The sequence below is a fragment of the Streptomyces cupreus genome, from assembly GCF_014257025.1.
In the GTDB taxonomy this organism is placed as follows: Bacteria; Actinomycetota; Actinomycetes; order Streptomycetales; family Streptomycetaceae; genus Streptomyces; species Streptomyces cupreus.
In genome coordinates this window covers 171257-228927 of record NZ_JACMSF010000003.1, presented here as the reverse complement: position 1 = coordinate 228927, position 57671 = coordinate 171257, and the positions used below count along the sequence as shown (strand labels likewise).

Annotated in this window: 47 protein-coding genes and 1 pseudogene (2 of these 48 running past the window's edge); 18 read left to right on the top strand and 30 right to left on the bottom strand. The window is 70.4% G+C overall.

Going from position 1 to position 57671, the window contains the following annotated elements:
* The 3 genes from H4N64_RS04390 to H4N64_RS04380 all read right to left on the bottom strand — a co-directional run.
* Nucleotides 1–3120, bottom strand: partial view of a S8 family peptidase gene (locus H4N64_RS04390; protein WP_222108548.1) — the 5' portion only. Its footprint begins 114 nt before the window's first position; the window shows 3120 of its 3234 coding nt (coding positions 1–3120); its start codon is at nt 3118–3120; its stop codon lies off the left edge, out of view.
* Nucleotides 3121–3339: 219 nt separating this feature from the next.
* Complete coding sequence (locus H4N64_RS04385) at nt 3340–4023, bottom strand: ABC transporter ATP-binding protein (protein ID WP_186280755.1); 684 nt, start codon at nt 4021–4023, stop codon at nt 3340–3342.
* 47 nt (nt 4024–4070) lie between these two features.
* Nucleotides 4071–5525 carry an ABC transporter permease gene (locus H4N64_RS04380; protein WP_186280754.1) on the bottom strand — a complete coding sequence of 485 codons (1455 nt, stop codon included), beginning with the start codon at nt 5523–5525 and terminating at the stop codon, nt 4071–4073.
* Nucleotides 5526–5716: 191 nt separating this feature from the next.
* On the opposite strand from H4N64_RS04380, the gene H4N64_RS04375 reads away from it, so the two are divergent.
* Nucleotides 5717–6496 (top strand): group II truncated hemoglobin, encoded by a 780-nt coding sequence (locus tag H4N64_RS04375; protein WP_186280753.1) that lies wholly within the window; start codon nt 5717–5719, stop codon nt 6494–6496.
* Here the strand turns inward: H4N64_RS04375 and H4N64_RS04370 are convergent.
* Complete coding sequence (locus H4N64_RS04370; protein WP_186280752.1) at nt 6487–7401, bottom strand: helix-turn-helix domain-containing protein; 915 nt, start codon at nt 7399–7401, stop codon at nt 6487–6489. The two genes, H4N64_RS04375 and H4N64_RS04370, sit on opposite strands and share 10 nt — an antisense overlap.
* A gap of 168 nt (nt 7402–7569) precedes the next feature.
* On the opposite strand from H4N64_RS04370, the gene H4N64_RS04365 reads away from it, so the two are divergent.
* Nucleotides 7570–8613 (top strand): NAD(P)-dependent alcohol dehydrogenase, encoded by a 1044-nt coding sequence (locus H4N64_RS04365; RefSeq protein WP_186280751.1) that lies wholly within the window; start codon nt 7570–7572, stop codon nt 8611–8613.
* Nucleotides 8614–8914: 301 nt separating this feature from the next.
* Here H4N64_RS04365 and H4N64_RS04360 read toward each other — a convergent pair whose 3' ends face one another.
* Together H4N64_RS04360 and H4N64_RS04355 are read right to left on the bottom strand one after the other, a co-directional pair.
* The gene (locus H4N64_RS04360; protein WP_186280750.1) at nt 8915–10009 is read right to left on the bottom strand and encodes a serine hydrolase domain-containing protein; all 1095 of its coding nucleotides are present in this window, start codon (nt 10007–10009) and stop codon (nt 8915–8917) included.
* Nucleotides 10010–10058: 49 nt separating this feature from the next.
* The gene (locus H4N64_RS04355) at nt 10059–11297 is read right to left on the bottom strand and encodes a WD40 repeat domain-containing protein (RefSeq protein WP_336246629.1); all 1239 of its coding nucleotides are present in this window, start codon (nt 11295–11297) and stop codon (nt 10059–10061) included.
* Nucleotides 11298–11434: 137 nt separating this feature from the next.
* Between H4N64_RS04355 and H4N64_RS04350 the strand changes: the two genes are divergently transcribed.
* From H4N64_RS04350 to msrA, 3 genes are all read left to right on the top strand, one after another.
* On the top strand, nt 11435–11800 hold the full coding sequence (locus H4N64_RS04350) for an effector-associated constant component EACC1 (protein ID WP_186280749.1): 366 nt from the start codon (nt 11435–11437) through the stop codon (nt 11798–11800).
* Nucleotides 11800–14742, top strand: coding sequence for a caspase, EACC1-associated type (locus H4N64_RS04345; protein ID WP_186280748.1), 2943 nt, complete (start codon nt 11800–11802; stop codon nt 14740–14742). The genes H4N64_RS04350 and H4N64_RS04345 overlap by 1 nt, the downstream gene beginning before the upstream one ends.
* 84 nt (nt 14743–14826) lie before the next feature.
* Nucleotides 14827–15339, top strand: coding sequence for a peptide-methionine (S)-S-oxide reductase MsrA (msrA, locus tag H4N64_RS04340; protein ID WP_186280747.1), 513 nt, complete (start codon nt 14827–14829; stop codon nt 15337–15339).
* Between the two features lie 40 nt (nt 15340–15379).
* Here msrA and H4N64_RS04335 read toward each other — a convergent pair whose 3' ends face one another.
* Nucleotides 15380–16498, bottom strand: a complete 1119-nt coding sequence (locus tag H4N64_RS04335) for a hypothetical protein (RefSeq protein ID WP_186280746.1) — start codon at nt 16496–16498, stop codon at nt 15380–15382.
* A gap of 107 nt (nt 16499–16605) precedes the next feature.
* On the opposite strand from H4N64_RS04335, the gene H4N64_RS04330 reads away from it, so the two are divergent.
* On the top strand, nt 16606–17763 hold the full coding sequence (locus H4N64_RS04330; protein WP_186280745.1) for a cystathionine gamma-synthase: 1158 nt from the start codon (nt 16606–16608) through the stop codon (nt 17761–17763).
* Nucleotides 17764–17772: 9 nt separating this feature from the next.
* Here the strand turns inward: H4N64_RS04330 and H4N64_RS44800 are convergent, their stop codons facing one another.
* From H4N64_RS44800 to H4N64_RS04315, 3 genes are all read right to left on the bottom strand, one after another.
* Nucleotides 17773–18021, bottom strand: a complete 249-nt coding sequence (locus tag H4N64_RS44800; RefSeq protein WP_186280744.1) for a hypothetical protein — start codon at nt 18019–18021, stop codon at nt 17773–17775.
* Complete coding sequence (locus H4N64_RS44795) at nt 18018–18521, bottom strand: sigma factor-like helix-turn-helix DNA-binding protein (RefSeq protein WP_186280743.1); 504 nt, start codon at nt 18519–18521, stop codon at nt 18018–18020. The genes H4N64_RS44800 and H4N64_RS44795 overlap by 4 nt, the downstream gene beginning before the upstream one ends.
* A gap of 143 nt (nt 18522–18664) precedes the next feature.
* Nucleotides 18665–19180, bottom strand: a complete 516-nt coding sequence (locus H4N64_RS04315; RefSeq protein ID WP_186280828.1) for a MarR family winged helix-turn-helix transcriptional regulator — start codon at nt 19178–19180, stop codon at nt 18665–18667.
* A 161-nt stretch (nt 19181–19341) separates the two neighbouring features.
* Between H4N64_RS04315 and ilvA the strand changes: the two genes are divergently transcribed.
* On the top strand, nt 19342–20571 hold the full coding sequence (gene ilvA, locus H4N64_RS04310) for a threonine ammonia-lyase (RefSeq protein ID WP_186280742.1): 1230 nt from the start codon (nt 19342–19344) through the stop codon (nt 20569–20571).
* Between the two features lie 79 nt (nt 20572–20650).
* Here ilvA and greA read toward each other — a convergent pair whose 3' ends face one another.
* Together greA and H4N64_RS04300 are read right to left on the bottom strand one after the other, a co-directional pair.
* On the bottom strand, nt 20651–21157 hold the full coding sequence (greA, locus tag H4N64_RS04305) for a transcription elongation factor GreA (RefSeq protein WP_186280741.1): 507 nt from the start codon (nt 21155–21157) through the stop codon (nt 20651–20653).
* Nucleotides 21158–21345: 188 nt separating this feature from the next.
* Nucleotides 21346–21744, bottom strand: a complete 399-nt coding sequence (locus H4N64_RS04300) for a DUF4307 domain-containing protein (RefSeq protein ID WP_186280740.1) — start codon at nt 21742–21744, stop codon at nt 21346–21348.
* Between the two features lie 117 nt (nt 21745–21861).
* Between H4N64_RS04300 and mca the strand changes: the two genes are divergently transcribed.
* Both mca and H4N64_RS04290 read left to right on the top strand, forming a co-directional pair.
* Nucleotides 21862–22743 (top strand): mycothiol conjugate amidase Mca, encoded by an 882-nt coding sequence (gene mca / locus H4N64_RS04295; protein WP_186280739.1) that lies wholly within the window; start codon nt 21862–21864, stop codon nt 22741–22743.
* Nucleotides 22736–22981, top strand: coding sequence for a hypothetical protein (locus H4N64_RS04290; RefSeq protein ID WP_186280738.1), 246 nt, complete (start codon nt 22736–22738; stop codon nt 22979–22981). The genes mca and H4N64_RS04290 overlap by 8 nt, the downstream gene beginning before the upstream one ends.
* A 206-nt stretch (nt 22982–23187) precedes the next feature.
* On the opposite strand, the gene H4N64_RS04285 is transcribed toward H4N64_RS04290, so the two are convergent.
* Entirely contained in the window at nt 23188–26382 is a 3195-nt protein-coding gene (locus H4N64_RS04285) for a tetratricopeptide repeat protein (protein WP_186280737.1), read from the bottom strand.
* 139 nt (nt 26383–26521) lie between these two features.
* On the opposite strand from H4N64_RS04285, the gene H4N64_RS04280 reads away from it, so the two are divergent.
* The 5 genes from H4N64_RS04280 (at nt 26522) to H4N64_RS04260 (ending at nt 35237) form a co-directional block, all read left to right on the top strand.
* Nucleotides 26522–28552, top strand: a complete 2031-nt coding sequence (locus tag H4N64_RS04280; RefSeq protein WP_186280736.1) for a thioredoxin domain-containing protein — start codon at nt 26522–26524, stop codon at nt 28550–28552.
* A 202-nt stretch (nt 28553–28754) separates the two neighbouring features.
* Nucleotides 28755–30023 carry a glycosyltransferase gene (locus H4N64_RS04275; RefSeq protein ID WP_186280735.1) on the top strand — a complete coding sequence of 423 codons (1269 nt, stop codon included), beginning with the start codon at nt 28755–28757 and terminating at the stop codon, nt 30021–30023.
* Nucleotides 30020–31648 carry a phospholipid carrier-dependent glycosyltransferase gene (locus H4N64_RS04270; RefSeq protein WP_186280734.1) on the top strand — a complete coding sequence of 543 codons (1629 nt, stop codon included), beginning with the start codon at nt 30020–30022 and terminating at the stop codon, nt 31646–31648. Before H4N64_RS04275 ends, H4N64_RS04270 begins: the two co-directional genes overlap by 4 nt.
* Nucleotides 31645–32838, top strand: a complete 1194-nt coding sequence (locus H4N64_RS04265; RefSeq protein WP_186280733.1) for a glycosyltransferase — start codon at nt 31645–31647, stop codon at nt 32836–32838. Before H4N64_RS04270 ends, H4N64_RS04265 begins: the two co-directional genes overlap by 4 nt.
* Nucleotides 32835–35237 (top strand): galactose oxidase-like domain-containing protein, encoded by a 2403-nt coding sequence (locus H4N64_RS04260; RefSeq protein ID WP_186280732.1) that lies wholly within the window; start codon nt 32835–32837, stop codon nt 35235–35237. Before H4N64_RS04265 ends, H4N64_RS04260 begins: the two co-directional genes overlap by 4 nt.
* On the opposite strand, the gene H4N64_RS04255 is transcribed toward H4N64_RS04260, so the two are convergent.
* The 5 genes and pseudogenes from H4N64_RS04255 to trhA all read right to left on the bottom strand — a co-directional run bounded on the left by H4N64_RS04255 (nt 35234) and on the right by trhA (nt 38850).
* Nucleotides 35234–35956: a Mut7-C RNAse domain-containing protein gene (locus H4N64_RS04255; RefSeq protein ID WP_186280731.1), complete on the bottom strand. Its 723-nt coding sequence runs from the start codon at nt 35954–35956 to the stop codon at nt 35234–35236. The genes H4N64_RS04260 and H4N64_RS04255 overlap by 4 nt on opposite strands.
* 33 nt (nt 35957–35989) lie before the next feature.
* Entirely contained in the window at nt 35990–36616 is a 627-nt protein-coding gene (locus H4N64_RS04250; protein ID WP_472910300.1) for a TetR/AcrR family transcriptional regulator, read from the bottom strand.
* Nucleotides 36617–36621: 5 nt separating this feature from the next.
* Nucleotides 36622–37964: pseudogene (locus H4N64_RS04245) on the bottom strand (MFS transporter); the annotation flags it as partial.
* Nucleotides 37898–38038 carry a hypothetical protein gene (locus H4N64_RS46690; RefSeq protein WP_418896242.1) on the bottom strand — a complete coding sequence of 47 codons (141 nt, stop codon included), beginning with the start codon at nt 38036–38038 and terminating at the stop codon, nt 37898–37900. The pseudogene H4N64_RS04245 and the gene H4N64_RS46690, both read right to left, overlap by 67 nt.
* Before the next feature lie 98 nt (nt 38039–38136).
* On the bottom strand, nt 38137–38850 hold the full coding sequence (gene trhA, locus H4N64_RS04240) for a PAQR family membrane homeostasis protein TrhA (RefSeq protein WP_186280729.1): 714 nt from the start codon (nt 38848–38850) through the stop codon (nt 38137–38139).
* Nucleotides 38851–39133: 283 nt separating this feature from the next.
* Here trhA and H4N64_RS04235 point away from each other — a divergent pair, with 283 nt between their 5' ends.
* Both H4N64_RS04235 and H4N64_RS04230 read left to right on the top strand, forming a co-directional pair.
* On the top strand, nt 39134–40957 hold the full coding sequence (locus H4N64_RS04235; protein ID WP_186280728.1) for a phosphoenolpyruvate carboxykinase (GTP): 1824 nt from the start codon (nt 39134–39136) through the stop codon (nt 40955–40957).
* A gap of 212 nt (nt 40958–41169) precedes the next feature.
* A complete protein-coding gene (locus H4N64_RS04230) occupies nt 41170–42888 on the top strand; it encodes a YncE family protein (protein ID WP_186280727.1) in 1719 nt (572 codons plus the stop codon).
* On the opposite strand, the gene H4N64_RS04225 is transcribed toward H4N64_RS04230, so the two are convergent.
* From H4N64_RS04225 to H4N64_RS04175, 11 genes are all read right to left on the bottom strand, one after another.
* Entirely contained in the window at nt 42878–43489 is a 612-nt protein-coding gene (locus tag H4N64_RS04225) for a hypothetical protein (RefSeq protein ID WP_186280726.1), read from the bottom strand. The genes H4N64_RS04230 and H4N64_RS04225 overlap by 11 nt on opposite strands.
* The gene (locus H4N64_RS04220) at nt 43476–45002 is read right to left on the bottom strand and encodes a substrate-binding and vWA domain-containing protein (RefSeq protein ID WP_186280725.1); all 1527 of its coding nucleotides are present in this window, start codon (nt 45000–45002) and stop codon (nt 43476–43478) included. Before H4N64_RS04220 ends, H4N64_RS04225 begins: the two co-directional genes overlap by 14 nt.
* Nucleotides 44999–46162, bottom strand: coding sequence for a toxic anion resistance protein (locus H4N64_RS04215; RefSeq protein WP_186280724.1), 1164 nt, complete (start codon nt 46160–46162; stop codon nt 44999–45001). The genes H4N64_RS04220 and H4N64_RS04215 overlap by 4 nt, the downstream gene beginning before the upstream one ends.
* Before the next feature lie 12 nt (nt 46163–46174).
* Nucleotides 46175–47257, bottom strand: coding sequence for a substrate-binding domain-containing protein (locus H4N64_RS04210; protein ID WP_186280723.1), 1083 nt, complete (start codon nt 47255–47257; stop codon nt 46175–46177).
* 111 nt (nt 47258–47368) lie between these two features.
* Nucleotides 47369–48661: a glycosyltransferase gene (locus H4N64_RS46310; protein ID WP_186280722.1), complete on the bottom strand. Its 1293-nt coding sequence runs from the start codon at nt 48659–48661 to the stop codon at nt 47369–47371.
* Entirely contained in the window at nt 48609–49826 is a 1218-nt protein-coding gene (locus H4N64_RS04200) for an MFS transporter (protein ID WP_186280721.1), read from the bottom strand. Before H4N64_RS04200 ends, H4N64_RS46310 begins: the two co-directional genes overlap by 53 nt.
* Entirely contained in the window at nt 49823–50482 is a 660-nt protein-coding gene (locus H4N64_RS04195; protein WP_186280720.1) for an HAD-IA family hydrolase, read from the bottom strand. The genes H4N64_RS04200 and H4N64_RS04195 overlap by 4 nt, the downstream gene beginning before the upstream one ends.
* The gene (locus tag H4N64_RS04190; protein ID WP_186280719.1) at nt 50479–51129 is read right to left on the bottom strand and encodes a transaldolase family protein; all 651 of its coding nucleotides are present in this window, start codon (nt 51127–51129) and stop codon (nt 50479–50481) included. The genes H4N64_RS04195 and H4N64_RS04190 overlap by 4 nt, the downstream gene beginning before the upstream one ends.
* Complete coding sequence (locus H4N64_RS04185; RefSeq protein ID WP_186280718.1) at nt 51126–53150, bottom strand: thiamine pyrophosphate-binding protein; 2025 nt, start codon at nt 53148–53150, stop codon at nt 51126–51128. The genes H4N64_RS04190 and H4N64_RS04185 overlap by 4 nt, the downstream gene beginning before the upstream one ends.
* A 344-nt stretch (nt 53151–53494) precedes the next feature.
* Nucleotides 53495–53908 carry an SCO4983 family protein gene (locus tag H4N64_RS04180; RefSeq protein WP_186280717.1) on the bottom strand — a complete coding sequence of 138 codons (414 nt, stop codon included), beginning with the start codon at nt 53906–53908 and terminating at the stop codon, nt 53495–53497.
* A gap of 81 nt (nt 53909–53989) precedes the next feature.
* Complete coding sequence (locus tag H4N64_RS04175) at nt 53990–55201, bottom strand: pyridoxal phosphate-dependent aminotransferase (protein ID WP_186280716.1); 1212 nt, start codon at nt 55199–55201, stop codon at nt 53990–53992.
* A gap of 182 nt (nt 55202–55383) precedes the next feature.
* Here H4N64_RS04175 and H4N64_RS04170 point away from each other — a divergent pair, with 182 nt between their 5' ends.
* Nucleotides 55384–56007 (top strand): hypothetical protein, encoded by a 624-nt coding sequence (locus H4N64_RS04170; protein WP_186280715.1) that lies wholly within the window; start codon nt 55384–55386, stop codon nt 56005–56007.
* 331 nt (nt 56008–56338) lie between these two features.
* Nucleotides 56339–57181: a S1 family peptidase gene (locus H4N64_RS04165; protein WP_186280714.1), complete on the top strand. Its 843-nt coding sequence runs from the start codon at nt 56339–56341 to the stop codon at nt 57179–57181.
* 3 nt (nt 57182–57184) lie between these two features.
* On the opposite strand, the gene H4N64_RS04160 is transcribed toward H4N64_RS04165, so the two are convergent.
* Nucleotides 57185–57671 carry the end of an amidohydrolase family protein gene (locus tag H4N64_RS04160; protein WP_186280713.1) on the bottom strand. It continues 1109 nt past the right edge of the window, so the window shows 487 of its 1596 coding nt (coding positions 1110–1596); the start codon falls outside the window, past its right edge; it ends in the stop codon at nt 57185–57187.

The following is a 57671-nucleotide window of genomic DNA, read 5'->3' as shown; positions in this document are numbered from 1 at the left end:
CTTGCCGTTGGTGACGGAGACCTTCTTCCAGGTCTGGCCGTAGTCGTACGACACCCACACCGACAGCGACTTGAGGTTGCTGCCCGCCGCGGCGCCCACGACGCTGACCGGGAAGGTCTGCTTCTTACCGGCCTCGACCCGGCTGTCCAGACCCGTCTTCGCGTTGAAGCGGACCGTGGAGGCAGGGAGCTTGACCTGGTCGGCCGAGGACTTCTTGGACTTGAACGTCCAGCTCGCGTCGATCCGCGTGGAGGCGGCGGCGACCTTGACGCTCCGCTTCACCGAGGTCGTCAGCTTGTACTCGGCCTCGGCGGACGGGACCTTGAACAAGCCCTCACCGAACAGCGGGTCGTCGTTGGAACCGATCTTCGTGCCGTTGCGGTACAGCTCCGTCTTCACCGAGGTGAAGTCCGAGGAGCCGGCGTGCTTGGCGGCGTCGGCGAACAGCGGCAGGAACCCGTAGATGTTGTTGCCCTCGCGGAACAGGCCGTAGTCCGCGTTGATGTGCGGACCGAAGACCGCGTTGTTGAAGGTCTTCGTGTAGCTCTGGCCGGCCTTGAAGGTCTGCGGGTTGCCCAGCGTGTAGAAGGCGTCCGGGACCGGGAAGCCCTCGGGCGTGTGGCTGCCGTACTGCTCGACGTCGAACGTCCACTGGACCTTGTCGGACGTGGAGACGTACATCGTGCGGGTGCCCGGCAGCTTCTGCTCGACCGGCGTGCCGATCACGACGTCCGTCGGGAACATGCCCCAGGAGACCACGCCACCGGTCTTGCCGGAGGAGGAGGCGCCGAGGCGGTTCTTCACCGTGGCGAGCTCGCTCGCCTTGAAGTGGCGGACCTTGTCGCCCTGGATCTTCTTCACCTTGGCGGTGGTGGCCACGTCGTACTCGGCGCTCGCACCCTTGGTCCACTGGCCGCTCCAGGTCTGCTGCAGACCGGAGACCTCGCCGCCCAGGTGCTTCATGCGCACATTGGCGAAGGAGTCGAGTCCGACCCCGATACCGATGCCCGCCGGGTCGTACATGTAGCCGATCATCGCCGAGAGCTGCTTGGCCTCGGCGTCCGGCACCGTGATGTCGGCCGCCTGGGTCTTACGGGCGTCGATCGTCACCGAGGTGTCCTTGGTGACGTTCAGCCTCGGCTGGACCAGCCAGTCCAGGCCGCCCTCCAGGTTGCTGAAGTCCTTGGCGATCCAGGCGTCCAGCAGGTACTGGCCCTTGGGCAGCCGCAGCGTCGTGGTGCCGGAGGCGACCGGCGGAACCCCGTAGGAGCGGTTGGTGGCCAGGCCCGTGTAGCCGAGCAGGACGGTGTTGTAGACGTCGGTCGGCTGACCGTCCTTGCCGATGTGCTTGACGGTGACGTCGTACGACTCCACCTCACGCTGCACCGCGGCGGCCGTACGGACGCTCTGCCCGCCGCCCGTCGCCGTCACATACGCCGAGTAGGCGCCGTCCAGGGTGCCGCCCAGCTTGGTGTTGACGGTGACGTCGACGGTCGCCTTGCCGCCCGCCGGGACGGTCACCGTGGTGGCGCCCAGCTTGAAGAAGCCCGCCGGGGCCGGCTGACCCTTGGGGTTCGTGGCGGTCGCCGACAGCTTCAGGGTGACGTCCTGCGTACCGAGGTTGCGGTACGTCAGCTCCTTGGTGACCGGGGTGTCGTCGGTGTGCGGCCACTGCTGCACCCCGAAGCTCAGCGACACCGGGTCGGCGACCAGGGTCTGCTTGATGGCCTTGTCGACCTGGATCCGGCCCGAACCCTGCTCGAACGGCGTGTACTTGCCGCCCTTGGTGGACGCGGTCAGCGCGCCCTTGAGCTCGGCGTACGTCCACTCCGGGTGCTGCTGCTTCAGGATCGCGGCGGCGCCCGCGACATGCGGCGTCGCCATCGACGTACCCGAGATGGTCAGGTACCCGGCCGGCTTCTCGCCGACCTCCTGCTCGATCAGGCTGCCCTTGGCGGACGCGGCCGTGATGTCCACACCGGGCGCGGTGACGTCCGGCTTGATGGCGCCGTCGCCGAGTCGCGGGCCGGTGCTGGAGAAGTCGGCCAGCTTGTCCTTGTCGTCGACCGCGCCGACGGTGAGCGCGGCGTCCGCGCTGCCCGGTGAACCGACCGACTCCGGGCCGGAGTTGCCAGCCGCGATGGCGAACAGGATGCCCTTCTCGGCGGACAGCTTGTTGACCGCCGCCTCCAGCGGGTCCACCTCGGGGGTGTCCATGCCGCCGAGGCTGAGGTTGACGACCTGGGCGCCCTGCTCGGCGGCCCACTCCATGCCGGCGAGGATGCCGGAGTCGTCGCCGGAGCCGGTGTCGTCGAGGACCTTGCCGCTCAGGACCTGGGCGCCCGGCGCCACGCCCTTGTACTTGCCGCCGGACTTCGCTCCGGTGCCCGCCGCGATGGACGCGACATGCGTGCCGTGGCCGACCTTGTCCTCGTCGGTCGCGGCCGGGGTGAAGTTCTTCGAGGCGATCACCTGGTCCTTGAGGTCCGGGTGGTTCGCGTCGACGCCGGTGTCCAGGACGGCGATCTTGACGCCCTTGCCGTCGTACCCCGCCGACCAGGCCTTGGGGGCGCCGATCTGGGCCACGGACTTGTCGAGCGTGGCCTTGCGGGTGCCGTCGAGCCAGATGTGGGCGATACCGGAGGCGGTCTTGTCGCCGTTGGTGACGGCGTCCCAGAGGTCCGGCGTCTCGGTGTACGGCGTCTGCACCGCGTCCGCGTTCAGGGACTTCAGGGTGCGGCGCAGGTCGCCCGCCTCGCGGACGTCGGCCTTGGTGCCGGCCGCGGCGCCCTTGTAGCCGACGATCACCTTCAGGCCCTTGGCCTGCGACTTGCGGGTCGCGGACTTGTTGAGCTCGGTGATGTCGAAGAGGCGCTGGTCGAGCTTGCCGACGGTGATCAGCCGGGCAGCGTCGGCGGGTATGACGAGCGTGTGCCCGTCGGTCTTGCGGATCTGGACGGGTATGTGCTGACGTCCCTCCGCCCGCTGCAGGCCGATCACCCGGCCCTTGACGTCGACGGTGACCCGGTCACCCGTGATCAGGGTGATGGCGTGATGGGCCGTCAGCTGAGCGGCGTCGCTTCCGCGCTGCTCGGGCTTCGCCGACGCCGGGCTGGTCATGCCGGCGGCGAGGGCGACGGCGGCTGCCGTGGCGACGGTGGCCGCGCATGCTCTTTTCACTTGTCTGCGCAAGTTTCCCCCTTGCTGAAGTACCAGGCGAATTCCCCGTTCACCCGGCCGGGGGTGGTCCTGCACAGACGTGTGCACCCCCCGGAACACGAAGTATGCCGGGGGGTGATCAGCGACCTCAATAGACAGGAGACGGACAGAACCGGACTGTTATGAGCCCGCGTTTTCCTTGACGGAGATCTTTCCCTTGCGGATGGTCGCGAGGCGCGGGGCCTTCTTCGCAATGGACGAATCGTGCGTGACCATGATGAAAGTGAGCCCGAACTCCTTCCACATGCGTTCGAGTACGTCCATGATCTCGTCGCGCATCGATTCGTCGAGGTTGCCGGTGGGCTCGTCGGCGAGCAGCACCTTGGGCTGCTTGACCAGGGCGCGGGCGATGGCGACGCGCTGCTGCTGACCTCCGGACATCTCGGAGGGCAGATGCGTGAGGCGCTCGCCGAGGCCCACGGACCTCAGTGCCTCCGCCGCCCGCTCTCTGCGGTCCTTCACCTTGACTCCGAGCGGTACCAGGGCGGTTTCCACGTTCTCCTGAGCGGTGAGCGTGGGGATCAGATTGAAACTCTGGAAGACGAAGCCGATGTTTTCGCTGCGGACGCCGGTCAGTTTGGCCTCGGACAGTTTGGCGAGATCCGTGCCATCCAGAACGACCTCACCCGACGTCGGCCGGTCGAGCCCGCCGAGCATCTGAAGAAGAGTGGACTTGCCGCCGCCGGTCGGGCCCTGGATGACGAGCCGGTCGCCGTCGGCGATGGTGAGATCGACTCCGTCGAGCGCGTGAACGGTCTCTTTGCCTCGGGTGTAGAGCTTGGTGACGTTTCTGAGTTCGTACATGGGGTGTGGCTCCTGGGTGGGGTTCGGGGGTGGGGGAGCGGCAGTCGCTACTCGACTCGCCTCAGTGCGTCCGCCGGGCGCAGCCTCGACGCGCGCCAGCCGCCGAACGCGCCCGCGATCAGGCCGCCGGCCACCGCCAGGCCCACCGCCAGGGTGATCGTCGTCGCGCTGACCGGGGCCGTCAGGGCCACTTCCAGGGCGCTGGAGGCCTGTTGGGCCGCGGGGCCGCCCATGCCGCCGCCACCGGGGCCGCCACCGAAGCCGCCGCCCGTGGAGCCGAGCTGTGCCTCCAGCGTCGGGCTGATCGCCGTCACCGCGTAGGCGCCCGCCAGGCCGACCGCGATGCCCAGGACACCGCCCACCAGGCCGTTCACGACCGCCTCACCGACGACCTGCCGGGTCACCCGGCCTGACTTCCAGCCCAGCGCCTTCAGCGTGCCGAACTCCCGCACCCGGCGCGACACCGCCGACGACGTCAGCAGCCCGGCCACCAGGAACGCCGCCACCAGCACCGCGATCGACAGCCACTTGCCGACGCTCGACGCCAGGTCGGACGCCGTCGACAGCGACCCCGACACCGTGTCCGCCAGATCCGCCGAAGTCGTCACCGTCGTACCGGAGATGTTCTTCTGGATCGCCGACTTGACCGCGTCGATCCGCTGCGAGTCGGTCGCCTTGACGTAGATCGTGGTGACCTTGTTCTTCGAGTCGCTCAGTGTCTGCGCCTGCTTCAGCGGGACATAGAGGTTGGCCGCCGCGTCCCCGCTCTCGGGCGTGGCGATGCCGATCACCTCGAACTTGGTGCCCTTGACGGTGACCGTGGAGCCGACCTTCAGCTCCTTCTCCTTGGCGTACGACGCGTCGGCGACGACCACCTTCGCGTTCGTCTCCGACGACTTGAACGTACGGCCACTGGTGATCTTCGAGGAGGTCAGCGGACCCAGCGCGGGCTCGGTGACATCCGTGCCGTAGACCGAGTAGTTGTTGACGTCGAACTCGGCGCCACCGCCCTCGACCCGCCCCTCGGGCGACTGCATCCCGCCGCCGGGCAAGCCCTGCTGGCCGCCGTCGCCCTCCTGCTGGAACTCGCCGCGCCGGAACTGCCCGCTGACCTTGATGACCTGAAGGCTCAGCCCGCCGACCGCGTCCGAGACACCGTCCTGCGCACCGACCTTGTCCACGGTCGAGCTCGCCAGCGTCTGGAAGCCCTGGACCATGACCCGGTCGCTGCTCTGCTCCTCCTCGGAGTCGTTGTCCTGCGCGTCGAACTCGAACCGCGGGCGCTCCTGCTGACTGCCCTCGGCGGCGGCCGCCTTGGTGACGGTCATGTCGGTGCCGAGCCCGTACAGCGACTCCAGGACCTTGTCCTGGGCCTTGCCCATGCCCGAGGACACGGAGTTGACCACGATGACCAGGGCGATGCCCAGCGCGAGGCCGGAGGCGACGACGAGGGCCGCCTTTCTGCGGCGGCGCAGCTCGCGCCTCAGGTAGGTGAAGAACATGCGCCGCAAGCTAGGCACGGCGTGTGATGAAGGGTTAAGGCCGAAATAAGAGATGCATGAGAAGGCTGTCCGCGAGCCAGGAGCCGGCCCGCACAGGACTGTCAGATGGCTGGTTTTTCGCCCTGCGCTGAACGGGATCGGGCGGCGCCGGAAGAGCAGCTTCCGTCCGGCTTCCGTGCTTGTGTGTGCGCATGACGGCTCACACGGTGGAATACGTCCGGTACCGCGTCCCCGAGCAGCAGTCGGCGGAGTTCCTGGCCGCCTGCACCCGCGCCGCGGCCGTTCTCGCGGCGGCCCCGCAGTGCGTGGACTACGAACTCACGCGCTGCGAAGAGTCCGCCGAGGGAAGCGCGCACTTCGTCCTGCGTATCACCTGGACCTCGACCGAGGACCACATCAAGGGCTTTCGCACCTCGGAGGTGTTCCCCGACTTCCTGGCCGAGATCCGCCCCTACATCGGCAACATCGAGGAGATGCGGCACTACCAGCCGACCAGCGTGCACGGCTCGGGTGCGGCGGTGCCGACGCTGTACGCATGGGCGGGCGGGGCGGCAGCGCTGAGCCGTCTGACCTCGGCGTTCTACGACAGGGTCGTCAAGGACGACCTCCTGTCCCCGCTGTTCGAGGGCCTGGACCCGGCGCACGTCGAGCATGTGGCCCTCTGGCTGGGCGAGGTCTTCGGCGGCCCGACCGCCTACTCCGACACCCAGGGCGGCCACGGCCACATGGTCGCCAAGCACATGGGCCTGGCCATCACCGAGCCCCAGCGGCGCCGCTGGGTCAACCTCATCCAGGACGCGGCGGACGAGGCGGGCCTGCCCACGGACGCGGAGTTCCGCTCGGCGTTCCTGGCCTACGTGGAATGGGGCACGCGCCTGGCGGTCTACTTCTCCGGCCCCGACGCGCAGCCTCCGGCGGAGCAGCCGGTGCCGCGGTGGAACTGGGGGGCGGCGCCGCCGTATCAGGGCTGAGTGGCGGCCCCGGTCCCCGCCCGTGTCGCGTCCGTGCCCCAGCTGGCCAGCAGGCGCAGCGCCTCCGCGGACGGGGACCCGGGCTCCGCGTGGTAGGTGATCAGGCCCTGCTCGGTGTCGTCGGCCAGCCGGAACGACTCGAAGGAGAGGGCCAGTTCGCCGACCAGCGGATGGCGCAGCCGCTTGACGCCGTAGGTCTTCTCCTTGACGTCGTGCGTGGCCCACAGACGCCGGAACTCCTCGCTCTTCACGGAGAGTTCGCCGACCAGGGCGGACAGCCTCGGGTCGTCCGGATGGCAGCCCGCGTCCATGCGCAGATAGCTGACCATGTCGTACGCCTTCTGGTCCCACTCCAGGAACAGCTCGCGGTAGTCGGGATTGAGGAACACCAGCCGCGCCCAGTTCCGCTCCTGCGCCGGGAGTTGCCCCCAGTCGCCGAAGAGGGCCGCGGCCATCCGGTTCCAGGCGAGGATGTCGGAGCGGCGGCCCGTGATGTACGCCGGGACATCCGCCATCGAGTCCAGCAGGTGCCGTAGCGCCGGGCGCACCTGCTGGGTCCGCTCGGCCGGCTTCTTCTTGTGCTGCTTCGGCTTCGCCAGATGCGTCAGATGGGCATGCTCGGCGTCGCTCAGGCGCAGCGCCCGCGCGATGGAGTCCAGCACCTCCGCCGACACATTGCGTCCGTTGCCCTGCTCGAGCCGGGTGTAGTACGCCACGGACACCCCGGCCAGCTGCGCCAGCTCCTCGCGCCTGAGCCCCGGCACCCTGCGGTGCCGCCCGAAGTCCGGCAGCCCCACGTCCTCCGGCTTCAGCCGGGCACGCCGGGTGCGCAGAAACTCGCTGAGCTCGGCGCGCCGGTCCAGGCCGGCGCCGGGCTCCTGCGGGATTGCGGGCTGTTCGTCCATACGTCCAGTATTCACGGTCGTACGCACGCCAGCCTGACCCCGTCAGTAGTAGGAACAGCAGACGTACGCAAAGCTGTGACCTGGGTGAATGCTTGCGGGCCAGGCAGGCTGGTGGACGTGTCCGGACAGAAGGCAGCCGGGCGCGCAACCTCTAGGAGAACCACTCCCATGACCACTGTCGCCGCGTACGCCGCTCCCTCTGCCAAGGCCCCGCTGGAGCGCACCACCATCGAGCGCCGTGCCGTCGGTGAGTTCGATGTGCTGATCGACATCAAGTTCGCCGGCATCTGCCACTCGGACATCCACCAGGCCCAGGAGGGCTGGGGTGAGGCCATCTTCCCGATGGTGCCCGGCCATGAGATCGCGGGCGTGGTCGCCGAGGTCGGGTCCGGCGTCACCAAGTTCGCCGTCGGCGACCGCGTGGGCGTCGGCTGCATGGTCGACTCCTGCCGTGAGTGCGACAACTGCAAGGCCGGTCTTGAGCAGTACTGCACCGGTGGCGGCATGATCGGCACGTACAACGCCCTCGACAAGAACGGCGAGCCCACCTACGGCGGCTACTCCCAGCAGATCGTCGTCGACGAGAACTACACCGTCCGTATCCCGGACGGCCTGTCCCTGGACGTGGCCGCGCCGCTGCTGTGCGCGGGCATCACCACGTACTCCCCGCTCAAGCACTGGGGCGCAGGCCCCGGCAAGAAGGTCGCGATCCTCGGCATGGGCGGCCTCGGCCACATGGGCGTCAAGATCGCGCACGCGCTCGGCGCCGAGGTGACGGTCCTGTCGCAGTCCCTGCGCAAGCAGGAGGACGGGCTGAAGCTGGGCGCGGACCACTACTACGCCACCAGCGACCCGAAGACCTTCGAGGAACTGGCGGGCACCTTCGACCTGATCGTCTCGACGGTCTCGGCCCCGCTGGACTTCGGCGCCTACCTGTCGCTGCTGAAGACCGACGGCGCCCTGGTGAACGTCGGTGCCCCCGAGGAGCCGATCTCCCTCAACCTCTTCTCGGTGATCGGCAACCGCAAGACCCTCGCCGGCTCCATGATCGGCGGCATCGCCGAGACCCAGGAGATGCTGGACTTCTGTGCCGGGCACGGCTTCGGCGCGGAGATCGAGCTGATCGCCGCGAGCGAGATCAACGAGGCGTACGAGCGGGTGCTGGCCAGTGACGTCCGGTACCGGTTCGTGATCGACACCGCCACCATCTGAGCCCGGCCATCCGACCAAGGGCCCCGGAGGTTCCCCCGCCTCCGGTGCCCTCACCGTGTCTCGCGCGGGGACCACCACCAGCGAGGCGCTGCTGACCCCGGCAGGGCTCGCCCACGACCGCGGCTTCATGGCCGTCGACGAGAACGGCACGTCCCGGACCCGGACGACCGGTGCCCGGTGGGACGGCGCTCTCCGACGGGGACGTACGGCATCGGCTGGAACACCGGCCGCCAGGGTTCGGGCGCGGGGACCTCCGGGGCCGCGAGCAGTCGGTCCCGGAGTGTCTGTTGATATGCGGTGATCACTTCTGGAGTGCCTGGATTCCCTCGTAGGCGGACATCACCAGATCAAGACCTCGGGTGTCCTCGGCGGGTTCGCGCATCTGGTTGGTCACGTACGCCACCACCGCCCGGGTCTCCGGCTCGATCATCACCAGCGAGCCGCCCCAGCCGCCCCAGCCGTAAGTCGTGCCGAACAACCCGTAGCCGAGCCCCCATCGGGTCGGCATGCCGAGCACGCGGTCCTCGCCGCTGAACTGCTCCTTCCACGCCCGGTCACAGCCCGCCCGCGACAGCAGCCGCACCCCGTTCACCGTGCCTCCGCAGGCCATCGCCGACTGGACGAGGGCGACCGAGCGGGCGTTGCCGAAGCCGCTCGCGGCGGGGATCTGGGCGCGGCGCCAGGCGAGGCTGTTGCCGTCGCGGACGCGGACCCCGGTGGCGTCCGCTTCCGAGCTGCTGGCGTAGTCGTCGCCCTGGGACGGGGGAGGGACGGTGAGCGCCACCCGTCGGTCGTGCTCGGCGGGCAGCCCCATGTGGAAGTCCGCGCCGAGGGGCCCGGCGACCTCGTCCGCGAAGAACGCGCCCGGGCCGCGCCCGCTGATCCGCCGTACGACCTCGCCCACCAGGAACCCCTGGGTCAGCGAGTGATACCCGGCGGCGGAACCCGGCTCCCACAGGGGGGCCTGCGCCGCGAGCCGGGCGGTGGCGGTGTCCCAGTCGTACAGCTCGTCGGTGGTGAGCGGCGGGTCCCAGTCGGGCAGTCCGGCGGTGTGCGACAGCAGGTGCCGTACGCGCACCTTGTCCTTGCCGCCGGCCCCGAACTCCGGCCAGTACCGCACGACGGGCGCGTCCACGTCGAGCTCGCCGCGGTCGGCGAGGACGAGAGCGCACAGCGCCGTCATGGTCTTGGTGGTGGACCAGACGTTGACGAGGGTGTCCCGCTGCCAGGGAACGCTCCGCCCGGCGTCGGCGAACCCGCCCCATACATCGACCACGGGCTCGCCGTCGACGAAGACGGCCACGGCGCCGCCGACGTCTCCGCGATCGAGCAGATCGGCGAGTGCGTTGGGCACGGCGGTGAACAGATCGTCGTACGAGCCCTGAATGTCGGCCATACGGCCATCAAGCCCGCCCCGTGTCACCGGGCGCAACCGAATTCCGGTGTCACCTCTCCTGTTCACGCGCGTTGTTGATCGCCGACTGCAACTGCAACCAGGTCGGGTCTGCCTCGGTCGCGGTGTCCACCGTGGCCAGGTCGTCCGGCTCCCAGGCCCGGGCCCCGTCGGTGACGACGAGGTGTTCCTCCAGGTCGCCGTCCTCGGGGACTTCGGAGGTGGAGTCGAGGAAGGCCGTGACCGCGTCGCCGTTCTGGGGACGGGCCTCGGCGCTGCCCACGGACAGCAGCACGAGATCGCCTTCACCGCCGGCGACGAGGAGCTCGCCCGTCGCGGTCGCGGCCAGCGCCGTCACCCGGGAGCCGTCGAGGAGGTCGTGCTCGACCGCCTGCTGATTGTCGACGTCGAGCTCGATGAGCGTCCCGTTCGGCGTGCCGATCCAGAGCACGCCGGGCCGGCCGCCGAACGCGATGTTGTGCCGCGACCAGGCGTGCATCTGGGCGAGCCACTCCGGCGGGTACGGGTAACCCGGGCTGGGTTCGCCGAAGGTGGTCGCCAGAACGCGGTGAAGTGACGGGAATTCGAATACGTACAGGGTGTTGTCGTACGCGTTGCCGCGGATCGCGAGGTGGCGTCCGTCCGCGCTGAACACGGGCGTCTCGTAGCCGTCGACGTCAAGGATCAGCGCTCGGCGCAGCACCCGCATCGCAGCGGGCGCGGTTCCGCCGTCGACCCGCGCGAAGAGACCGAGCGTCGCGCCTTGGTTGCTGTGGAGCGTGACGACCAGCCCCCCGCCGGGATGCTCCGCGACCCCGGTGTCCCATGGCGGCCCGGTGCGCACGGCGCCCGAGGCGAGGTCGATGACGTCGGAACGCTCCCAGGCGTCGTCGTCCTCACCCGACGACGGGGATGCCCACAACGTCCGGCCGTCCGGGCTGAACGCGAGACCGCGGTAGCCGGCGGCGGACGGAAGGCCCTCCAGTACGGCGCACCCCTCAGGAGTCCACCGGACCGTCTCCTCCTCGCCCGCCACCACGAGCAGCGGCTGCTCCGGATGCCAGGCAACGGCAGGCGTCCGCTGCCACCGCTCCCAGCCCAGGGCATCGCCGTAGACGGCCGAGTCGGCGCCGACAGTCGCGAGTTCGCTCAGCTGCCCCGAGGAGTGATCCCAGACGTGGACAGCCGGCCGTAGCGAATCCAGTGCGGCGACGAGGGGAAGTCGCGGATGGCACACCAGCCGCTCAGCACACGCCCCACGCGCGCGTGCCATGGTTTTGGCAACAGTCACCGGGCCACCGTACTGATCCTCCGACTGCCCATCTCCATGGCCCCACTTGATGAGGCAAGACCTGCTTCCGAGAGCCATGCCGCGACTACTCTGGGTCCAGCTTGCAGGGAGATGGCGTACGTCGGGGGCGGTGGGGCATGCACATCCAGGTGCTGGCCGAGGGTGATGAGCGGGCACTGACGGAACTTCGTTCCTGGCTGGGGCGTGATCCGGGGACAACGGGGCTGCCGGTCGAGTCGGTGACCGGTGACGGGCCGACGATGGGGGTGCTCGAAGCGCTCGATGTGATCCTCTCCAACGCCACCAGCATCGCGAACTTCGCGGTGGCGTATGCGACGTGGCGCACCACCCGGCCGTCTCTTGCCGGGGCGGCCGACGGAGCGAGGACGCTGGTGCACGGCGACAGCACCGTCGACATCGGCCACCTCTCGGCGCAGGAGCTCGCCGAGTTGCTGCGGCGCCTGAACGATGACGGGGACGGTGCGGGCGACGGGTCCTGCTGATGGCGGTCGAGCAGTCCGGCTCCCGCGCGGTGCTGTTCGGGGTCCACGCCTACCAGCACCTGCCCGCCCTGGACGGCGTACGCCACAACGTGCCCGCCCTGCGGGACCTGCTGACCGCGCGGGAGGCGGGCGGGTTCGCAGGCGAGCACTGTGTGGCGGTGCCCGCCAACAGCACGCCGACGGCTCTGCTGGACGCCGTGCAGGACGCGGCGGACCACGCGCGGGGACTGCTGCTGGTGTACTACGCGGGGCACGGGCACTTCGGCCGGGACGGGCGCGCCCTGCTGCTGGCGACCCAGGCCTCCCGCCCGGACCGCCCGCACCACTCGGTCCCCTACGACGAGATCCGGGCGATCGTGGCCGCCTCCACGGCCCGGCACCGTGTCGTGATCGTCGACTGCTGCTTCAGCGGGGCCGCCCTGCACATGAGCGGTCAGGAACACAGCCCGGCGGCACCGGACTTCGAGATCGAGGGCGCCTGCGTGCTGACCTCGTCGGCGGAGACCGAGCGGTCGCTGTGCCTGCCCGACGGCAGCGTCTTCACCCGGGAACTGGTCCTGCTCCTGCGCGACGGCCTGACCGGGGCACTCTCCGACGGCCGGCGCGGTGAGCACCTCTCCCTGCTGACCATGGCCGACGTCTACGAGGCCCTGTGCGAGCGGCTGAAGGGCCGTACCGTGGACGGCCATCGGGTGCCGACACCGCGGATGAGCACCCGGGACGGCGGCCACCGCATCCCCCTCGCCGCCAACAGGGCCCGCGATCCCCGGGCGGCGTCCCCGCGGCCCTCGCCGCCCGTCGCACCGGTCACCGCCTATGCGGCCACCCGGTACTTCACCGGCCGCGAGGACGAGCTTGCCGCACTGGCACAGGAGGCGGGGCAGTCGGGCGCGGTGTGTGTCGTGCACGGACGCGGCGGCCAGGGCAAAACGGAGCTGCTCCGAGCGGCAGCCGCCCGCCTGGCCTCCGTCTACCCGGCCGGCTGCCTGGAGATCGACCTGCGCGGCTGGACCCCCGCCGAGAAGCCCCGTGACCCGCACATGGTCATCGCCGAGCAACTGCACCACATGGGCTACGGCCCCGAACGCGTCCCCACGGACCTGACGGCACGCACCGAGACCTGGCGACTGTTCCTCAAACAGCACCCCGTACTGCTCCTGCTGGACAACGCCCGCGACGCCGCACAACTGGCCCCGCTCCTGCCGCCCGCCGGATCACCGAGCGCGGCCATGGTCTCCAGCCGCTCCGAACTCCTCGACCTGAACGCCCATTGGCGGTGCGCACTGCCCCCGCTGCCGACCGAGCAATGCGTCACCGTCTGGCACAAGATGGGCGTCCCGCAGGACACCGAGGATCTCGACCGGATCGCCGCACGCATCAACGGCAGCGCCCTGGCCCTGGGCCCCATCGGCACCCGCCTGCTGCGCGGAGCCTCCCCCGCCGCCATCCTCGCCGCGCTGGCCGGACCCGACCGCTACACCGCCTTCCCCAGCCTCGACGCCGCCGAACGCGCCGCCTTCGACAGCGCCTACAGCGCCCTCGACACCGACCTGCGCAACCTGATCCACCAGTGCGCCTGGCACCCGGGCCCCGACTTCGCGCCCGACTCTCTCGCCGCGATGGCCGGGCGCCCCGAACACGAGGTGGAGGTCCGCCTCACCGAGATCGAACAACTCCTGATCCGCAAGAACACCCGCTACAGCCTCCACGACAGCAGCCTCACCTACGCCCGCCGAACGGCCGCCCTCCACTCCTCCCCGGAGGGGGAAGAGGCCAGCAGACAGCGGCTGTACCAGCACCTGCACTCGGAGCTCCAGCGAGCCCGGAAAGCCCTGGACAGCAGCGTGTCCCACGACGAGCGGGACGCGCGCAGCGCACGCGCGTGGCTCGACGCACATACCCCGGAACTCCAGACCGCGGCGCGCGTCGCGGGCGCGGGCAGCCGGCCGCGGACGGCCGGTTTCCTGCAAGCAGTCGCCAGATCGCTCTTACTGGACAACCGCTACATCGAAGCCCAGGAGCTCATCCAAACCGTCCTGAACAACACGCCCGCCGAGTCCCTGGACCATGCCGACGCAACCGAACGCCTCGGCGAGATCCACCGAATGCAGGGCCGGTTCGAGGACGCCACCGCCGCCTATCGGAACGCCCTGAACATCTACCGGACCATCGGCAGCCAACTCGGCCAGGCCAACGCCACCAAAGGCCTCGGCGACATCCACCAGGCGCAGGGCCGGTACGAGCAATCCGCCAGGGCCTACCAGGATTCCCTGCGCCTTTTCCAGTCCATGGGTGATCGCGTCGGCCAGGCCAACGCCATCAAGGGAGCCGGTGACATTCACCGCATACAGGGCCGGTACGAGGAAGCTGCCACGGCCTACCAGGACGCTCTGGCCCTCTACCGGTCCGTCGGCAACAGCCTCGGCCAGGCGAACACGATCAAAAGCCTCGGCGACATCCACCGCATGCGGGGCCGGCACGAGGGCGCCACCACCAACTACCAGAACGCCCTGACCATCTTCCGGACCATCGGCGACCGCCTCGGCCAGGCCAACGCCACCAAAGGCCTCGGCGACATCCACCAGGTGCAGGGCAGGTACGTGGAGGCCGCCGCCGCCTTCGAGGACGCCCTGACGATCTACCGGACGATCGGCGACCGTATCGGCGAGGGCAGTGCCATCCAACGCCTCGGCGACATCCACCAGGTGCAGGGCAGGTACGTGGAGGCCGCCGCCGCCTTCGAGGACGCCCTGACCATCTGCCGGACGACCGGCGACCGCCTCGGCCAGGCCAACGCCATCAAAGGCCTCGGCGACAGCCACCGAGCATGCCAACGGGACGCGGAAGCCGCCGAGGCGTTCCGTACGGCACGAGATCTCTACGCCGAGGTGGGCATCGCCGAATGGGCCGACATCTGCCGGCGGGCCCTCGACGAGCGATAGCCCCGGCCGCGCGGGCACGGAATCGCATGGAACCCTCGCGCGTTGAGGACAGTGACCGAGCTGACCGACATTGGAGGGGCCGTAATGGCTGCGCAGACGCAGAGGGCCGTGCTGGCCGGTGGGTGCTTCTGGGGGATGGAGGAGCTGATCCGTCGGCTTCCGGGTGTGACGTCGACGCGCGTCGGATACACGGGCGGTGACGTGCCGAACGCGACGTACCGCAACCATGGCACGCACGCGGAGGCCATCGAGATCCTTTTCGACCCCGAGAAGACCGACTACCGCGCGATCCTGGAGTTCTTCTTCCAGATCCACGACCCGAGCACCAAGAACCGCCAGGGCAACGACATCGGCCTCAGCTACCGCTCGGCGATCTACTACGTGGACGACGAGCAGAAGCGGATCGCCGAGGACACGATCGCGGATGTGGACGCCTCCGGACTGTGGCCCGGCAAGGTCGTCACCGAGGTGGAGCCGGTCGGCCCCTTCTGGGAGGCCGAGCCGGAACACCAGGACTACCTCCAGCGCTACCCGAACGGCTACACCTGCCACTTCCCGCGCCCGGGATGGCGGCTGCCCGCCCGCGCGGAGGACTGACCGCCGGACAGCCTGACGGCCGCCCGGGCATTGCCCGGGCTCAGTGCGGCAGCGTCGCCGGGCTGCCGCCGTTGGCCTCGTAGCCCGCGACCGCCAGCGCCCGGTACACCGCGAACTCGGCGGCCGGGTCCGGGGAGAGCGTCCAGGGCAGGGCACCGACATGGCCGTCGACGTGTATGAGCTGGTTCATGGCCTCCGCCCAGCGCTCGGCGCGGACCAGGAAGAACACCAGCAGATGGCGGACGTGCGCCAGGATCGGGTCCTCGGGGCGCGCCGAGTGGACCGCGTGCAGCGCGCCGTGGATCGCCTTCGACACGACCTCGCTCTGGTAGAAGCCGCTGACCAGGTTCACCTCGGGCAGATGCTCGAAGACGGCGAACAGCGGCATTGCCGCGAGCAGGGAACCCTGCGGCGCGCGGGCCGCCGCGGCCTCCGCGAAGCCGTACGCCTGCTCACGCGAGCCGTGCCACTTCTCGCACCAGTAGTGCAGCGCGGCCAGATGGGCGCCCATGTGGGTGGGCGCGCGGTCCAGGATCTTCAGCCAGAGCTGCTCGAACTCCGGCTGCGAGTAGGCCAGCCCACGGGCCACCGACAGCTCGACGATGTACGGGATCGGGTCGCCCGGAGCCAGCAGCGCAGCCTCGCCGCAGGCCGCCTTCGCCTCCTCCATGATGATCCGGAACTCGTCCGTGCCGGGCGCCGCGGTGCGCCACGCCTGCTGCACCAGGAACTCCGCGTGCACCGCCGCGCCGCCCGCGTCCTTGGGCTGCTCGGCCCGCCACACCCGCAGCCACTGCCCGCCGGGCGTGTCACTGACCCCGCCGGGCCGCTGCTGCAGCTCCAGGGAGGCCGCGCCCGCGAAGGCCTGCACCCGCTGCCAGCGCAGCTCGCCCTCGGTCTCGGTGCCCGCGAGCAGCTGCGAGGCCGCGCGATAGTCCTGGGTGCGCTGCACCAGGTCCAGCACCTCCAGCAGGTCCTGGTCGGGTCCGGGCATCCGGACGTCCAGCTCCTCCTGCCGTACGAACCCGTAGTTCGCCGGGTCCGCGGCGTCCGGGTGCCCCGGCGGGACCTGCTCGATCATGCCCCGCCTGCGCCGGATGAAAGGCAACACCACAAAGCCGATCATGACCAGCGCCATCAGGACCCAGAGAATCTCCATGCCTCAAGCGTTCCAGACCGCACGGACAATTGGCCAACCCGGTCCCCGGCCTGTGGATAACTCCTCCACCCGTCACCAGAGCCGTCGGCGCACTACGCTCATGACCTATGAGCGACAGGCACATCAGTCAGCACTTCGAGACGCTCGCCATCCACGCGGGCAACACGGCGGACCCCCTCACCGGCGCGGTCGTCCCGCCGATCTATCAGGTCTCGACCTACAAGCAGGACGGCGTCGGCGGCCTGCGCGGCGGCTACGAGTACAGCCGTAGCGCCAACCCCACCAGGACCGCCCTGGAGGAGAACCTCGGGGCCCTGGAAGGCGGCCGTCGCGGGCTCGCGTTCGCGTCCGGACTGGCGGCCGAGGACTGCCTGTTGCGTACGCTGCTCAGCCCCGGCGACCACGTGGTCATCCCCAACGATGCCTACGGCGGCACGTTCCGCCTGTTCGCGAAGGTCGTCGCCCGATGGGGCGTGGAGTGGTCGGTCGCCGACACCAGCGACCCCGCCGCCGTACGGGCCGCCATCACCCCGAAGACCAAGGTCGTGTGGGTGGAGACCCCCTCCAACCCGCTGCTCGGCATCACCGACATCGCCGCGGTCGCCCAGATCGCCCGGGACGCCGGCGCGAAGCTCGTCGTCGACAACACCTTCGCCACGCCCTACCTCCAGCAGCCGCTGTCGCTGGGCGCCGATGTCGTGGTGCACTCCCTGACCAAGTACATGGGCGGCCACTCCGACGTCGTCGGCGGTGCGCTGATCGTGAACGACGAGGGACTCGGCGAGGAGCTGGCCTTCCACCAGAACGCGATGGGCGCCGTCGCCGGCCCCTTCGACTCCTGGCTGGTGCTGCGCGGCACCAAGACACTGTCGGTGCGCATGGACCGGCACAGCGAGAACGCCACCAAGGTCGCCGACATGCTCTCCCGGCACGCGCGCGTGACGAAGGTGCTCTACCCGGGCCTGCCCGAGCACCCCGGTCACGAGATCGCCGGCAAGCAGATGCGGGCGTTCGGCGGCATGGTCTCCTTCCAGGTCGCGGGCGGCGAGGAGGCGGCCGTCGAGGTCTGCAACCGCGCCCAGGTGTTCACGCTCGGCGAGTCCCTCGGCGGTGTCGAGTCGCTGATCGAGCACCCGGGTCGTATGACCCACGCCTCCGCGGCCGGCTCCGCCCTGGAGGTGCCCGCCGACCTGGTACGCCTGTCCGTCGGCATCGAGAACGTGGAGGACCTGCTGGAGGACCTCCAGCAGGCGCTCGGCCAGTAACAGCGGGATTCACCAGCCAGTGAGCGGTGGAGTCACCTCCGACGGTGGCTCCACCCAGGGGCGCGCCATCAGCGCCCACACCAGGAACGCCACCGACGCCACGAACATCAGCAGCCACATCAGCCGCAGCGCGGCCCTGCGGCGCCGCAGCATCCGGCCGCCGCGCCGGACGGCGTCCCCGCAGAGGTCCGGCGGTACCGCCGGGGGCGTGCGCTCCATGATCCGCCGTACGGCGGCCTCCCGTTCGCTCCGGTTCATGACGCCGCCGCTCTCGCCCGTACGACCGCGGGGGCGGGGCCCCGTGGCGGGTGCAGCAGGGTCGCCGTGGCCCGGTCGCAGATCGTCCGTACGCGCTCGACGGGCAGACCGAGCAGGGCCGCCGTCTGTTCCTCGGCGACCCCCTCGTACAGCCTGAGGACGAGGATCAGGCGTTCCTGCGGGCCGAGGACGGCAAGCGCGCTGTCGGGGTGCGGGCGGGCCCGGCCGAGACCGCCGTACTGATGCCACGCCCCGCGCGCGAAGCGGGTGGCCAGATACTGACGGGCGTGGTCGTAGGGATCCTCGCCGCGCAGCCGGTCCCAGCCGGCGTACGTATGGGCGAGGGCGAGCGCCAGCAGGCGTCGCGCGCGTGGGTTGTCGGCCGGTGCCTCCGCCGTGAGCAGCGTCGCGGTGTGCAGCAGCCGGCCCGCCGCGCCCGCGACGAACGCCTCGAATTCCCGGGCCCGGCGCGCGTCTTGGAACGCATGCCGTTCTCGCACCGCGCCTCCCGCCTGAGGGCGACCCCCTGAGTCAGCGGATCCCGGCCACGTACGGGCGAACGAAGGGGACCCGGTTTCATATGAGGCCAGGGGCGGGCCCGGGGTCAAGAGTCGGGCGGCACGCGCGTGTGCGGAGCCTCGGACTACTGGGCGGCCGATGCCGGGGTCGGTTCCGCTCCGGGCATGCCATGCGCGGCCATCCGGGCGGACAGCGCGGTGTTGAAGCGCGTGAGGAGCGTGCAGAACGCCTCGCGCTCCTCCGGCGCCCAGTCGTGTGTCAGCTCGGCCATCAACTGACGCCTCGAAGAGCGCACTTCCTCCAGGCGGGACTGCCCGCGCGGGGAGAGCTGGAGCACCACGGCCCGCCCGTCCTCGGGGTGCGAGGTGCGCTTGACGAGCCCGGTGTCGACGAGCGGAGCCACCTGCCGGGTGACCGTCGACGAGTCGATCCCCATGCTCGCGGCGAGCGCCTTGACCCCCATGGGGCCTTCCTTGTCGAGGCGGTTGAGCAGCAGGTATGCGGCGCGGTCCATGGAGTTGCGCACCTGCCCGACCCCGCCGAGCCGGGTCTGTTCGGCACGGCGGGCGAACACCGCCACCTCGTGCTGCAGCGTGTCGAGGAGACCGGTGTCACCGACGGTCGACATGTCCATCGACATTCCAGGTGTTGTGGGCATGGCCGGGGGCTCGCTTCATGAAGGGTGCTGGGTTGGGGGACAGGTTACGCGGATGGGAGGCGGGCCGTACCGGCGCTGCGCAAACCGGTCTCGGTGGTTGGTCACAGCGGGAGTCCACACGTGTGAACTGCGAGACTTGAGTCATGAGCTACCGCAAGTCCGACCTGCTGCCGCCGGTGACGCTGGACGACGTGCGCGGCGCCCAGAAGATGCTCACCGGCGTGGCGCGCGTGACCGCGATGGAGGGCAGCAGACACCTGTCCCAGCTCGTGGGCGCGCCGGTGCACCTCAAGTGCGAGAACCTCCAGCGGACGGGCTCGTTCAAGCTGCGCGGCGCCTACGTCCGGATCGCCGGACTGCTGCCGGAGGAGCGGGCCGCGGGGGTGGTCGCGGCGAGCGCCGGCAACCACGCGCAGGGCGTCGCGCTCGCCTCCTCCCTGCTCGGCGTGCGTTCGACGGTATTCATGCCGAAGGGTGCCCCGCTACCGAAGATCAGCGCCACCAGGGACTACGGCGCCGAGGTGCGCCTGCACGGTCAGGTGGTCGACGAGACGCTGGCCGCCGCCGAGGAGTACGCGGCCGAGACCGGCGCGGTCTTCATCCACCCCTTCGACCACCCCGACATCATCGCCGGCCAGGGCACGGTCGGTCTGGAGATCCTGGAGCAGTGCCCGGAGGTGCGCACGATCGTCGTCGGCATCGGCGGCGGCGGTCTCGCGGCCGGGATCGCCGTCGCGGTGAAGGCGATCCGCCCGGACGTGCGGATCGTGGGCGTGCAGGCGGCGGGCGCGGCGGCGTATCCGCCCTCGCTGGCGGCCGGGCATCCGGTGTCGGTGAAGAACCCGGCGACGATGGCCGACGGCATCAAGGTCGGGCGGCCCGGCGATGTGCCGTTCCGGATCATCGGAGATCTGGTGGACGAGGTCCGCACGGTCACCGAGGACGAGCTGTCCACCGCGCTGCTGCTGTGCCTGGAGCGGGCCAAGCTGGTGGTGGAGCCGGCCGGGGCGAGCCCGGTCGCGGCGCTGCTGAGCGATCCCGGCGCCTTCGAGGGCCCGGTGGTCGCGGTGCTGTCCGGAGGCAATGTCGACCCGGTGCTGATGCAGCGGGTGCTGCGGCACGGCATGGCGGCGCAGGGCCGCTACCTGGCCGTACGGCTGCGTCTCACCGACCGTCCGGGCGCCCTCGCCACTCTGCTCGGGGTGTTGTCAGCGGCGGATGCCAACGTCCTCGACGTGAGCCATGTGCGGACCGATCCCCGGCTCGGGCTCACGGAGGCGGAGGTCGAACTGCACCTGGAGACGAAGGGTCCGGCGCACTGCGCCGAGGTCGGCCAGGCCCTGCGCGAGGCCGGCTACACGGTCATCGACTGAGGTCATCCGCGGCGGCATGACGACGCCCCCGGCGTCACAAGGAGGCCGGGGGCGCGTCAAGGGCGTACGGGACCGGGGGTCAGCCGCTGTAGGGCTCGGCCTTCAGGATCCGCACCGAGGCCTTCCTGCCGTTCGGCAGCTCGTACTCCGCGTCCTCGCCGACCTTGTGGCCGATCACGCCGGCGCCCAGCGGGGACTGCGGGGAGTAGGTCTCGATGTCGGCGCTCGCGTACTCACGCGAGGCGAGCAGGAAGGACAGGGTGTCGTCCTCGTCCTCGTCGCCGTCGAAGGCGATCGTCACGACCATGCCGGGCGCGACCTCGCCCTCCGCGGACATCGGCGCCTCGCCGACCTGCGCGTTTTCGAGAAGCTGGGTCAGCTGGCGCACACGGAGCTCCTGCTTGCCCTGCTCCTCCTTGGCCGCGTGGTACCCGCCGTTCTCGCGCAGGTCGCCCTCCTCGCGCGCGGCCGCGATCTTGGCGGCGATCTCCGTGCGCGCAGGACCAGTAAGGTACGCAAGCTCGTCCTTGAGCTTGTTGTACGCCTCCTGGGTCAGCCAGGTGACGGACTCGCTGGTCTGGGTCACAGGTGCTCCTCGTCGGTACTGGGAATACAAAGCATCGCCCTACCCAGAAGAATGTTCCTTCTCGGATGGGCGAAACCACGAGCCTAACAATTCAATGGCGTCAGGGGGAGGACATAAGCCACCAGAGTTACGTCAACGCAGGTCAACGCCTATGTATTGCGGGCGAACCCGCTCCGCGCCCGGCCGGGTCAGTCCGCGTGGCAGCCGAGCAGCTCGGCCGTCGTGCCTTCCGACGTCGTACGCAGCGTGACGACCTTGTCGATCCGTGTGGCGTCCCCGTCGAAGCGGAAGTCCGCCCGGCCCACCTCGGCGCCGCTCTCCGCCTGCGAGCGGATCGTGCAGTAACCGGAGGCGCCGGCGTCCTTGCGGACCTCCAGATGCACCTGCACCGCGGTCTTCGAGAAGTCGTACTTGATGATCTCGGCGCTGATCTCGTTCTGGGCGACGTAGTAGTAGCCGAAGAACCCCATCATCGCGATGAGCAGCACTCCGAAGGCGAGGGCGGCGCGCTTGAGCCGGCGGTCGGCGTGCTCGTCCGAGGAGCGCCCGTAGCGGCCCTCGGGCAGTCGCGTGCTCGCCGTGGTCATGATCGTCCTCTCGGCGGGGGCAGGGCCCCGGAATTATTCGGCCCCCGATTCGGTCACTATAGAAGCCGCCGTATGCGCCCGTTCAGACGGGGGGCGCCGACCGACGAGGATTGAGTCTTGACTGACCAGCTGCGACTGATGGCCGTCCACGCCCACCCCGACGACGAGTCGAGCAAGGGGGCGGCCACCATGGCGAAGTACGTGTCCGAGGGGGTGGACGTGCTGGTCGTGACCTGCACGGGCGGGGAGCGCGGCTCCATCCTGAACCCCAAGCTCCAGGGCGACAAGTACATCGAGGAGCACATCCACGAGGTGCGCAAGAAGGAGATGGACGAGGCCCGCGAGATCCTCGGCGTGGGGCAGGAGTGGCTCGGTTTCGTCGACTCCGGCCTGCCCGAGGGCGACCCGCTGCCCCCGCTGCCCGAGGGCTGCTTCGCCCTGGAGGACGTCGACAAGGCGGCCGGTGAGCTGGTGCGGAAGATCCGCTCCTTCCGTCCGCAGGTGATCACCACCTACGACGAGAACGGCGGCTACCCGCACCCCGACCACATCATGACCCACAAGATCTCGATGGTGGCGTTCGAGGGCGCGGCGGACACCGAGAAGTACCCGGAGGCCGAGTTCGGCCCGGCGTACCAGCCGCAGAAGCTCTACTACAACCAGGGCTTCAACCGTCCCCGCACCGAGGCGCTGCACCGGGCGATGCTGGACCGGGGCCTGGAGTCGCCGTACGGGGAGTGGCTCAAGCGCTGGGACGAGTTCCAGCGTGCCGAGCGCACGCTGACCACGCACATTCCGTGCGCCGACTTCTACGAGATCCGCGACAAGGCCCTGATCGCGCACGCCACGCAGATCGACCCCGACGGCGGCTGGTTCCGCGTTCCGATGGAGCTCCAGAAGGAGGTCTGGCCGACGGAGGAGTACGAGCTGGCGAAGTCCCTCGTCGATACCTCCCTCCCCGAGGACGACCTCTTCGCGGGCGTCCGCGACAATGCCTGACATGAGCGCAAGCGCAAGCCTGGCAATGACCCAGCTGGCCACCCTCGCCAAGGAGGTCGACGAGGACAAGGTCACCCCCGGTGTCCTCGGCTTCATCGTCTTCGCGGTGATGGCACTGGCCGTGTGGGGCCTGATGAAGTCGATGAACAAGCACATGAGCAAGGTCGCCTTCACGGAGACCCCCGACCCCAAGGCGGACGCCTCCGGGGACGGGCCGGGCGAGTCCGCGAAGGGCTGAGCTCACCGGGCGTGGTCCGCCAGTGACAGCAGCAGGTGTGCCGACTCCGGCCGTACGTGGTCGGAGTGGGCGCCCGACCAGCCGCGTCGGCGGACGTACACCTCCGAGGCGTCGACGCTGACGAACCGGTGGTCACCCGAAGCCTGGCGCGTCGTTGAGGATGACTGTCAGCCGCAAGCAGCGCCGCAACACGGCGAGCAGCCGGCTCACCGCCCGGCGGTCACCACCGCCACCCCCATGACCTCCCGGGCATGCCGGCTCGGCACCATCCGCAAGCGCCAGGCCTGCCAGCCCGCCTCCAGGTTCACGCCCCGTTCCAGCAACAGCTGATACGCGCCGACGTACTCCTCCAGCTTCTCGTCCCGCACCGCATGACCGCTGCGGGCCAACTGGGTCAACTCCTCCTGCGCCACCGCCGTGCCGACCTCCACGCCGCCCGGTGCCGCGTACGGCAGCAGGGTGCAGCGCAGGAAGTGGGCCCAGTCCTCGCCCCGGCGGTCGCCGTACGACGTGAACAGGCCGACCGCCTCGTCGCACAGTGCCAACGCCTGCTGGGTACGGGAGTTGCCCGCCTCCACCACCGCGAGTTCCAGGCAGGTCCACGCCTCGCCGTGCGCGACGCCGATGCGCTGGAAGTCGGCCCTCGCGTCCACCAGCAGTTGCCGCGCGAAGCCCGAGTTCCTGAGCGAACCCGTCTGGGCCGCACGAAGGTCGCGAGTCGCCCGGGCCGAGTGATGGCGGGCGCATGCCAGGCCGTAGACGTCGCGAATGCGGGAGAACATCGTGCGGGAGCGTTCCAGTTCACGGACCGCCTGGTCCAAGTTGCCTGTCTCCTCAAGGGCCTGGCCCAGGTAGTAGATCGTCCAGGCCTCGCCCCGCGCGTCCTCGTTCTCCCGGTGCCGGGACGCCGCCTGGCGCAGACCGTCCACCGCCGGGGACGGGTCGCCGGCGACCAGGCGGGCCCGGGCCAGTTGGGTCAGCGCCCACGCCTCGCCGCGTGCGTCGCGCGTACGGCCGTACAGGTCCAGCGCTTCGCGCAGTTCCCGTTCCGCCCGCGGGACGTCGCCCATCCGCAGGCCCAACTGGCCCAACTGGAAGTGCGCCCACGCCTCGCCGTGCACCGACTCTCCCGCTCGGTGCAGCTCCAGGGAGCGGGTCAGCAGGTCCAGGGCCTCGGAGAGGTGCGCTCGGTCGCGTTCCACCGCCGCCAGCGCGTGCATCGTCCATGCCCGGTCCGTGGCCAACTGGGGCGGTGCCTGCAGGTCCAGCGCCTCGCGCAGCTTCTTCGCCGCCTCCGTCAACTGGCCCTGGTGGTGCAGTGTGATGCCCAGGGAGCACAGGGCCCGCGCCGCGCCCGCGTCATGGTGGGCCTCCATGTACAGGTCCACCACCGACGCCAGCGTCGTCCGCGCCTTGTCCAGTTCGCCGAGCTGCCTCGCCGCGATGCCCGTGCGCCACTGCACCGAGCGCATCAGCAGGCCCTGGTCCACCGCCTGCGCCAGCTCGCTGATCTCGCCCAGGCGGTAGAGGTCCCCGCGCAACAGGCAGTAGTCGCACAGCGCGCCGAGCAGTTCCAGGACCGCCGCCTGGTTGACGCCGTCCGCGTGCCGCAGTGCCGAGGTGATGAAGCTGGATTCGTCGTCCAGCCAGCGCAGGGCCTCGTCCAGGGAGGTGAAGCCGTGCGGGCTGAAGCGGTCGGAGCGGGTGGACATGTTGCCGTCGACCAGGCGCAGGACCGAGTCGGCGAGGTCGGCGTAGTCGACGATCAGCCGTTCCTGCGCCGAGGTGCGTTCCGTCGGTTCCTCCTCGTCCAGGAGGCGGGCGCCCGCGAAGGCGCGGACCAGGTCGTGCAGGCGGTAGCGGCTGCCGCGGACGTGGTCGATCAGGCCAGCCTCGGAGAGGGCGACCAGATGGCGGGTGGCCTCCGACTCGTCCGTCGCCAGCAGCGCGGCGGCCGCCGCCGCGCCCAGTGAGGCCCGTCCGGCCAGCGCCAGCCGGCGCAGCAGGCGTCGGGCCGGTTCCGACTGGTCGGTGTAGCGCAACCAGAGCACTCGCTCGACCGGTTCCACGGGGCCGTACGCGCCCAGGTCGGTGGCGAGGCGGCGGGGCGATCGGGGGCCCAGTGACGAGCCGGCGATGCGCAGGGCGAGCGGCAGCCCGCCGCACAACTCGTGGATCCTGTCGGCGGATTCGGCGTCGTACGGGCCGGTCGCGTCCTGCGCCACCGCGCTCAGCAGCTCCTCCGCGCCCGCCGCCGCCAAGGGCTCCACCCGCAGGTGGTGCACCCAGGCGCGCAGGTCCCCGGGCAGCTCCAGGGGTTCGCGGGCCGTCACCAGGACCAGGCTGTCGGAGCGCTCGGGCAGCAGGGTGCGCACCTGCTCCGGGTCGCAGGCGTCGTCGAGGACCACCGTGACCGGCAGCCCGGTCAGATGCTGGTGGTACAGCTCGCTCAGCCGCTTGACCTGCTGGTCGGGGGAGGAGCGCTCACGGAACAGCAGTTGCTCGCGGGGCGCGCCCAGACGGTTCAGCAGGTGCAGCAGGGCGTCCCGGGTCGACAGCGGCGGCTCCTCCGCGGTGTCGCCGCGCAGATCGACCACGCACGCGCCGCGGAACTGATCCCGCAGGTCGTGCGCGGCCCGCACCGCGAGCGCCGTACGGCCGCTGCCCGGCGCCCCGTGCAGCACGACCACCGTCGGACGGGTCTCCGTACTCGCCCGGGCCGCCTGCACCCACTGCCGGATCCGCCCCAGCTCCTGCCGTCGCCCCGCGAACGGATCCGCCGGCTCGGGGAGTTGACCGAAGGACTGCTCCAGCACGCTCCGCCCCCGGGCCGCCGCGCTCTTGTCGGTGCCGCGCAACTGAGGGGTCGCCCCCGTCGTAGCGCTCAGCACCCGCTGCTGATCGAGGAACGGCCGGATGCCGCGTACCTCCAGCGCGGTCAGCCACTGAAGCCGCAGTTGCTCGGGACCGCCGGGCTGCCCGACCGCCCCCGCCCGATGGTGCGCGGCCGGCAGATGCACCCCGGCCACCTTCACGACCGTCGCCGCGGCGCCCACGACACCCACGGTCACGCCTGCGCCCACCGCGGTCCCCGCGCCGGTGCCGAGGGCCAGGTCGGCGACCACCGCGGCGAGGCCCGCGACGCCCGCCACCAGCAGCGGAGTGCCGCCGCCCTCGCTGGCGTAGCGCTGGCCGAAGGTGAGCCGGCCGGCCTCCGTCTCGTCCAGCGCGTGGGTGTACGCCTCGTACTCCTCGGCCGCCGTCTGCGCCATCGCGTCCAGCGCGCCCCGCGCCCGGGACAGCAGCACGCTCCCGTCGGTACGCCCGCCCGAGCGCCGTACCTCTTCCTCCACGGCCCGAGCCAACAGCCGCTCGGCCTCCGTCCGATGGCTGTCCCGCATGTCACGTCCCCCTCCGGCGGCAACTGCGTTCTTGGTCAAGTGTGCTGCGGACGGGACGCCGTGGGGAGGGGGCCGCAAGATCGAGCTTGTGGGGTGTGCTGCCCGGCGGCCGCCAGGGTACTGCGGCAGGATGGACACCATGCCGAACCGACTGGCCCATGAGACCTCCCCGTACCTGCTCCAGCACGCCGACAACCCCGTCGACTGGTGGCCCTGGTCGGACCAGGCATTCGAGGAGGCGCGCGAGAGCGGCAAACCCGTGCTGCTCAGCGTCGGATACTCCAGCTGTCACTGGTGTCATGTCATGGCGCACGAGTCCTTCGAGGACCAGGAGACCGCCGACTACCTGAACGCCCACTTCGTCAACATCAAGGTCGACCGCGAGGAACGCCCCGATGTGGACGCCGTCTACATGGAGGCAGTACAGGCGGCCACCGGCCAGGGCGGCTGGCCCATGACCGTCTTCCTCACCCCCGACGCCGAGCCCTTCTACTTCGGCACCTACTTCCCGCCCGCCCCCCGCCACGGCATGCCCTCCTTCCGGCAGGTGCTGGAGGGCGTCCAGCAGGCCTGGGCCGGACGCCGGGACGAGGTCTCCGAGGTCGCCGGAAAGATCGTCCGCGACCTCGCAGGACGGGAGATCTCCTACGGCGACTCCCAGGCGCCCGGCGAGGAGGAGCTCGCGGGGGCGCTGCTCGGGCTCACCCGGGAGTACGACCCGCAGCGCGGCGGATTCGGCGGCGCGCCGAAGTTCCCGCCGTCCATGGTCATCGAGTTCCTGCTGCGCCACCATGCGCGGACCGGGGCCGAGGGCGCCCTCCAGATGGCCGCCGACACCTGTGAGCGGATGGCCAGGGGCGGCATCTACGACCAGCTCGGCGGCGGCTTCGCCCGGTACTCCGTGGACCGGGACTGGGTGGTGCCGCACTTCGAGAAGATGCTGTACGACAACGCGCTGCTGTGCCGGGTCTACGCCCACCTCTGGCGCTCCACCGGCTCCGAGCTCGCCCGCCGTGTCGCCCTGGAGACCGCCGACTTCATGGTCCGCGAACTGCGCACGAACGAGGGCGGGTTCGCCTCCGCCCTGGACGCCGACAGCGACGACGGCACCGGCAAGCACGTCGAGGGCGCCTACTACGTCTGGACCCCCGAGCAACTCCGCGAGGTGCTCGGCGCGGACGCCGAACTCGCCGCCCAGTACTTCGGCGTGACCGAGGAGGGCAGCTTCGAGGAGGGCGCCTCCGTCCTCCAACTCCCGCAGCACGAGGGTGTTTTCGACGCCGAGAAGATCGCCTCCGTGCGGGAACGCCTGCTCGCCGCCCGCGCCGAGCGCCCCGCCCCCGGCCGGGACGACAAGGTCGTCGCCGCCTGGAACGGCCTCGCCATCGCCGCGCTCGCCGAGACCGGCGCCTACTTCGACCGCCCCGACCTCGTCGAGGCCGCGGTGTGCGCCGCCGATCTCCTCGTACGGCTGCACTTGGACGAGCACGTGCGGATCGCCCGCACCAGCAAGGACGGGCACGTCGGGGCGAACGCGGGGGTGCTGGAGGACTACGCCGATGTCGCCGAGGGGTTCCTCGCGCTCGCGTCCGTCACCGGGGAGGGAGTCTGGCTGGAGTTCGCCGGGTTCCTGCTCGACCACGTCCTCACCCGCTTCGTCGACGAGGCGTCCGGCGCCCTGTACGACACGGCCGTGGACGCCGAGCGGCTGATCCGCCGCCCGCAGGACCCGACCGACAACGCCGCCCCCTCCGGCTGGACCGCCGCCGCGAACGCCCTGCTGGGTTATGCCGCACAGACCGGCGCCGAGCCCCATCGCACCGCCGCGGAACGGGCGCTGGGCGTGGTGAAGGCGCTCGGGCCGCGGGTGCCGCGGTTCATCGGCTGGGGGCTCGCCGCCGCCGAGGCGAGGCTCGACGGGCCGCGGGAGGTCGCCGTCGTCGGGCCCTCGCTGGACGACCCGGCCACCCGGACCCTGCACCGCACGGCACTGCTGGGCACCGCGCCCGGTGCCGTGGTCGCCGTCGGCACCCCGGACAGTGACGAGTTGCCGCTGCTCGCGGGGCGTCCGTTGGTCGGCGGTGAACCGGCGGCGTATGTCTGCCGTAACTTCACCTGTGACGCCCCGACGACCGACCCGGAGCGACTGCGCGAGGCGCTGAGGAGGTGAAACGGAAGCGGTGGGCGCCGTTCCGTGTGCCCTAATTGCGCGTCTGTTCGGATAGGTACCGCTTACGGAGTCACCGTTCCGAAACAAGCTATTTATCGGAACAGCTCTCACGCTTCACACTTCCCCCCTAATCTCTGCACAGTGGCGCGACGGCTGTGACTGCCCGTCGCGACAGGGGGTCTTGGGGATCTGGGGGGATCTGTTGCTCACGTCTGTCTTCATCGCTGTCGTCTCGCTGGCCTTGTTCTGGATGGCGGCGTTCACCCTGTGGTGGCAGATGCACGCCTGGCGTACGCCAGAGGTGCTCGCCTCCACCCGGTTCAGCAGACCGGACGGTGGCGAGCATCTGTCGTTCTCGCTGCTGCTGCCGGCCCGCCATGAACAGGCCGTGCTCGACCACACCATCCAGCGGCTGCTGGAGTCGGGCCACGCCGACTTCGAGATCATCGTCATCGTCGGGCACGACGACCCGGAGACCACAGAGGTCGCCGAGCGGGCCGCCGCACGCGACCCACGCGTCCGCGTCGTCGTCGACACCCACGAGAAGAAGAACAAGCCGAAGGCCATGAACACGGCGCTGCCGCACTGCCGCGGCGATGTCGTCGGGGTCTTCGACGCCGAGGACCAGGTGCACCCGGAGCTCCTCGCCCACGTCGACCACGCCTTCCGCTCCACCGGCGCCGACGTCGTCCAGGGCGGGGTGCAGCTGATCAACTTCCACTCCAGCTGGTACAGCCTGCGCAACTGCCTGGAGTACTTCTTCTGGTTCCGCTCCCGGCTCCATCTGCACGCGCAGAAGGGGTTCATCCCGCTGGGCGGCAACACCGTCTTCGTACGGACGGATGTGCTCAGGGAAGCCGACGGCTGGGACCCCAACTGCCTCGCCGAGGACTGCGACCTCGGGGTGCGGCTCTCCAGCGTCGGCAAGAAGGTCGTCGTCGCCTACGACTCCGACATGGTGACCAAGGAGGAGACCCCCGGCAGCCTGATGTCGCTGCTCAAGCAGCGCACCCGCTGGAACCAGGGCTTCCTTCAGGTCTACCGGAAGAAGGACTGGAAGCAACTGCCCACCTTCGGGCAGCGGCTGCTCGCCCGCTACACCCTCACCACACCCTTCCTCCAGGCCTTCACCGGCCTGATCATCCCGCTCAACGTGGCGATCGCGCTCTTCCTCGACGTGCCGGTGTCCATCGCGTTCATCACCTTCCTGCCGGCCGTCACCGCGCTCGTCACCTTCGTCTTCGAGGTCGTCGGACTGCACGACTTCGGCAAGCAGTACGGACTTCGCGTCCGGTTCGTGCACTACCTGAAGCTCATTGTCGGCGGTCCCTTCTACCAGGTGCTGCTCGCCGGAGCCGCGATCCGTGCCGTCTGGCGCGAGCAACGCGGCCGTAACGACTGGGAGTTGACCAGCCATGTCGGCGCTCACCTCAACCAGGCCGATGTGATCCGAGAGGACGTTCCTGCGTGACCTCCACCCTTCCCGCGGTGACCACTCCCCAGGTCCCCGCGCAGCGGCAGCCTGCGCCCGAGGCCGGTTCAACCGGTCGAACGGCTCCGCCGAAGAGGCTGCGTACCTCCCGACCCGACCTCGTCCTGTGCGTCGTGCTCCTCATGGCGATCCTCGTCGTGCAGGGCTGGAACATCGCCGCCTACCCGACGCTCAGCGACGACGAGGGCACCTACCTCGCCCAGGCCTGGGCGGTCCAGGAGGGCCGCGGGCTCGCCCACTACACGTACTGGTATGACCACCCGCCGTTCGGCTGGATGCAGATAGCCCTGCTCACCTGGATACCGTCGCTGATCAGCCCCGACTCGATGACCGTCGGCTCGATGCGGGCCGTGATGCTGGTGGTCGGCGGGATCAGCGCGGTCCTGGTGTACATGCTCGGGCGCCGGCTGTCGCTGCCGCGCTGGGCCGCCGGGCTCGGCATGGTCCTGTTCGGGCTCTCGCCTCTGTCGGTCGTCCTCCAGCGCGAGATCTTCCTCGACAACCTCGCCGTGATGTGGACGCTGCTGGCGTTCACCCTCGCCGCGTCCCCGAGCCGTCACCTCTGGCACCACTTCGGCGCGGGCATCGCCGCCGCGACGGCGGTGCTGACCAAGGAGACGATGCTGTTCGTCCTCCCGGCGATCCTCGTCACCATGTGGCGGCACAGTCACCGCGACACCCGCAAGTTCGCGGTGACCGGCGCGATCACCGCCTGCGTCCTGATCGGTCTGTCGTACCCCCTCTTCGCCCTGCTGAAGGGCGAGTTGTTCCCCGGCAGTGGGCATGTCTCCCTGTGGGACGGCATCAAGTACCAGATGACCAGGCCCGGTTCGGGCTTCATCCTGGACCAGGGATCCGGCTCGTACGGGGTCCTGCAGTCGTGGCTCTACTACGACCGTGTCCTGCCGCTCGGAGGCCTCGCGGGCGCGCTCCTGCTGCTGGCCACCTGGCGCTGGTCGGTCACCGCCCGAGCGCTCGCCGGGCCCTGTGCGGCCGTGGCGATCCTCGCCCTGGTCGCGATGCGCCCGAGCGGCTATCTGCCCGCGATGTACATCATCCAGGCGCTGCCGTTCCTCGCGCTCGTCCTCGCCGGAGGCACCGCGTCGGTCGCCCACGCCGTCCTGCGCAAGGGCCGACTGCATCCGGCGGGCCGGTACACCCTCGCGGCCGTCCTCGCACTCGGCGCGGGCGCCTATGTCGTGCCCCGCTGGTACGACGGCGCCCGCACCGCCGTCACCGCCGACGCCAACGCCCCCTACCGGGCGGCCTCCAAGTGGCTCAGCACCGAGGTGGAGCGGCCCGAGAAGACCCGGGTCCTCGTCGACGACGCGCTCTGGCTGGACCTGGTGCACGCCGGGTACCGGCCCGGCAACGGCGTCATCTGGTTCTACAAGGCCGACCTCGACCCCGCCGTGACCAAGACCATGCCCCGAGGCTGGCGCGACATCGACTACGTCGTCGCCTCCCCGACCGTACGGCGCGACGCGGCCGACCTGCCGAACGTGAAGGCGGCCATGGAGCACTCCACGCCCGTCGCCGTCTTCGGCAAGGGCGAGGACCGCATCGAGATCCGGCAGATCCAGACCGCGGGAGGCACCCGATGAGCCAGGAGTACACGACCCCCGTACCGGATCTGGAAGCTTCGGAGGTTCCGGAGCCCGGTGCCGTCACCATCGTCGTACCGACGTTCAACGAGTCGGAGAACGTACGGGAGTTGCTGCACCAGATCACCGAATCGGTGCCCACCCGGCTGCCCTGTGAGGTCGTCTTCGTGGACGACTCCACCGACGACACCCCCGAGGTGATCAAGAAGGCGGCGCAGGACTGCCCCTTCCCGGTGGCCGTGATCCACCGGGACGATCCGGTCGGCGGGCTCGGCGGCGCCGTCGTGGAGGGGCTGAAGGCGGCCACCTCCGACTGGATCGTCGTGATGGACGGCGACTGCCAGCATCCGCCCTCCCTGGTCCCGGAGCTGGTGGCCACCGGCGAGCGGTCCAACGCCGGACTCGTCGTCGCCTCCCGGTACATCAAGGGCGGCAGCAGGGCCGGGCTCGCGGGCAGTTACCGGGTCGCCGTCTCCCGCGGCGCCACCTGGCTGACCAAGTCCCTCTTCCCGCGCCGGCTGCACGGCATCAGCGACCCGATGAGCGGCTTCTTCGCGATCCGCCGCCAGGCCGTCACCGCCGAGGTGCTCAAGCCCCTCGGCTACAAGATCCTCCTCGAACTCGCCGTCCGCAGCCGCCCGCGCGAGGTCGCCGAGGTCCCCTTCGTCTTCCAGGACCGGTTCGCGGGCGAGTCCAAGTCGACCGCCCAGGAGGGCCTGCGCTTCCTGCGCCATCTGATCGGCCTGCGCACCGCCTCCCCGGCCGCCCGCATGATCGGCTTCGGGCTGATCGGGGCCTCCGGGTTTCTGCCGAACCTGCTCGCCCTGTGGATCCTCACCGGCCTGGGCATGCACTACCTGCCCGCCGAGATCGTCGCCAACCAGTTCGGCGTGGCCTGGAACTTCCTGCTCATCGAACATCTGCTGTTCCGTGACCGACGGCTGCACCGGCGCTGGTGGGACCGCGCCGGCCGGTTCGCGCTGCTCGCCAACGCCGATCTGGTGCTGCGCATCCCGCTGATCGCGCTGTTCGTCAGCGAGTTCCACATGGGCGCCCTCTCCGCGACCGCGGTCGCCCTGGTCACCACCTTCGTCCTGCGCTTCGCCGCCACCGAAGCGCTGGTCTACCTGCCCCGCAGGAAGTCCGGCGGGGAGCCGCACAGGAGCCGCACAGCAAGGAGCACCGCATGAGACACCGACGGAGAACGGCCCTGCTCGCGGTGGGCACCCTCACCGCCGGGCTTCTCCTGACCACACCGCATCCCGCCTCCGCCGCCAACCTGATCAAGAACCCCGGCTTCGAGACCGCCGGCACCGGGGACATGCCGTACTGCTGGTCCAAGTCCGGCTGGGGCGACAACGACTTCAGCTTCGAGACCGTCGCCGACGCCCACTCCGGCTCCAAGGCCATGAAGGTCACCCTGACCCGCCGGGTCGACGGCGACCGCAAGGCGCTGATCACCGAGTCCTCGGACTGCGCGCCGGCGGTGACACCGGGCAAGCAGTACGACCTCGGCCTCTGGTACAAGACGACCACCCCGGACGCCAACCTCACCCTCTTCCGGCACGACACCACGGCCGGCTGGCAGTACTGGACCGACCTCAAGACGCTGGAGATGGCCGGGAGCTGGACCGAGGCCACCGTCCGCACCCCCGAGGTCCCGGCGGGCACCGACCGGATCAGCTGGGGCGTCTCGGTCTACGGCACCGGCTCGGCGACCACCGACGACTACACGATGGAACAGGTCCCCGACGTCACCCCGCCGCCCGCCTGCACGGGCACCGCCGAGGAGTGCGCGAACGGCCGCTGGGACGTGCTCCCGGTGCAGAACCCGGTGCGCTCGATGCACTCCGTCGTGCTGCACAACGGCAAGGTGCTGCTGATCGCCGGCTCCGGCAACAGCGAGGCGATGTTCGAGGCGGGCACCTTCACCTCCGCGGTGTACGACCCGGCCAACGGCTCCTACAAGATCATCCCCACCCCGAAGGACATGTTCTGCGCCGGCCATGTCCAGCTCCAGGACGGCCGGGTGCTGGTGATGAGCGGCAACAAGGGCTATCCGTCGGCGGACGGCACGATCGGCTACCAGGGGTACAAGGACTCGTACATCTTCGACCCCGTGACCGAGACGTACACCAAGACCAACGACATGAACGACGGCCACTGGTACCCGTCGGCGACGATCCTCGGCAACGGTGACGTGATCTCCTTCGGCGGGCTGAAGGAGGACTCCACCGGGTCGGTGACGGCCGAGGTGTTCTCGCAGGCCGAGCAGAAGTGGCTCGAACTGTGGAAGGTCAACCAGACCTGGTCGTACTGGGGTCTGTACCCGTCCATGATCCTGATGCAGGACGGCCGCCTCTTCTACTCCGGCAGCCATGTCTTCGGCAACAACATCCCGGGCACCGGCTCCGCGATCTACGACTACGGCGCCAACAGCGTCACCCAGGTGCCGGGGCTGCGGAACAAGGACGAGCGGGACCAGTCGGCGAGCGTGCTGCTGCCTCCGGCGCAGGACCAGAAGGTCCTCACCCTCGGCGGCGGCAACATCGACTCCAACCCGGACGCGAACCGGCTGACCGACATCATCGACCTCAAGCAGCCGAACCCGTCCTACGTCGCCGGGCCGCCGATCCCGCAGGGCACGGTCGACCTCGGCAACGGGCCCGTGGCGCAGACCGGCAACCAGGGCAAGATGTACGTCTCCGCCGTACTGCTGCCCGACGGCAAGGTGCTGGAGACGGGCGGCGCCCTGCACAACCGTGCCAACCCCGTCCACGAGACGTCGATCTTCGACCCGGCGACGGAGACCTTCGACCAGGTCGCCGCGGACCCGGAGGCGCGCGGCTACCACTCCTCGGCGTTCCTGCTCCCGGACGGCCGGGTGATGACCACCGGTGACAACCCGGGCAACGGCTCCTGGAACCACAACGTGTCGATCTACACCCCGCCCTATCTCCTCAAGGGCGAGCGTCCGACGATCACCTCGGTGATCGACTCCGAGTGGAACTACGGCGACACCCAGCGGATCACCGTCGACCGGCCCATCGCCAAGGCGGAGCTGATCCGTCCGGCCGCGGTGACCCACTCCTCCGACCCCAACCAGCGGTTCGTGGATCTGCCGCTGTCCGTCGACGGCAACAACATCGACCTGAACGTGACGAGCAACCCCAACCTGGCCCCGCCCGGCTGGTACATGCTCTTCGCGGTCGACGCAGGCGGCGTGCCGTCCATCGCCAAGTGGGTCCATCTGCAAGGCCCGTCGGCCCTGAAGGCGACGGACGCCTCGGCACATGTCCACTCCTTCGCCGACGACCTGTCCGGCAAGGTCAAGGGCCCGGGCAAGAAGCGCACCGCGCAGAACGTCAGCCCGACGATCTCCGGCTGCGACCGCCACTACGGCTCGGCCAACGTGTGTGTGCCGACCGAGTTCCCGCCGGGTGTGAAGGCGACGACGAAGGCCCGCTGCGACTGGCTGAAGGAGAACGACTACGGCCGTCTGAAGCTCAACGGCAAGGACGACCCGCTGCGGCTGGACCCGAACAGGGACGGCATCGCCTGCGGGAAGCGTGATGTGAAGTCGCTCTAGGCGAACTCGGTGAGGGCGCGTTCCACGATGGCGACAAGCTGTTCGTGGTGCGCGCCCTTCCAGTACGCGCGGCCGCATTCCTGACACTGCGCGAACACGTCGTACGACCTCTGCGTACCGCCGTGGAGCTGGTCCGCGACCTCCTCCTTCGTGGCCTCCTTCAGCAGGCCGTTGCAGGCGGTGCAGCGGGTCCAGGGGTGCAGCTCGGGGCGGAACCGTTCGAGCACGTCCCGGAGTTGATCCTCGGGCCGCGTGCTGTACACATACGCGCCGGCCCACAGTTCGCGGCGGCGCAGCAGGCCCCGGTCGCGGCTGAGCATGACCCGCCGCTCGGCGGCCGAGCGGGCGGCGAGGGCCGGGTCTCCGATGTCGGTCGACTCGTAGGCGGTGTCCACGCCGAGCAGGCGCAGGCGCCGGGCGAGCGTGCCCAGATGGACGTCGAGCAGGAAGCGCAGGGGAGCGCCGGGCACCCGCTGGGGGCGCTCGACCCCCTTCACCCGGACCGAGTCGCCCGCCTTGGCGACGTAGGACACCGGCACCTCCCGGCCGTCCACCTCCAGCGCCCCGACCTCGGTGAGCGGCACGCCGAGGGACTCCACGACATGGCCGAGGGACGAGACTCCGTCGGTGACAAGCGCGGCGGCGCCCGACCGGCGGCCGTGCGGGACGAACAGGGCCAGCTCGGGGGCGACTTCGAGGCGGATCTCCGGTGCGGTCACCCGGTCAGGATGCCACGGGGGAGGGGCACGGGCTCAGGGCTTTTCCGTGGGCAGACCGTGCTCGATGACGTTCAGAGCGCGGTCCAGGAGGTCGGCGAGGTCGTCGCGGAAGTCGTGTTCCGCCCAGTACAGGGTGATCTCCGCGAGGCCGCCGATGAGGGACATCGTGTAGACGCGGACCTCCAGGCTGTCCGGGTCCATGCCGCTGCGCTCGGCGACGGCCTCGGTGAGCATCTTCCCGGTGACCGACATGGTCTCCAGCATCCGGGAACGGACCGCGGGCACCTGCACCATCAGGTGCGAGCGCAGCCGCAGGACCTCGGGATCCTCCTCAAGGCCGAAGCCGACGGCCTTCTTCAGCACGTGCCGCAGGGTGTCGATCCATGGCTCGTCGGCCGGCCGCTTGCGGATCTCCGCCATCAGGATCGGGTCGAACTCGTCCGTGAGGACGATGTCCTCCTTGGTCGGGAAGTAGCGGAAGACGGTGGACGGCGACACCTCGGCGCGCTCGGCGATCTGCTCGACGGTGGTGGCGTCGTAGCCCTGCTCCCGGATGAGCGCGTATGTCGCGTCGCGGATCGCCGTCCGGGTCTTGATCTTCTTCCGCTCACGAAGCCCCAGCTGGGAGAGGTCGGCGGAGGTGGTGCGTGCGGCCGTCATGCAGGTCATTGTCGGGCATCGGCCGTGGCGGGGACCAACTCCTCGGTGTCCTCGGTGTCGGTCAGGAACACCGCGGCCAGCAGCGCCGCGACGAGCGAGGCGACCGCGCAGACCAGGAGGACGACGCCCATGCCGTGCACGTAGGCGCTGTTCGCGGAGGCCACCAGATCGGCGGAGCCCGCCCGTTCGGCGACGAGATGGGCGGCGACCACGGACTCCCCGGCGGTGTCGGCGGCCTCGGCGGGCAGCCCGGTGACATCCAGCCGGTCCCGGAAGACCCCGGCGAGCAGGCTGCCGAGCAGGGCGATGCCGATCGCGCCGCCGACCTGGTGCAGCGTCATCAGCAGCCCGGAGCCTCCCCCACTGCCCGAAAGGCGTGGGGGGACCCCCAGCCGGCCCGGTCGGCTGGCAGGGTGCCGAGGGCGCCGTCCATGGCGGGGACCACCGAGAGACCGAAGCCGAGCCCGGCGACCGACAGCCACAGCGCGGTGAATCCATAGCCGGACTCCACCGTCGTACGACTGCCGAGGAGCGCGGCGAAGGCCAGTACCGCCAGGCCCGCGCTCACCACCGCGCGTGCCCCGAACCGGGCGACGACCGGCTGGGCGGTCCGCGCGGCGACCAGCAGGCCGCCCATCATCGGCAGCAGCCTGAGTCCGGTGCCGAAGGCGTCGTGGCCGAGGACGGCCTGGAGGTAGGGCCGGAGCACGAAGAGCAGGCCGGACAGGACGAACATCACCAGGGTCGCGGCGAGGGTGTTGAAGAGGAAGCCGCGGTGGGCGAGCAGCGTCATGTCGAGCATCGGGCGCGCAAGGCGCCGTTCGCGCATCACCAGGGCGGTGATCAGTGCGGCCGACCCGGCGAGCATCGCCGGCACCAGCGGGTCGCCCCAGCCGCGGGCCGGGGCCTCGATGATCGCGTAGACGAGGGCGCCGAGGCCCCCCGCGGTGAACGCGGTGGAGACGGTGTCGACCTTGGGGGAGGCGGGGTCCCGGGTCTCCGGCAGCAGGAACACGCACGCGGTGATGCCGAGCGCCGCCATCGGGACGTTCACGAGGAAGACCGAGCCCCACCAGACGTGGTCCAGCAGCCAGCCGCCGATGATCGGGCCGAGCGACAGGCCGAGCGCGGCGCCGACGCCCATCACCGCGCGGGCGGCGATCACCGTGTTCACGTCCCCGGCGACGGCGCCGACGGCGGATCCGGCCAGGAAGATCCCCAGACCGAGGATCAGCATCAGCCGCCGTCCGAACCGGTCGCCGAGCAGTCCGGCGGGGAGCATCAGCGCCGCGACGACGACGTACGCGTCGGCCGTCCTCCCCCAGTGCTGAACGCCTGGGGGACCCCCAGCTGCTCGCCGGTCGTGGCGCCGAGGTCGGCGGCCCAGCGGCGGGGGTCGGAGGTCTGAGTGACAGTAGCCATGAAATGAGGAGTAGCTCTCAAAAGAGAGGTGCTGTCAACTGTGAGCGGGCATGAAAAAGGGCCACGGAAGCCGTGGCCCTTGCGCGCTCGGATGCGGGCTACGCGTGCTGGTACGCCACCAGCGAGATCCCCACGTAGTGCACGACGAAGGCCGCCAGCGTGAAGGAGTGGAAGACCTCGTGGAAGCCGAACCAGCGCGGTGAGGGGTTCGGGCGCTTGATGCCGTAGATCACGCCGCCCGCGCTGTAGAGCAGGCCGCCGGTGATCACCAGGACCAGTACCGCGATACCGCCCGTGCGCATGAAGTCGGGCAGGAAGAAGACCGCCGCCCAGCCCATCGCGATGTAGCAGGGGGTGTAGAGCCAGCGCGGGGCGCCGACCCAGAACACCCGGAAGACGATCCCCGCGGCCGCCGCCGCCCAGATCCCCCACAGCAGCCACTGCCCCTTCGCGCCCGGCAGCAGGAGCATGGTCAGCGGGGTGTAGGTACCGGCGATGATCAGAAAGATGTTGGCGTGGTCCAGGCGGCGCAGTATGCCGTCCATCCGAGGGCTCCAGTTGCCCCGGTGGTACAGCGCGCTCACGCCGAACAGCAGGCAGGCCGTGAGGACATAGATCCCGCAGGCCATGCGGCCTCTGGAGGAGTCGGCGAGGGCGGTCAGCACCAGGCCCGCGATGAGTACGGCCGGAAACATGCCGAGATGCAGCCAGCCCCGGAGCTTGGGCTTGACCGGATGTGGCAGGGAGAGCGCGACAGGACCGCGGCCGGTGGCAGGCGGGTCCATGGGCGCGTCTGGGACGGACGCAGTCATAGGCCGAATCGTACCTACGGAACCGTAGGTTGCGTATCGGTCCGGACGTCAAGAGTGGCCATCCTCTCACGGGAGTTGACGTCCGTGTGACCCCTCTTGGAAGCGGACGTGGCCGGTCTCACTCTCGCTCACCTGTGACGCCCTCTGGACATATGGGCACTCCCGTCGGATGATCAAATGAGTGCGGTCGACACCGGATGAGCGCCAGGTATCCCTCTGGCAAGCATCCGGGTCGCAGCCCCCACGGGGCCTCCAACCAAAAATCCCTCATTTAGGAGCAATCGTGGCGCGCGACATCGCGGCTCCCCCCGTCGTTCCCACCACCCATCAGGAACTGATCTCGTGGGTCAACGAGATCGCCGAACTGACCCAGCCGGACAACGTGGTCTGGTGCGACGGCTCCGAGGCCGAGTACGAGCGCCTGTGCGGGGAGCTCGTGGCGAAGGGCACCTTCAAGAAGCTCGACCCGATCAAGCGCCCCAACTCCTACTACGCGGCCTCCGACCCGACCGATGTCGCCCGGGTCGAGGACCGCACCTTCATCTGCTCCGAGAAGGAAGAGGACGCGGGTCCGACCAACCACTGGAAGGCCCCCGCGGAGATGCGGGAGATCTTCGCCGGTGAGAAGGGCATCTTCCGCGGCTCGATGAAGGGCCGGACGATGTACGTCGTCCCGTTCTGCATGGGCCCCCTCGGCTCGGACCTCTCCGCGATCGGCGTCGAGATCACCGACTCCGCCTACGTCGCGGTCTCCATGCGCACCATGACGCGCATGGGGCAGCCCGTCCTCGACGAGCTCGGCTCCGACGGCTTCTTCGTGCGTGCCGTGCACACGCTCGGAGCGCCGCTGGCCGAGGGCGAGGCGGACGTGCCGTGGCCGTGCAACTCCACCAAGTACATCTCCCACTTCCCGGAGTCCCGCGAGATCTGGTCCTACGGCTCCGGCTACGGCGGCAACGCCCTGCTCGGCAAGAAGTGCTACGCCCTGCGCATCGCCTCCGTCATGGCCCGCGACGAGGGCTGGCTCGCCGAGCACATGCTGATCCTCAAACTGACCCCGCCGCAGGGCGAGTCCAAGTACGTCGCCGCCGCCTTCCCGAGCGCCTGCGGCAAGACCAACCTCGCCATGCTGGAGCCCACGATCTCCGGCTGGACCGTCGAGACGATCGGCGACGACATCGCCTGGATGCGCTTCGGCGAGGACGGCCGCCTGTACGCCATCAACCCCGAGGCCGGCTTCTTCGGCGTCGCGCCCGGCACCGGTGAGCACACCAACGCCAACGCGATGAAGACGCTGTGGGGCAACTCGGTCTTCACCAACGTGGCGCTCACGGACGACGGCGACATCTGGTGGGAGGGCATGACGGAGGAGACTCCGGCCCACCTCACCGACTGGAAGGGCCGGGACTGGACGCCTCAGTCCTCGGAGCCCGCCGCCCACCCCAACGCCCGCTTCACCGTCCCCGCCTCGCAGTGCCCGATCATCGCGCCCGAGTGGGAGGACCCCAAGGGCGTGCCGATCTCGGCGATCCTCTTCGGCGGCCGGCGCGCCTCCGCCGTACCGCTGGTGACGGAGTCCTTCGACTGGAACCACGGCGTCTTCCTCGGCGCCAACGTCGCCTCCGAGAAGACCGCCGCCGCCGAGGGCAAGGTCGGCGAGCTGCGCCGTGACCCGTTCGCCATGCTGCCGTTCTGCGGCTACAACATGGGCGACTACATGGGCCACTGGGTCGACGTCGCCAAGGACAAGGACGCCTCCAAGCTCCCGAAGATCTACTACGTCAACTGGTTCCGCAAGAACGACGAGGGCAAGTTCGTCTGGCCCGGCTTCGGCGAGAACTCCCGTGTCCTGAAGTGGATCGTGGAGCGTCTGGAGGGCAAGGCCGAGGGCGTCGAGACCCCGATCGGCATCCTGCCGACGAAGGACGCGCTCGACACCAAGGGCCTCGAACTCGCCGACTCCGACCTGGAGTTCCTGCTCACGGTCGACAAGGACGTCTGGCGCGAGGAAGCCGCGCTGATCCCCGACCACCTCAACACCTTCGGCGAGCACACCCCGAAGGAGCTGTGGGACGAGTACCGGGCGCTGGTGCGGCGCCTGGGCTGAACCCCTCAAGAACCCCCGCGGCCGGCCTCCGATGGGAGCCCTGACCAGTGATCGTCACGGGTCGGCCGCGGGACGGGTCCCCCGGCCCGAGCGGTATGGACGCCGGTCCCGCTGTGCCCCCTTGATCACGGGATCTTCATCTGTGTTACATGTGCTTCACACGAGCCTCATCGAGCATCGGTGAGGCTCAACACAGACTGTGGGGGGCACAGTTGAACACAGCACACCGTCCCAGACGTCTCGCGGCCACCGTCCTCGCCGCGGCACTCGCCGGGACCGGTCTCACCGTCGCCGCCGCACCCGCGGCGCACGCGGCGGCCTCCGTCGTCGTGGCCAAGCTGCCGATCTCGTCGTACTCGGCGCTCGCCGTCGACAACGTGCACCGGCGCGTGTACGTCGCCGACTCCCGCACCGACAGCTACTACAACAGCGGCATCATCGCCGTGTACACCTTCGACGGCGAGCGCGTCACCACGATCAGCACCACCCAGCACGTCTCGGGCCTCGCGCTCAGCGCCGACGGCGCCACGCTGTACGCCGGCGGGCGGGACTGGATCTACAAGGTCGACACCACCACCTACCAGGTGAGCAACAACAGCTACGCGTCCACCGACAACTGCGGCCGCAGCATGGCCTTCTCCGGCGGCCAGCTGTACTTCACCACGCCGTACTCCTACTACACCTCCCAGTGCGACTCCACGCTCGCCTACCTGGACAGCACGGCGGGGCGCACCAACTGGCAGGACAACGGCAAGCTCCAGCTGGAGTCCGGCCCGGGTGACCGGATGCTGATGGGCCAGCCGCTCAACGCGAACGCGACCAACCCCTTCGTCACCGTCTTCGACACGAGCAACGGCACCCTCGTGCGCAACGCCGCGCGCCGCTTCGCCGACGCCGACGGCAAGGGCGCCCTGAACCTCAAGGACATGGCGTTCTCCGCCGACGGCAGCAAGGTCGCCGTGGCCGACGCCGCCTACGGCACCCGCCTGCTGAACACCAGCGACCTGACGGACGCGGCGAGCGGCTACCAGGCCCTGCCCTCCGGTGCCACCGCCAGCGCGGTCGCCTTCAGCGGCGACGGCAAGTACATCGCGCGCGGCGCCTCGGCCACGGGCTCCACCCCCGACCTGCTGGTGCAGCCCGCCGACCCGGCCGACTCCACCGCCCCGTTGGAGTTCGTCTTCGAGGGCAGCCTCGACGGCGACCGGGTCGCGCCGCGCGGCATGGAGTGGGCGGCGGACGGCTCCCGGCTGTTCACGGTCACCACCAACGCCGCCGGCAGCCAGTACTGGCTGCACGTCGTCCAGCCCCCGGCCGTCCAGTACGACGTCCGCCTCAGCGAAACGTTCACGCACAGCCCCGCCCAGGCCGTCGCGGGCGAGCCGCTGTCGGTGCGGGGCCGGCTGGAGTACGACGGCCCGGCGCCCGCCGAGCCGCTGAAGGTGACGGCGACCCGCACGGACGCCAACGGCACCCATGACCTGGGCACCTTCACCGTGAAGGAGGACGGCTCCTACACCGTCCTGGACGAGCCCGACCTGGTCGGCGACGCCACCTACACCGTCTCCTACCTCGGCGACCTCACCCACCGCCCGGCCAACGACGTCACCCACACGGTCTCCGTCGGCAAGGCGCCCACCTCGATCGCGCTCACCGCCCCGGCGGAGGCCTCGATCAGTACGGGCGTCGAGATCACCGGCACGTTCACCGCGCAGGGCAAGGCCCTGCCGGAGCGGGCGGTCCTCAAGGTCCAGCGCACCGACCGTGAGGGCACCGGCACGCTGTCGTCGGTGACGGTCGCCGCGGACGGCACGTTCACCATCAACGACATCCCGCGCACCCGGCGGGAGACGACGTACACGGTGAACTGGCCGGGCGACGACCTGCACGAGGGCTCGACGGCGTCGGCGACGGTCTACGTCACGCGCTGATCCCCTGGCCCCCGCCCCGGTCCTCCAGATACCGGGTGTGGGTCTCCTGGCGGCGGGCCTCCGTGTCCCGCAGGGCCGCCGCCAGGGTCTCCGCCTCCTCACGCAGCAGGCCGAGCTGGCGCTCCAGATGCCGCTCCGGCGGCTCCTGCCCCGGCGTCAGCCGCGTCCACCACCTCGCCCGCACGAAGCTGTCGACGGCCTCGGGAAGGTCCTGCCGTACGGCCCGGCCCAGGGTGTGCAGGCCCTCCGGGTCGTGGGCGAGCAGCTGGATGGCCCAGCCCGGCGCCAGCAACGCGCTCAGCAGGTTCGTCAGCTCGGTGAGACGTCCCCCGGCGGCCGGGGGCAGGTCGACCTCCGCCAGATACCCGCACAGCTTGTCGAAGTCGGCGCGCAGCTCCTCCAGTTGGGCCGACGGGTCGGGGAAGTCCGGCAGCGCGGGCCGCTCCGGCGGGGCGATCAGCGCGCCCGCGCCGTACAGTCCCGCCACGACGACCGGCCAGTACGGGCCCGCCACCCCGGCGAAGGTCAGCCCGAGCCCGGCGATCCCGCACACGCTGCCGGCGATGTTCTTGCGTGACTCAAGGTACTTACTGATAGCCACGGATCTCCTCGAAGGCGCCGTCCAGCGAGCCCTTTTGGGCGTCGAAGAGACGGCCGCCGGTCAGATCGGCGATGTGCTCCAGCTCGGACCGGTCGGAGTCGCCGAAGAGGATGGGGAAGACGGGCGTCTCACGCCGGTCCCGGTCGAGCCCGGCGTAGAAGGCGTCGAACTCGTCCGCCTCGGCGCCCGCGGTGTTCTCGCCGTCCGTCATCAGCACGATCGACGTGAACGTGTCCTGACCGGCGCCGAGATGGTCGTACGCCTTCTCCAGCGACGTGAAGATCGCCGTGTCGCCCTCCGCGGTGAGCGCCGCGGTGTCCTTGCGGATGGCGTCGAGGCCTGAGCGCGGGTTCGCGGGGTCGACGACATGGGTGCGCACGCTCTTCACGTCCGAGCCGAACGGCATCAGCGTCACCTCCTCCCGCTCGCGGAAGTCGCCGGTGAGCCCGGTGAGCGCGGTCTTCAGACGGGCCAGGCGCTCGCCCTCCATCGAGCCCGAGGTGTCGAGGACGTACACCGTCCGGGACGGGCGGCGCAGCTCGTTCTCGTAGGCGTCGAGGAGTCCGTCGGCGACGGAACGGCTGCCGGGGAAGGGCAGTTCGCGCCTGCGGCCGGTGTCCAGGCCCGCTCCCGGGGTCACCGAGGCGACGACGGGGCGGCGATGGGTGAGGTCGGTGATCTCCTTCTGCATGTCCGGGCCCCGCAGGGCCTCGGCCAGCCGGCGGACGTTCTCGCGGGTGTCGGCGTCGGTGGAGGCGAGCGAGGAGACCGGGTAGTCGGCGGTGACCACGCCGTCGCTCGGGCGGATCACGGTCAGGCCCGGGATGCCCTTGAGGACGGACTCGTAGTTGAGCATCGCGTCGACGTCCCCGCGCCGCTCGTAGGCGGCCGCCAGCCAGCCCGAGGACCCCGAGGTGAGCCGCTGTCCCTGGAAGAACTCCTTCAGCCGGGGGGTCGCCTCGTCGACGTCCGCGTCCGTGAGCGCCGACTGGGCGCCGGAGAGCGCGGAGGCGACCGAGACGAGCGTGGCGAACCCGGAGTTGGAGCGGGCCGGGTCGGTCATGCCGTATGTCAACTCTCCGTCCCGTACGGCCTGTTCGACCTGGGACCAGGTGACGTCCGACGGCTTCCACCCCAGTTTCCGCACGGTGTCCGGCTTGACGCCGATGGCTACCGGGCTGCTCATCACCGGGGTCTCCGAGACGATCTTCTTCGTCGCTTCGGGGCGCAGTCGCAGATAGTCGTTGGAGGACAGCCACAGGGCGTCGTACTTCCCGTCCGTCCCGCCCTTGGCCAGCAGGTCCACGGCGTCGAGGGCGCCCATGTAGCCGGCCTCGACCTTGATGCCGGTGTCCTGCTCGACCCGGTCGAGCACCGGGGTCATGTCGGCGAGCTCGCTGGAGGCGAGGACGCGCAGGGTGCCGGGCTCGGGGGAGTCGGGGTCCTTGTCGTCCTGTGCGGTGCAGGCGGTGGCCAGCAGGGCGACGGTCAGCAGGGCCGTGAAGCGTCTCATCCGAGCCCCCCTTCCAGCGCGCCCCGGTTCCGGCCGCGCTCCAAGTAGGCGGAGGCGTGCTGGAGTTCGGACGTCAGGTTCTCCACGGTCGTCGCCATCGCCTCGGTCGCCTGGACCTTGTAGGTGTCGATCGCGTCCAGGGTCCGGTAGATCTGCTGGAACGCCGAGCGCAGCGTCTCCGCGCCGACCGCCGGGTCCGCGGCGATGCGCTGGATCTCCCCGCTCTGCGTGGCGAGCATCTCGGCGTTGCCCCGCACGAGGTCCTCGGTCGTCCCGCGGAGCGCGTTGACCTGCTCGATGACCTTCTTCTGGTTGTCCAGCGCGGACGCCAGCATCACCGAGATCCGCAGCGCCGAGACCGTCGTCGTGGCCGCCCGGTCGACGCCCTTGATCAGCTCGTCGTTGTTGCGTCGTACGACGTCCATGGCGAGGTAGCCCTGTGCGCACACCGCGAGCTGGGTGAGCAGGTCCTGGTGCTTCTGCCGGACCGGGAAGAGGACGTCGGCGCGCAGCGAGTCGGCCGCCTCCAGATCGCCGACGCCGGCGATGTGCTGCTCGACGGCGGTGTCGAGGGCCTCGGTGAGGACGACGTACTCCTGGAGCTTGCCCATGGTCTCCCACAGGCGGACCCGTTCGGTCTGCAACGCGGCGTTGTCCCGGCGCAGTTCGTCCTGGCCGCCGCGCAGCGAGCCCACGATCTTGTTGAGGGTGCCCTGCGCGGAGGCGTACTTGGCGACATGGTCGCGCAGCTTGTTGCCGCCGGGCAGCCTGGAGAGGAACTTGCGCCCCTTGGAGGCGGGCAGATCACGCGGGTCCAAGTCCTCGACCACGCGCCGGAGTTCCACCAGCGAGCCCGCTACCTGCGACTGGGCGTCCCCGCCCTTGTCGGGCAGGCTGCGCACGGTCCGCTCCAGCATCCGGTTGGACTGCGCGGCCGCGCTGCGCATCTCACCGGCGCCGAGCGCGGTGATCTCCCCGACCTTCCCGGCGAACTCCGGGGAGCGGGCGTCGAGGGCGGCGAGCGTCTGGACGTAGTCGGAGGCCTTCTGCGCGATGCCCGCGCGGACGCTGTCGTCGACGGGGACGAGCCCGCCGGCCTTCTCCCTCGGCACGGGCGCGACGGCCTCGGGCGGGGTGAGCGTAAAGGTTTCCTCGGTCATGTGCGGTTCCCCCTAGGATCCGGCCCGGCGCGCCATGTCGTGCAGCACCGCGGAGGTGGGCACGGGCGCCTGCCGGACGCCGGTGAGCTTCTGGTTGAGATACGCCGTGTGCGCGGCGGTGGCCGAGGTGAACTCGGCGGTGGCGCCCTGCGGCCGGAACCCGTGCCGGACCGCCAGCTGGCGCAACTCGGGGTCCGAGCTGAGCAGTTCACCCAGCGCCCGGCCGTCCTCGGTCAGCGGTACGACGGTGTGGTCGCTGTTGGTCGTGGTGTCCGGGTAGAGGACGGTCAGGTCGTCCACGCCTGCCCCCGTGCCCTGCCCGAGCATCGCGGCGACCTGCGACTCGTAGACCAGGACCAGCGGGTTCCCGGCGCCGCTGACGAAGTCCCGGAACGCCGCGTCCGTACTGGACTGCTGGGCGCCCTGCACACTGACCAGCTTGCGCATCAGCGGCGCGGTCGCCTCGACGTCCTTGTCGCTCGCGGCGACCCGGCCGCCGCCCTCCACATAGGAGGCCGCGGCGAGGTAGAGCGCGCCCGAGTTGGAGGTCTCCGGGTCGGTGGAGGCGATGTAGAGGGTGCCGGTCAACTCCCCGTACTTCTCGGCGCCCTTGAGCTGCTGCCAGGTCTTGTCCGCGCGGGCCGCGTCGAGGTAGGCGGCCATCTTCAGGGTGCCGCGATGCTCTCCGTCCAGCGTGGCCATGCCGCCCGCCGCCAGCACCTCGGCGGATCGGCGGTGGGCCACGACGACGAGGGGCGAGTAGAAGGGCCGCGGCAGCGGCTGGCGCGCCTCGTACGTGGCGGCCAGCTCGTCGGCGGGCGCCTTGCTGGAGGGGAAGGCGAAGTCGTACCCCTTGAGGTCGAGCTCCTCCATCGCCCAGGACCCGGACGTCTCCGTCCGCACGGTGTAGCCCTTGGCGGCAAGGGCCTTCACCACGTCGGGATCGGCGAAGAACTCCGCCTTCTCCGAACCGATCACTGCCCGCACGGTCTTCGTTGCCGTGCCCTTGTCCCCGGATTCCCGGCCCGCCACGACGGCTGCCACCACGCCGCCGATCAGCAACACCGCGAGGACGATTCCTGTGATTCGTCTCACGCCGGTGAGCGTGCTCTCGGAACCCCAAGTTCCGGGGCGTCCCGGATTAACGGGGAGTGAAGGGGGCGACCCGTTATGCAACGGGATTGGGGGATTCCCTTACGGGAATCCTCAATCGATGAGGTCCCGGACCGCCCGGGCCCACTGGAGCAGGTGTCGGTCCGGCAGGAAGTCACCGTGCACCCGGCGCCGGGCCGCTGTGCCCAGGCGGGCGGCCAGCGCGGGGTCGGCGAGCAGGCGGGACAACTGGCGGCCCACGGCGGCGTGGTCGTGCGGGTCCGTCACGAGCAGGCCCTCGTGCTCGTCGTCGATCTGGTCAGCGATGCCGCCCACCGCGCTGGCGAGCACCGGGCGCGCCTTCCACATGGCCTCCGTCACCGTCAGCCCGAAACCCTCGGCCAGGCTCTTCTGCACGACGACCGTCGCGTTCCGTTGGAGTGCGGACACGATGGCGGCGTTCTCGGCCGGGTCGGACATCGGGACCGAGATCAGGTGGATGCGGTCCCGCTCGGACCGCGGAAGCCCGAGCCACCGGGCATGACAGTCGCGGAGCACCGCCGCACCGCCCGGATCGTCGGCGATCGCGGTGACGTCCGGGCCCGCGAGGACCAGGTGGGCGTCGCTCGCGTGGAGGGCCGTGCGGAACGCGGTCATGACGCCGGGCATGTCCTTGAGTACGTCCCAGCGGGAGATCTGCGCGACCAATGGGGAGATGCCCACCGACAGGCCTACCTTGCCGAGGAGTTGCGTCGCCTGTGCCGCGTCCATGTCCCGGTTCTTGGGGGAGAGAGGGTCGATCGACGGTGGGATCACGCGAACCGGGCTGTCACGCAAGGGCCCGGGGATGTGCCGACGCGTGGAGAAGACGAGCAACTCGGCCGCCCTCAGCCATGGGTGTAGTCGCTCCCAGGTTTCCGCCGCGGTGGGCAGGTCACTGCCGATGTGGCACCGCCACACCACCCTCGCCCCGGCCCGCCGCAGTACGGGAGCCATCCCCGCGGTCTGCGGATCGTGCAGGACGACCACGTCGCCGGGCCTCAGCCGGGCGGCGAGGTGCGCCGCCGCCTCATCGCACACCTCGGCGTAATGGGCGTACCCCGCCTCGTCGGGCTCGGCGACTTCATGGCCGTACAGCAGCAGGCACAGCCGCTTTCCGACGTCGACGAAGCGGCTGTCCCCGGCGAGGACCAGCCAGCGGGCGTCGATTCCGACGCCGCGTGCGTACGGCAGCAGGGAGAAGGAGAGTTCGGCGACTCCGCCGCCGGTCGCCGTGGTGTTGATCTGCCAGACGGTCCGGCCGGACAGCGACTTGGCGGCTGCCCGCAGCCCGTCCCTGAGGGTCTCGGTGCGGTCAGGACCGATGACGGGGAGCAGGTCCAGGGCGCCGCGTTCGGGTAGATCCACCTGTTTCATGGAAGCCCTTTCGTGAGTTGGGTCCGGACACGGACCCCGCCAGTGCCGCCGCCGTCGCCGCCAGCGCACCGAGGAGGCCGAAAGCGACCGAGAGGCCGACGACTCCCGCCAGCAGTCCGAACGCCGACGGTCCGGCGAGGAACCCGAGGTAGCCGATCATCGACACCGTGGCGATGCCGACCGCCCTGGGGACGTCGGGGTTCTCCCCGGCGGCGCGCATCGCGGCCGGAACGGTCGCCGCGATCCCCGCGCCCAGGATGCCGAGACCCACGATCGCCGCCGCGGTGTTCTCCAGTACGACCGCAAGACCGATGCCCGCCGTGGCCGTAAGCGCACCCCACCGCACCGTGCGCACGGCGCCGAACCGTTCCGCGAGCCGGTCGGCCACCAGCCGTCCGGCGCCCATGGCCGCGGCGAAGACGGTGAACGCCACACTGGCGACCGCGGCCGGGGCGTCGAGTTCGTCGGTGAAGTACACGGTGCTCCAGTTGGTCACGGCGCTCTCGGTCAGGAACACGCACAGCGCGAGCAGCCCGAGACCGACGACCGAGGCAGGCACCCGCGCCCGGGCCCGGCCGCCGATCCCCGCCGGATGCCGCCGGTCGTCGGCGGAGGCGGGCAACAGCCCCCGTGTCACCACGACCCCGGTGAGCGTGCTCAGCGCCGCCGCCACCCCCAGATGCGCCTTGGGCGCCACCTCCGCGGCCGCGGCCAGGGTGCCGAGCCCCGAACCGGCAAGCCCGCCAAAGCTGTTGGCGGCATGCAGCGAGGCGAACACCGGACGGTCCAGCTGTGCCTGCACGGTGACCCCGTGCGTGTTCATCGCCACCGCCAGTGTGGAGTTGGCGGCGCTGAGCAGCACCATCGCGCAAAACAGCTCCGCAAGACCCGGGGCCAGGGCGGGCAGCGCCAGGCTGACCCCGTACACGGCGAGCGCCACCCGTACGACGGGACGGCTGCCGAACCGCCGGCAGGCGTGCCCCGTCGGCGGGATCGTCAGCAGCGGGCCCACGGCCACGCCGGTGAAGACCAGGGTCAGGCTGTCGTTGTCGAGCCCGAGCGAGTCCTTCACCTCTGGGATGCGCGGTACCCAGGTGGTGTACACGGCGGCGTGCAGGAAGAAGACGACCGTGGTCGCCCGCCGAGCCCGCCTCATGCGGCGCTCCTCACCACGGCCAGCTCCGCCAGGCTCTCCACCACCGCCGTGGCCTCGCCCAGCGCCCCCGCGGCATGCGTGACCGGCACCGCCGCCACCGCACATCCGGCGGCCCGCCCGGCCCTGACGCCCGACGGCGCGTCCTCGACGACGAGACAGTCCGCCGCCCGCACCCCGAGCCGGGCCGCCCCCAACTCATAGGACTCGGGATGCGGTTTGCCGCGCCGTACGTCCTCCGCGCACACCAGCACCGGCGGCACCGGCAGCCCCGCCGACCGCAACCGGTGCGCGGCCAGCCGTCTGGAACAGGCCGTCACGACGGCCCAGTTGCCGAGCGCTCCGAGCAGTGCGCCCGCACCGGGCACCGCCGTACCGGGCTCCGGATCCTCCTCCTGCACCAGCAACTGAAAGCGGGCGGCCTCGGCGACCCGCCGCTCGGACCAGTGCGGGCGGATCAGCCGTACCAGATCGGACGCGGTCCGCCCGTGGAGCAGCCCCTCGATCTCAGCGAGTTGAACCTCGTACCGCTCGCACCACACCCGCCAGGCGCGGTCCACCGACTCCCGCGAGTCGACGAGGGTGCCGTCGAGGTCGAGGAGTACGGCGGCGTAGTGCCCGGCGAGCGCGGACGGCCGCAGGACGGTCGTGAGCGTCATGCCGGGCCGTACTGCGCGAGGAAGTCCCGCTCCGCCTCGACGGAGGCGGGATGCGAGGTCAGCGCGTCCAGCACCGCGGGCGCGGCGGACACCCCGTCGGCGCCCTGCCGGAAGGCGGCCACGACCTGCTCGCCGGTCTTCACGGACGCGGTGGTGATCGAGGGGACGGGCCGGGACCAGCGGACGGCGGCCAGGTCGGCGATGAGCGTGTCGGAGACCCGTGGATCGCGCAGGCCCCGGTCGTAGTACGGGATCACTCCGCCGCATCCGAGCGCGAGGGCCACCGCCATGGCCTCGGCGGACTGGGCGCCGGTCAGCGCGACCGGGATGTGCCGGCGGACCAGGGCGGAGGCGAGCCGGGTGCCGTCGGCCGTCGCCAGCGCCTTGATCACCACCCGGTCCGGGCCCAGATCATGGGCGCGCACCGCCTCGGCCTCCAGATCCTTGGGCTCGGCGCCCTCGACGCCGGTGGGCTGGTAGTAGACGGTCATGAGGTCCAGGGCCAGCAGCGCGGCGAGCTGACGCAGCGGGTCCCCGGTCACCGCCCGCATCAGCTTCGGGTTGGTGGTCACGCCCTGGATCAGCCCGAGTCCGGCGAGTCGGGCGACCTCGGGCACAGCGGCGGTGTCGGCCAGCAGCACGCTCATGCCTGCACCCTCCGGTGCGTCTCGAAGCCCTGGGTGACCCAGATCCCGCGCCAGACCTCCGGCTCGGCGGGCAGCCGCAGCTCGACCAGCGCGGGGCCGATCGTCGCCACGGCACTCTCCAGCGCCTCCGACAGCCGGGCCACGGACGCCGAGACCTCCGAGGAGGGGGCGAGCACGGGGACCTCGACCGACGTGGCTTTTACGCCGATCGCGCGGGCGATGGCGCAGTAGTCGAGCCCGGGGACGTTCCGCAGCATCGGCCGCTGCCCGGCGCCGAACCAGTCGGGGCCGGACGCGGCGGACTGCTTGAGCAGGGAGACGGACTGGCCGTTGTTGCAGACCAGGTAGGTGATCCGGGCCTGTTGCTGGACGGCGGCCACCAGACCCTGGAAGGAGTTGGTGAACGCCTGGTCCCCGAGCGTGCACAGCACACCCCGGTCCGGTTCGGACACCGCGAGCCCGGTGGCGAGGGGAATGCCGGAGCCGACGAAACCGCCGTGCCCGCCGAGGATCCGCAGCCCCGGCGGCAGGGCGTCGTAGCTCTCGGCGAGCAGCCCGCCGAACATCTGGCTGTCGTCCACCAGCACCGGTCGGGGCAGCGCCGCGAGGGCGCCCGCGACGGCGGCGGCGATGTCCCGGCGGGCGCGCACCACCTTCGCCTCGGCCGGTTCGGGGGTGACATCGGACTCGGCGGCGACCTCGGGGCCGAACCACGGCGTCTGGGGCCGGGCCGGCAGGTTGATCTCCAGCAGTTCGGCCATCCGGAGCAGTGCGACGCCCGGGTCTCCGTCGACGACGAGGTCGTCGGGCCCGAGATAGCCGTTCTTCAGGGCCTTGCCCGCATCGGTGTTGAGTACGATCTTGCGGCAGCCGGGAAGGGGCCCCACGACCCGGGGGTAGATGTTGCGGTCCTCCACGGTGACCAACAGATCGCAGCGGTCGAGGAGTTCGCCGTGCGCGTCGCTGTAGGGGTTGAGCCAGCCCGCGAATCCGGTCACCTCCTCGGCACGCAGCCGCTCGAACAGCATCGGCCCGCGGCGATAGCGCACCTGGAGGACGGCGGCGCCCAGGACCCGGCTCACCCGGTCAAGACCCTCGCGGACGCCGTCGAAGCGCAGGGCGTAGTCGTCGATCAGCAGCACCGGCCGGACGGCGGTGGCGAGCAGCCCCACGGCCGCCATCGTCACCTCGGCGTCCGGGTGCCGGGCCGCCGGGGGCAGCGGCGGCTCCTCCAGCGCGGCGACCGGAACCCACCGCCGCTCGGCCACATCCTGCGGTACGCCGATCAGCGCGGGCCGGTGCGGCGCCTGACGCACCTTCCGTACGGCCTCCCGCAGCCGCGCCACGAAGGCCGCGCCCGCGGCCCCGGCCGCCTGCGGCTCCTCGGGCACGGGCGGCGCCTGCCACCACCAGTCACTGAACTCGCCCATCGCGCCGAGCAGGTTCTCCTCCCCGTGCGGGGGAAGGAACGCCGCCGATCCCGTACTGGGCAGTCCTACGACGTACACGGAGCCGAGTTCATTGCGGCGGGCGTCCGCCAGCGCACCGCCCGCGTTGGTCAGGCCCCGGGCGCCGTGCAGGATGGCGGCGCCCCGGCCGGGGCTGAGCAGTCCGGCTCCGGCGGCCATGAAGGCGGACTCCTTGTCGCCCCGGCCGTTGATCATCTCCATACCGGGGGTGCGGTCGACCGCGTCGCACAGGGCGAGTTCGCTGGTGCCGGGGTAGCCGAACACCACTCCCACCCCCGCAGCGGCCAGCACCACGGCGACGGCCTCGGCGCCGGTGAGCCGGGGCGCGTGGGCGCACAGTGCCTCCGTCAGGGCGGCGGCCGGAGCGGGGGTGATGTCCAGGGCGGCGGCAAGGGAGTCGACGGCGTGCTCCCGTCCCCGCGCTATGAGATGCCCCACCAGTCGGGGGCCGTCGGGCCCGGCGAGCTCCAGAAGGCTTCGGGCCGTGTCGTCGGCGGTGGTGAAAGGTGTCCTGGCGATTTCCTGAAGCGCTAAATGATCCCTCGCATGCATGGTCACATCACCTCGTTCGCGTAGGTCCGGGTGAGTCACGCTAGAGGCGGCGGACGAGGCGCCGGGTTAAGTGAGGGTAACGCGAACTTGCAGAGATGAGGGTGTCTCATTCTCTACAGTCCTGACCTGCAACTTTCTTACTTCGCCGGTTTATCTACGGACGTGCGGAACGGCTCTGATCAAGAATTCCGGGAAAAGGCACCACGGTAATTCTGCAAACCGGTCGAACCCCTTGCTTCAAAGGGGTGCCGATTCTTTTCCGCCCGATGGGGAGCGTGGCGCCCGGTCCGCGCGTCGCTGCGGGTGCGCGCGGACCGGGGCCGTTGGGGGAGAGCCCTTTGGGCTCAGTGGGACGCGAGTTCGCGGGGGTCCAGGAATGCCGCGTGGGCGTCCATGCGTTCGGCGGCGAGGATGGCGGCCGCCGTGTCGGCGCGGGATGCCGCGACGACCAGTGCTCGCCCGGCCAGCGTGTGGGCGCGCTGGTGCAGCGCCTGGAGATCGCGGGGCTTGCCCGCGGGTAGCGCGCGGACCAGGCCGCCACCGCGCAGCCGGGTCACCTGCTCCGCGAGCCGCTCGGCGGCGGCGTCCAGGTCGGCGGACGGGGCCAGGGCGCGCAGCTCGTCGGTGACGGCCAGGAGCGCGGCGAGATGGCCCGCCAGCTGGATGTCCAGCTCCTCCTCGCGCGACCGGTGGGGGAAGTCGGAGGTGGTGCCGGCCATCGTGCTGTGGACCGACTTGGTGCGGATCGGCTCGTACATGGGGATGGCCTCCTGTGCTCTGACAGGAAGCCATCCTAGCTTAGATTCCGTCTAAAGTTGAGTCGCTCGTATTTTTCGGGGTTACGTCTGGCTGTAGCCGTCGAGGAAGTTCCCGATCCGGGTCACGGCATCCCTGAGGTCGCCGACCGTCGGCAGTGTCACGACCCGGAAGTGGTCGGGCTCGCTCCAGTTGAAGCCGGTGCCCTGGACGACCATGATCTTCTCGCGCCGCAGCAGATCGAGGACGAGCCGCCGGTCGTCCTTGATCTTGAAGACCTTGGGGTCGAGGCGGGGGAAGAGGTAGAGCGCCCCCTTGGGCCGCACGCAGCTGACGCCGGGGATCTGTGTGAGCAGCTCATAGGCGACGTCCATCTGCTCCTTGAGCCGCCCGCCGGGAAGCACCAGATCATTGATGGTCTGCCGCCCGCTGAGCGCGGCGACGACACCGTGCTGCCCGGGCATGTTGGCGCACAGCCGCATGTTCGCGAGGATCGTGAGGCCCTCGATATAGGAGTCGGCGTGGGCGCGCGGGCCGGAGATCGACATCCAGCCGACGCGATAGCCGGCCACGCGGTACGCCTTCGACATGCCGTTGAAGGTGAGGGTGAGCAGATCGGGGGCGATCTTGGCGGTCGCGGTGTGCGTGGCGCCTTCGTAGAGGATCTTGTCGTAGATCTCGTCGGAGCAGACGAGCAGGTTGTGGCGGCGGGCGATGTCGGTGAGCCCCTTGAGCAGGGCCTCGTCGTAGACGGCGCCCGTGGGGTTGTTCGGGTTGATGATGACGAGCGCCTTGGTGCGGTCGGTGATCTTCCGCTCCACGTCGGCGAGGTCGGGCATCCAGTCGGACTGCTCGTCGCAGCGGTAGTGCACGGCGGTGCCGCCGGACAGGGAGACGGCGGCGGTCCACAGCGGGTAGTCGGGCGAGGGGACGAGCACCTCGTCACCGTCGTCCAGCAGCGCTTGCATCGCCATCACGATCAGCTCGGAGACGCCGTTGCCGACGAAGACGTGCTCTACGTCGGTCTCGATGCCGAGGGTCTGGTTGTGCATGACGACGGCGCGGCGGGCCGCGAGGAGCCCCTTGGCATCGCCGTAGCCATGTGCCGAGGAGACATTCCGCAGAATGTCCTCAAGGATCTCGGGGGGACACTCGAACCCGAAGGCGGCGGGGTTGCCGGTGTTCAGCTTGAGGATGCGGTGACCCGCCGCCTCAAGCCGCATGGCCTCTTCGAGAACCGGGCCCCGGATCTCGTAACAGACGTTGGCGAGCTTGGTCGACTGGATCACCTGCATGTCGGTGAGCTTACGGCCCGGTAACGCCCCATGGGCCGTGTTTCCCACCACATGAGACGGGTGGTTTGTGTGGTTATCGCCGTCTGCTGTTCCATGGGCCCCTCCCGTCCCTACAATGTGCGGCCATGTCCAGGCCACCTCAGTACGGAAACGGGACAAACGGCGTGAATGCCGCGAATGGCGTGACTGGCGCCCAGGAGTCGGACCCCCAGGGCCCGCCACAGGTGTACGTCCCGCAGACGGCCCCGTCCCCCGCCTACGAGGAGTACGCCGACCCGGCCGTGGCGCACGGCTGGCAGAACGCGTACGACGAGACGAGCGAACTGCCGAGGGTGCCGGGTACACCGGAGGGTGGCTGGGAGCCCGGCGCCGACGGCCGCGCCGCCCGCCGCTCGCACCGGCGCCGCGACAACCGCCGCCGCGCCCTGCTGGCCGCCGGCGCCTTGGGCACGGTCTCGGTCGCGGCCCTGGTGGCAGGCTTCGGCTTCTCTTCCGACTCCGCCTCCAGTGACGCGGATGTCAAGAAGGACCCGGCCCGCTCGGCAAAGGACGACTCGGGCGCCTCGACGGACCCGTCCGCGACACCGTCCACCGCCTCGATGGCCTCGTCCGATACCCCGGGCACCACGGCATCCCCCGACGCGACGGACCCGAAGACTCCGAAGGACTCCGACAAGACGTCCGCGGCCGCCTCGCCGACGTCCCCCTCCACCACTTCCCAGCCCACCACCACGACCCCGGCGGACACGGGTCCTGGCAACTCCGGGAGCAAGCCGGGACAAGGGTCGACCAAAGGGCCGAAGTAAACCGGAGAGAGGCTGAGCGGCCTGGGCGTCGGCGCAGGACGCGTCAACCGCGGGTCAGGACCCTGCTAACAGTTCCCGTGCAGGCGTTGATGCGCTCGCGGGAGGCTTCGGCGTCGGCCGAGGCTCCCTGCGCAGGAGATGAAGTCGTAGGAGCCCGTGGGGAGTTCGGGCTCGCGGATGCTCATTCTGCCGTTACTCGGGGCCGCCCCCCGCTCCCATGGCCGGAAATGACTGCTTGTTCTCATAGTCCCCTCACATAACAATGCGCATGACAAATCAGTGGGTGGCCGGAAGATCTCCGGTCACCTTCGTCGCAAGAGGGGACCCCCACATGAGAAAGCCTCTCGTCGTCGCGCTCGCCGCCCTGGCCATCGCCGGGGCCGGCGCGGCACCCGCGGTTGCCGCTCCCGAGAGGAGCGACAGCGCCGCACCCGCGATCCAGGCCGTCAACTTCGCCGGGACCGTGTCGCTCAGCAACTGTTCCGGGTCCGTCATCCGGATGCCCGACTCCGAGGACAACGACCCCGCGCTCGTGCTCACCAACGGCCACTGCCTGGAGTCCGGATTCCCCGAGCCCGGCGAGGTCATCGTCGACCAGGCCTCCAGCCGTTCCTTCGGGCTGCTCAACTCCTCCGGCACCCGTGTCGCCACCCTGCGCGCCAGCAAGATCGCCTACGCGACGATGACCGACACCGACGCCGCGATCTACCAACTCACCCGCACCTACGCGCAGATCAGGTCCTCGTACGGCATCAGTGCGCTGACCGTCAACGACACCCACCCCGTCGCCGGCACCGCCATCAGCGTCGTCTCGGGCTACTGGAAGCGGATCTACAACTGCTCCATCGACGGCTTCGCCTACCGCCTGAAGGAGGGCGACTGGACCTGGAAGGACTCCGTCCGTTACACCTCCGCCTGCAACACCATCGGCGGTACGTCGGGCTCGCCGGTGCTCGACCAGGCCACCGGCAAGGTCGTCGCCGTGAACAACACCGGCAACGAGGACGGGCAGAGCTGCACCGTCAACAACCCCTGCGAGGTTGACGCGAGCGGCAACGTCACCGTCCGCCAGGGCATCAACTACGCCCAGCAGACCTACCAGATTCCCGCCTGCTTCGGCATCGACAACAAGCTCGACCTGAGTGCCAGTGGGTGCGTCCTGCCCAAGCCGTAAGGGCTACGGGGTTCTCCGCACCGCCCGCCCCGCCAGTACGTCCGTTCGGCGGCCGTCCTCGATCACGAAACGGCCGTCGATCAGGACGTACGGGATGCCCGTCGGCAACCTCCTCGGCTCCTCGTACGTCGAGCCCGCCGCCACCGTCTCCGGGTCGAACAGGACCAGGTCGGCGCGGTAGCCCTCGCGGACGAGGCCGCGGTCCGGCAGTCGCAGCCGTGCCGCCGGGCGGCCGGTCAGGTGCGCGACGCACTCCTCCAGGGACAGCACGCCCAAGTCCCGTACGTACCGGCCGAGGTACTGCGGGAACGTGCCGTACGCCCGCGGATGCGGCTTGCTGCCCTGGAGGATCCCGTCGGAGCCGCCCGTGTGGACGCGGTGGCGCATGATCGCCTGAACGTTCTCCTCGTGGCCGACGTGCTGGAGGATCGTCGTGCCCAGCCGGTCCGACAGGAGCAGCCGGCGGGCCGTCGGCCAGCCGTCCAGGCGG

Coding starts and splice junctions, on each gene's coding strand:
- H4N64_RS04220 (WP_186280725.1), bottom strand. CDS start 45,002: ATGAGACGCTTCACGGCCCTGCTGACCGTCGCCCTGCTGGCCACCGCC.
- H4N64_RS04335 (WP_186280746.1), bottom strand. CDS start 16,498: ATGGAGATTCTCTGGGTCCTGATGGCGCTGGTCATGATCGGCTTTGTG.
- H4N64_RS04190 (WP_186280719.1), bottom strand. CDS start 51,129: ATGAGCGTGCTGCTGGCCGACACCGCCGCTGTGCCCGAGGTCGCCCGA.
- H4N64_RS04180 (WP_186280717.1), bottom strand. CDS start 53,908: ATGTACGAGCCGATCCGCACCAAGTCGGTCCACAGCACGATGGCCGGC.
- H4N64_RS04360 (WP_186280750.1), bottom strand. CDS start 10,009: ATGGCCGACATTCAGGGCTCGTACGACGATCTGTTCACCGCCGTGCCC.
- H4N64_RS04215 (WP_186280724.1), bottom strand. CDS start 46,162: ATGACCGAGGAAACCTTTACGCTCACCCCGCCCGAGGCCGTCGCGCCC.
- H4N64_RS04350 (WP_186280749.1), top strand. CDS start 11,435: ATGCACATCCAGGTGCTGGCCGAGGGTGATGAGCGGGCACTGACGGAA.
- H4N64_RS04315 (WP_186280828.1), bottom strand. CDS start 19,180: ATGTCGATGGACATGTCGACCGTCGGTGACACCGGTCTCCTCGACACG.
- msrA (WP_186280747.1), top strand. CDS start 14,827: ATGGCTGCGCAGACGCAGAGGGCCGTGCTGGCCGGTGGGTGCTTCTGG.
- H4N64_RS04250 (WP_472910300.1), bottom strand. CDS start 36,616: ATGACGGCCGCACGCACCACCTCCGCCGACCTCTCCCAGCTGGGGCTT.
- H4N64_RS44800 (WP_186280744.1), bottom strand. CDS start 18,021: ATGAACCGGAGCGAACGGGAGGCCGCCGTACGGCGGATCATGGAGCGC.
- H4N64_RS04385 (WP_186280755.1), bottom strand. CDS start 4,023: ATGTACGAACTCAGAAACGTCACCAAGCTCTACACCCGAGGCAAAGAG.
- H4N64_RS04165 (WP_186280714.1), top strand. CDS start 56,339: ATGAGAAAGCCTCTCGTCGTCGCGCTCGCCGCCCTGGCCATCGCCGGG.
- H4N64_RS04370 (WP_186280752.1), bottom strand. CDS start 7,401: ATGGACGAACAGCCCGCAATCCCGCAGGAGCCCGGCGCCGGCCTGGAC.
- H4N64_RS04265 (WP_186280733.1), top strand. CDS start 31,645: ATGAGCCAGGAGTACACGACCCCCGTACCGGATCTGGAAGCTTCGGAG.
- H4N64_RS04300 (WP_186280740.1), bottom strand. CDS start 21,744: ATGACCACGGCGAGCACGCGACTGCCCGAGGGCCGCTACGGGCGCTCC.
- H4N64_RS04365 (WP_186280751.1), top strand. CDS start 7,570: ATGACCACTGTCGCCGCGTACGCCGCTCCCTCTGCCAAGGCCCCGCTG.
- H4N64_RS04345 (WP_186280748.1), top strand. CDS start 11,800: ATGGCGGTCGAGCAGTCCGGCTCCCGCGCGGTGCTGTTCGGGGTCCAC.
- H4N64_RS46690 (WP_418896242.1), bottom strand. CDS start 38,038: ATGGCTACTGTCACTCAGACCTCCGACCCCCGCCGCTGGGCCGCCGAC.
- H4N64_RS04260 (WP_186280732.1), top strand. CDS start 32,835: ATGAGACACCGACGGAGAACGGCCCTGCTCGCGGTGGGCACCCTCACC.
- trhA (WP_186280729.1), bottom strand. CDS start 38,850: ATGACTGCGTCCGTCCCAGACGCGCCCATGGACCCGCCTGCCACCGGC.
- H4N64_RS04280 (WP_186280736.1), top strand. CDS start 26,522: ATGCCGAACCGACTGGCCCATGAGACCTCCCCGTACCTGCTCCAGCAC.
- H4N64_RS04185 (WP_186280718.1), bottom strand. CDS start 53,150: ATGCATGCGAGGGATCATTTAGCGCTTCAGGAAATCGCCAGGACACCT.
- H4N64_RS04330 (WP_186280745.1), top strand. CDS start 16,606: ATGAGCGACAGGCACATCAGTCAGCACTTCGAGACGCTCGCCATCCAC.
- H4N64_RS04375 (WP_186280753.1), top strand. CDS start 5,717: ATGACGGCTCACACGGTGGAATACGTCCGGTACCGCGTCCCCGAGCAG.
- H4N64_RS04195 (WP_186280720.1), bottom strand. CDS start 50,482: ATGACGCTCACGACCGTCCTGCGGCCGTCCGCGCTCGCCGGGCACTAC.
- H4N64_RS04290 (WP_186280738.1), top strand. CDS start 22,736: ATGCCTGACATGAGCGCAAGCGCAAGCCTGGCAATGACCCAGCTGGCC.
- H4N64_RS04200 (WP_186280721.1), bottom strand. CDS start 49,826: ATGAGGCGGGCTCGGCGGGCGACCACGGTCGTCTTCTTCCTGCACGCC.
- H4N64_RS04380 (WP_186280754.1), bottom strand. CDS start 5,525: ATGTTCTTCACCTACCTGAGGCGCGAGCTGCGCCGCCGCAGAAAGGCG.
- ilvA (WP_186280742.1), top strand. CDS start 19,342: ATGAGCTACCGCAAGTCCGACCTGCTGCCGCCGGTGACGCTGGACGAC.
- H4N64_RS04175 (WP_186280716.1), bottom strand. CDS start 55,201: ATGCAGGTGATCCAGTCGACCAAGCTCGCCAACGTCTGTTACGAGATC.
- H4N64_RS04285 (WP_186280737.1), bottom strand. CDS start 26,382: ATGCGGGACAGCCATCGGACGGAGGCCGAGCGGCTGTTGGCTCGGGCC.